The organism is Kineococcus xinjiangensis (genome assembly GCF_002934625.1).
In the GTDB taxonomy this organism is placed as follows: Bacteria; Actinomycetota; Actinomycetes; order Actinomycetales; family Kineococcaceae; genus Kineococcus_A; species Kineococcus_A xinjiangensis.
Map to the genome: position 1 here is coordinate 57672 of NZ_PTJD01000009.1, position 56401 is coordinate 114072.

General features: G+C 75.0%; 53 protein-coding genes, 1 pseudogene and 1 riboswitch (2 of these 55 only partly in view). Of the genes and pseudogenes, 28 read left to right on the forward strand and 26 right to left on the reverse strand.

Translation table 11 applies throughout. The features are described 5' to 3' along the window. On the forward strand, positions 1-363 hold the 3' portion of the coding sequence (locus tag CLV92_RS13170; protein ID WP_104433303.1) for a hypothetical protein. Its footprint begins 297 nt before the window's first position; 363 of the gene's 660 nt are visible here — the last part of the coding sequence; its start codon lies off the left edge, out of view; the stop codon is at positions 361-363. 206 nt (positions 364-569) lie between these two features. Here the strand turns inward: CLV92_RS13170 and CLV92_RS13175 are convergent, their stop codons facing one another. After that, complete coding sequence (locus CLV92_RS13175; RefSeq protein WP_211291110.1) at positions 570-1529, reverse strand: Cof-type HAD-IIB family hydrolase; 960 nt, start codon at positions 1527-1529, stop codon at positions 570-572. Between the two features lie 61 nt (positions 1530-1590). Between CLV92_RS13175 and CLV92_RS13180 the strand changes: the two genes are divergently transcribed. Beyond that, complete coding sequence (locus CLV92_RS13180) at positions 1591-2331, forward strand: hypothetical protein (protein WP_146099527.1); 741 nt, start codon at positions 1591-1593, stop codon at positions 2329-2331. A gap of 240 nt (positions 2332-2571) precedes the next feature. Then, a complete protein-coding gene (locus CLV92_RS13185; protein WP_146099528.1) occupies positions 2572-2784 on the forward strand; it encodes a hypothetical protein in 213 nt (70 codons plus the stop codon). 19 nt (positions 2785-2803) lie between these two features. On the opposite strand, the gene CLV92_RS13190 is transcribed toward CLV92_RS13185, so the two are convergent. The 3 genes from CLV92_RS13190 to CLV92_RS13200 form a co-directional block, all read right to left on the reverse strand. Continuing rightward, positions 2804-3718: a DMT family transporter gene (locus CLV92_RS13190; protein WP_104433307.1), complete on the reverse strand. Its 915-nt coding sequence runs from the start codon at positions 3716-3718 to the stop codon at positions 2804-2806. Positions 3719-3821: 103 nt separating this feature from the next. After that, the gene (locus tag CLV92_RS13195) at positions 3822-5036 is read right to left on the reverse strand and encodes an esterase-like activity of phytase family protein (RefSeq protein ID WP_104433309.1); all 1215 of its coding nucleotides are present in this window, start codon (positions 5034-5036) and stop codon (positions 3822-3824) included. A 223-nt stretch (positions 5037-5259) separates the two neighbouring features. Further along, positions 5260-6810 carry an APC family permease gene (locus CLV92_RS13200; protein ID WP_104433311.1) on the reverse strand — a complete coding sequence of 517 codons (1551 nt, stop codon included), beginning with the start codon at positions 6808-6810 and terminating at the stop codon, positions 5260-5262. Positions 6811-7001: 191 nt separating this feature from the next. Between CLV92_RS13200 and CLV92_RS13205 the strand changes: the two genes are divergently transcribed. From CLV92_RS13205 to CLV92_RS13220, 4 genes are all read left to right on the forward strand, one after another. Continuing rightward, positions 7002-8249 (forward strand): saccharopine dehydrogenase family protein, encoded by a 1248-nt coding sequence (locus CLV92_RS13205; protein ID WP_104433313.1) that lies wholly within the window; start codon positions 7002-7004, stop codon positions 8247-8249. 133 nt (positions 8250-8382) lie between these two features. Further along, positions 8383-9048 carry a pentapeptide repeat-containing protein gene (locus CLV92_RS13210; RefSeq protein ID WP_104433315.1) on the forward strand — a complete coding sequence of 222 codons (666 nt, stop codon included), beginning with the start codon at positions 8383-8385 and terminating at the stop codon, positions 9046-9048. A gap of 142 nt (positions 9049-9190) precedes the next feature. Continuing rightward, the gene (locus CLV92_RS13215; protein ID WP_104433317.1) at positions 9191-9775 is read left to right on the forward strand and encodes a SigE family RNA polymerase sigma factor; all 585 of its coding nucleotides are present in this window, start codon (positions 9191-9193) and stop codon (positions 9773-9775) included. Continuing rightward, complete coding sequence (locus CLV92_RS13220; protein ID WP_104433319.1) at positions 9768-10694, forward strand: hypothetical protein; 927 nt, start codon at positions 9768-9770, stop codon at positions 10692-10694. The genes CLV92_RS13215 and CLV92_RS13220 overlap by 8 nt, the downstream gene beginning before the upstream one ends. A 21-nt stretch (positions 10695-10715) precedes the next feature. On the opposite strand, the gene CLV92_RS13225 is transcribed toward CLV92_RS13220, so the two are convergent. Further along, positions 10716-13205, reverse strand: a complete 2490-nt coding sequence (locus CLV92_RS13225) for a DUF4132 domain-containing protein (protein WP_104433321.1) — start codon at positions 13203-13205, stop codon at positions 10716-10718. Next, complete coding sequence (locus CLV92_RS13230) at positions 13205-13591, reverse strand: hypothetical protein (protein ID WP_104433323.1); 387 nt, start codon at positions 13589-13591, stop codon at positions 13205-13207. The genes CLV92_RS13225 and CLV92_RS13230 overlap by 1 nt, the downstream gene beginning before the upstream one ends. A gap of 201 nt (positions 13592-13792) precedes the next feature. Here CLV92_RS13230 and CLV92_RS13235 point away from each other — a divergent pair, with 201 nt between their 5' ends. Then, complete coding sequence (locus CLV92_RS13235; protein ID WP_104433325.1) at positions 13793-14848, forward strand: LLM class flavin-dependent oxidoreductase; 1056 nt, start codon at positions 13793-13795, stop codon at positions 14846-14848. A 3-nt stretch (positions 14849-14851) separates the two neighbouring features. Here the strand turns inward: CLV92_RS13235 and CLV92_RS23070 are convergent, their stop codons facing one another. From CLV92_RS23070 to CLV92_RS13245, 3 genes and pseudogenes are all read right to left on the reverse strand, one after another. Next, on the reverse strand, positions 14852-15130 hold the full coding sequence (locus CLV92_RS23070) for a glutaredoxin family protein (protein WP_425433578.1): 279 nt from the start codon (positions 15128-15130) through the stop codon (positions 14852-14854). Beyond that, positions 15122-15952: pseudogene (locus CLV92_RS13240) on the reverse strand (fumarylacetoacetate hydrolase family protein); the annotation flags it as partial. The gene CLV92_RS23070 and the pseudogene CLV92_RS13240, both read right to left, overlap by 9 nt. Positions 15953-16018: 66 nt before the next feature. After that, positions 16019-16828: an alpha/beta hydrolase family protein gene (locus CLV92_RS13245; RefSeq protein ID WP_104433329.1), complete on the reverse strand. Its 810-nt coding sequence runs from the start codon at positions 16826-16828 to the stop codon at positions 16019-16021. A gap of 68 nt (positions 16829-16896) precedes the next feature. On the opposite strand from CLV92_RS13245, the gene CLV92_RS13250 reads away from it, so the two are divergent. Beyond that, positions 16897-17772, forward strand: a complete 876-nt coding sequence (locus CLV92_RS13250) for a PaaX family transcriptional regulator (RefSeq protein WP_104433545.1) — start codon at positions 16897-16899, stop codon at positions 17770-17772. Between the two features lie 4 nt (positions 17773-17776). Here the strand turns inward: CLV92_RS13250 and CLV92_RS13255 are convergent, their stop codons facing one another. Beyond that, positions 17777-18211: a RidA family protein gene (locus tag CLV92_RS13255; RefSeq protein WP_104433331.1), complete on the reverse strand. Its 435-nt coding sequence runs from the start codon at positions 18209-18211 to the stop codon at positions 17777-17779. 148 nt (positions 18212-18359) lie between these two features. On the opposite strand from CLV92_RS13255, the gene CLV92_RS13260 reads away from it, so the two are divergent. The 6 genes from CLV92_RS13260 (at position 18360) to CLV92_RS13285 (ending at position 25795) form a co-directional block, all read left to right on the forward strand. Next, on the forward strand, positions 18360-18839 hold the full coding sequence (locus CLV92_RS13260) for a cupin domain-containing protein (RefSeq protein WP_104433333.1): 480 nt from the start codon (positions 18360-18362) through the stop codon (positions 18837-18839). An 8-nt stretch (positions 18840-18847) separates the two neighbouring features. Continuing rightward, the gene (locus CLV92_RS13265; protein ID WP_104433335.1) at positions 18848-19732 is read left to right on the forward strand and encodes an acyl-CoA thioesterase; all 885 of its coding nucleotides are present in this window, start codon (positions 18848-18850) and stop codon (positions 19730-19732) included. A gap of 50 nt (positions 19733-19782) precedes the next feature. After that, the gene (locus CLV92_RS13270; RefSeq protein WP_104433337.1) at positions 19783-21435 is read left to right on the forward strand and encodes an AMP-binding protein; all 1653 of its coding nucleotides are present in this window, start codon (positions 19783-19785) and stop codon (positions 21433-21435) included. A 66-nt stretch (positions 21436-21501) separates the two neighbouring features. Next, positions 21502-23883, forward strand: a complete 2382-nt coding sequence (locus tag CLV92_RS13275; RefSeq protein ID WP_104433339.1) for a bifunctional salicylyl-CoA 5-hydroxylase/oxidoreductase — start codon at positions 21502-21504, stop codon at positions 23881-23883. Further along, complete coding sequence (locus CLV92_RS13280) at positions 23880-24362, forward strand: acyl-CoA thioesterase (protein WP_211291111.1); 483 nt, start codon at positions 23880-23882, stop codon at positions 24360-24362. Before CLV92_RS13275 ends, CLV92_RS13280 begins: the two co-directional genes overlap by 4 nt. Positions 24363-24427: 65 nt before the next feature. Further along, positions 24428-25795, forward strand: coding sequence for an MFS transporter (locus tag CLV92_RS13285; protein ID WP_104433549.1), 1368 nt, complete (start codon positions 24428-24430; stop codon positions 25793-25795). Between the two features lie 72 nt (positions 25796-25867). Here the strand turns inward: CLV92_RS13285 and CLV92_RS13290 are convergent, their stop codons facing one another. Next, the gene (locus CLV92_RS13290) at positions 25868-27028 is read right to left on the reverse strand and encodes a S8 family peptidase (protein ID WP_211291112.1); all 1161 of its coding nucleotides are present in this window, start codon (positions 27026-27028) and stop codon (positions 25868-25870) included. A gap of 405 nt (positions 27029-27433) precedes the next feature. Between CLV92_RS13290 and CLV92_RS13295 the strand changes: the two genes are divergently transcribed. The 3 genes from CLV92_RS13295 (at position 27434) to CLV92_RS13305 (ending at position 30079) form a co-directional block, all read left to right on the forward strand. After that, positions 27434-27796 carry a hypothetical protein gene (locus CLV92_RS13295; protein ID WP_104433343.1) on the forward strand — a complete coding sequence of 121 codons (363 nt, stop codon included), beginning with the start codon at positions 27434-27436 and terminating at the stop codon, positions 27794-27796. A gap of 159 nt (positions 27797-27955) precedes the next feature. Then, positions 27956-29329, forward strand: coding sequence for a vanadium-dependent haloperoxidase (locus CLV92_RS13300; protein ID WP_146099529.1), 1374 nt, complete (start codon positions 27956-27958; stop codon positions 29327-29329). A 72-nt stretch (positions 29330-29401) separates the two neighbouring features. Beyond that, a complete protein-coding gene (locus tag CLV92_RS13305) occupies positions 29402-30079 on the forward strand; it encodes a hypothetical protein (RefSeq protein WP_104433347.1) in 678 nt (225 codons plus the stop codon). A 107-nt stretch (positions 30080-30186) separates the two neighbouring features. On the opposite strand, the gene CLV92_RS13310 is transcribed toward CLV92_RS13305, so the two are convergent. Together CLV92_RS13310 and CLV92_RS13315 are read right to left on the reverse strand one after the other, a co-directional pair. Next, complete coding sequence (locus CLV92_RS13310; protein ID WP_104433349.1) at positions 30187-30678, reverse strand: C40 family peptidase; 492 nt, start codon at positions 30676-30678, stop codon at positions 30187-30189. Positions 30679-30683: 5 nt separating this feature from the next. Further along, positions 30684-30834, reverse strand: a riboswitch (cyclic di-AMP (ydaO/yuaA leader). A 105-nt stretch (positions 30835-30939) separates the two neighbouring features. Beyond that, positions 30940-31419 (reverse strand): rhodanese-like domain-containing protein, encoded by a 480-nt coding sequence (locus CLV92_RS13315; RefSeq protein ID WP_104433351.1) that lies wholly within the window; start codon positions 31417-31419, stop codon positions 30940-30942. A gap of 105 nt (positions 31420-31524) precedes the next feature. Here CLV92_RS13315 and CLV92_RS13320 point away from each other — a divergent pair, with 105 nt between their 5' ends. Continuing rightward, entirely contained in the window at positions 31525-32490 is a 966-nt protein-coding gene (locus tag CLV92_RS13320) for a helix-turn-helix domain-containing protein (RefSeq protein WP_104433353.1), read from the forward strand. A gap of 60 nt (positions 32491-32550) precedes the next feature. Beyond that, on the forward strand, positions 32551-33039 hold the full coding sequence (locus tag CLV92_RS13325) for a GNAT family N-acetyltransferase (protein WP_104433355.1): 489 nt from the start codon (positions 32551-32553) through the stop codon (positions 33037-33039). A gap of 9 nt (positions 33040-33048) precedes the next feature. Here CLV92_RS13325 and CLV92_RS13330 read toward each other — a convergent pair whose 3' ends face one another. The 3 genes from CLV92_RS13330 to CLV92_RS13340 form a co-directional block, all read right to left on the reverse strand. Then, entirely contained in the window at positions 33049-34338 is a 1290-nt protein-coding gene (locus CLV92_RS13330) for an aldehyde dehydrogenase family protein (RefSeq protein ID WP_104433357.1), read from the reverse strand. Positions 34339-34381: 43 nt separating this feature from the next. Then, on the reverse strand, positions 34382-34654 hold the full coding sequence (locus CLV92_RS13335; RefSeq protein ID WP_158257239.1) for a hypothetical protein: 273 nt from the start codon (positions 34652-34654) through the stop codon (positions 34382-34384). Between the two features lie 135 nt (positions 34655-34789). Continuing rightward, positions 34790-35284, reverse strand: a complete 495-nt coding sequence (locus CLV92_RS13340) for a hypothetical protein (protein WP_104433361.1) — start codon at positions 35282-35284, stop codon at positions 34790-34792. A gap of 200 nt (positions 35285-35484) precedes the next feature. Between CLV92_RS13340 and CLV92_RS13345 the strand changes: the two genes are divergently transcribed. Continuing rightward, positions 35485-36015, forward strand: coding sequence for an ATP-binding protein (locus CLV92_RS13345; protein WP_170112756.1), 531 nt, complete (start codon positions 35485-35487; stop codon positions 36013-36015). A gap of 140 nt (positions 36016-36155) precedes the next feature. Further along, on the forward strand, positions 36156-39698 hold the full coding sequence (locus CLV92_RS13350) for a TM0106 family RecB-like putative nuclease (protein WP_104433551.1): 3543 nt from the start codon (positions 36156-36158) through the stop codon (positions 39696-39698). 19 nt (positions 39699-39717) lie between these two features. On the opposite strand, the gene CLV92_RS13355 is transcribed toward CLV92_RS13350, so the two are convergent. The 5 genes from CLV92_RS13355 to CLV92_RS13375 form a co-directional block, all read right to left on the reverse strand. Further along, positions 39718-41256 carry a chemotaxis protein CheW gene (locus tag CLV92_RS13355; protein WP_211291114.1) on the reverse strand — a complete coding sequence of 513 codons (1539 nt, stop codon included), beginning with the start codon at positions 41254-41256 and terminating at the stop codon, positions 39718-39720. Continuing rightward, positions 41249-43705 (reverse strand): methyl-accepting chemotaxis protein, encoded by a 2457-nt coding sequence (locus CLV92_RS13360; protein WP_104433363.1) that lies wholly within the window; start codon positions 43703-43705, stop codon positions 41249-41251. The genes CLV92_RS13355 and CLV92_RS13360 overlap by 8 nt, the downstream gene beginning before the upstream one ends. A gap of 149 nt (positions 43706-43854) precedes the next feature. After that, entirely contained in the window at positions 43855-44712 is an 858-nt protein-coding gene (locus CLV92_RS21965) for a GAF domain-containing protein (RefSeq protein ID WP_211291115.1), read from the reverse strand. 60 nt (positions 44713-44772) lie between these two features. After that, positions 44773-44928: a hypothetical protein gene (locus CLV92_RS21475; RefSeq protein WP_158257240.1), complete on the reverse strand. Its 156-nt coding sequence runs from the start codon at positions 44926-44928 to the stop codon at positions 44773-44775. A gap of 110 nt (positions 44929-45038) precedes the next feature. Beyond that, positions 45039-46442, reverse strand: coding sequence for an MFS transporter (locus CLV92_RS13375; protein WP_104433367.1), 1404 nt, complete (start codon positions 46440-46442; stop codon positions 45039-45041). A gap of 63 nt (positions 46443-46505) precedes the next feature. Here CLV92_RS13375 and soxR point away from each other — a divergent pair, with 63 nt between their 5' ends. The 6 genes from soxR to CLV92_RS13405 all read left to right on the forward strand — a co-directional run bounded on the left by soxR (position 46506) and on the right by CLV92_RS13405 (position 51893). Next, the gene (gene soxR, locus CLV92_RS13380) at positions 46506-46955 is read left to right on the forward strand and encodes a redox-sensitive transcriptional activator SoxR (RefSeq protein ID WP_104433369.1); all 450 of its coding nucleotides are present in this window, start codon (positions 46506-46508) and stop codon (positions 46953-46955) included. Between the two features lie 108 nt (positions 46956-47063). Next, positions 47064-47804, forward strand: a complete 741-nt coding sequence (locus tag CLV92_RS13385; protein WP_104433371.1) for a PIG-L deacetylase family protein — start codon at positions 47064-47066, stop codon at positions 47802-47804. Positions 47805-48018: 214 nt separating this feature from the next. Next, positions 48019-49782 (forward strand): glycoside hydrolase family 13 protein, encoded by a 1764-nt coding sequence (locus CLV92_RS13390; protein WP_104433373.1) that lies wholly within the window; start codon positions 48019-48021, stop codon positions 49780-49782. Then, a complete protein-coding gene (locus tag CLV92_RS13395) occupies positions 49779-50864 on the forward strand; it encodes a Gfo/Idh/MocA family protein (protein ID WP_104433375.1) in 1086 nt (361 codons plus the stop codon). The genes CLV92_RS13390 and CLV92_RS13395 overlap by 4 nt, the downstream gene beginning before the upstream one ends. Continuing rightward, positions 50861-51601, forward strand: coding sequence for a ThuA domain-containing protein (locus CLV92_RS13400; RefSeq protein WP_104433377.1), 741 nt, complete (start codon positions 50861-50863; stop codon positions 51599-51601). Before CLV92_RS13395 ends, CLV92_RS13400 begins: the two co-directional genes overlap by 4 nt. 67 nt (positions 51602-51668) lie before the next feature. Continuing rightward, complete coding sequence (locus CLV92_RS13405; RefSeq protein WP_104433379.1) at positions 51669-51893, forward strand: hypothetical protein; 225 nt, start codon at positions 51669-51671, stop codon at positions 51891-51893. Between the two features lie 142 nt (positions 51894-52035). On the opposite strand, the gene CLV92_RS21480 is transcribed toward CLV92_RS13405, so the two are convergent. The 5 genes from CLV92_RS21480 to CLV92_RS13425 all read right to left on the reverse strand — a co-directional run. After that, the gene (locus tag CLV92_RS21480) at positions 52036-52206 is read right to left on the reverse strand and encodes a hypothetical protein (RefSeq protein WP_158257241.1); all 171 of its coding nucleotides are present in this window, start codon (positions 52204-52206) and stop codon (positions 52036-52038) included. 222 nt (positions 52207-52428) lie between these two features. Next, the gene (locus CLV92_RS13410; RefSeq protein ID WP_104433381.1) at positions 52429-54111 is read right to left on the reverse strand and encodes an EAL domain-containing protein; all 1683 of its coding nucleotides are present in this window, start codon (positions 54109-54111) and stop codon (positions 52429-52431) included. A gap of 126 nt (positions 54112-54237) precedes the next feature. Continuing rightward, positions 54238-54756, reverse strand: coding sequence for a hypothetical protein (locus CLV92_RS13415; protein WP_104433383.1), 519 nt, complete (start codon positions 54754-54756; stop codon positions 54238-54240). Between the two features lie 87 nt (positions 54757-54843). Further along, complete coding sequence (locus tag CLV92_RS13420; RefSeq protein WP_104433385.1) at positions 54844-55266, reverse strand: hypothetical protein; 423 nt, start codon at positions 55264-55266, stop codon at positions 54844-54846. A 158-nt stretch (positions 55267-55424) separates the two neighbouring features. Next, positions 55425-56401: the 3' portion of a zinc-dependent alcohol dehydrogenase gene (locus tag CLV92_RS13425; protein ID WP_104433387.1), read on the reverse strand. It continues 199 nt past the right edge of the window; 977 of the gene's 1176 nt are visible here — the last part of the coding sequence; its start codon lies beyond the right edge, outside the window; it ends in the stop codon at positions 55425-55427.

Sequence of the window (56401 nt, forward strand, 5' to 3'; positions counted from 1 at the left end):
GGTGCGCCTGCCGGGTGGAGGCAGCTGCACCGGAGCAGCACCAGCGGCCCCTTCTTCGGGGAGCGCCCGGGCGTGAGCGTCAACTACAGCGTCGCCGCGTCACCGGAGGACGCGGTCGCCGCGTACGAGTCGGTGCTGAGCCGTCACGGCTACCTGCAGGAGCCCACGACCGACCTGCCCGCCACGATGGCCGACGAGCCCGGCCACTCCCTCCGCAGGGCCTACCGCAGGGATCGCATCACCGTGGACGTGCACGTGATCAGCAACACGAAGTCACGGGCACCGGAGTCCTACCCGGACAGCCGCGACGCGAGCGACACGCCCTCGCCGGGGGAGAGCCTGGTACGCGTCCACTTCCACTGAGGCCGGCGCGCAGGAGGGGGAGCTGCCGGGGCCCGGGAGTGCCGGGCCCCGGGGAGGCTCACTGGCAGGCTTCGCACTCCGGGCCGGCGTCGATGGCGCAGGCGCTCACACCGGAGAGGAAGTCGTCCTCCTCCTCGACGGCGGGCTCAGGGGCGGTGGTCTCCGGCACGGGTCCTCCTCGGATCGCGATGGTGCGGGCGAACAGGCTAAGCGCGCGGAGGCGCCCACGATTCCGCCACGCCCCGCGACGCGCCGGAACCCCACCAGGCGAACCCGCCGCCCGCCTCCTCCGCCCGCTCCCCGCGGAGCAGCGCCGCGACCCGGACGAGGTAGGCCTCCCCCGCCTCGTCCTCCACGGCGCCCTCCGGCACGAGGACCGGGTAGTCCCGCGACGGGACCCCCTCGCCGGGGCGCACGTCCACGTGCGCGACGGAGAGCCCCCGCGAGTGCAGGAGGTCGGCCATCGCGTAGTCGGTGCGGGAGTCGCCCACGGTCCGCCAGCGGGCCGGCAGCTCACCGTCGGCGGCCAGCAGCTCCAGCGCCCGCTCGGCGCCGCGGTCCTTGCCCAGGAGCACCGACTCCACGTCCACGGCGATGACGGTGGGGTCGATCCGGTAGGGGACCCGGCCCTGCGCGTCGGGCACCTCCCGCCCCCGCAGGCCGACACCGAGGCCGGCGGCGGCGCACGCGGCGAGCACCTCCTCCTCGAAGGGGCCCTGCGCGGCGGCGTAACGGCTGGCGGGGACGTCCACGCGCTGCTCGACGGAGACCATCGCCCGCTTGGTGGTGTCGACGAACATCGTGTCCGCGTAGCGGGCGGCGACGATCCCGCCCACGAGCTCGTGCACCTCGCGCGGCACGGCGAGGGAGGAGTCGGCCACCACCTCCGTGGCGCGCCCCTGCCGCACGGAGAAGCGCACCGCCCCCTTCTCGCAGACGGCGTGCACCCGCGCCGTCCCCGGCAGGCCGGCGGCGAGGAGGGGGGCGACCACCTGCTCGCGCAGGAACGTGTCGGAGCGGCCGGTGTTGAAGACCAGGGGCACGCCGGCGCCGGCGAGCTCGACGAGGGCGGCGAGGATGCCCGGCCGGCTGACGGAGCGCGTCGCGGGGCTGGCCACCGGGCCGTCGACGTCGAGGAGGAGGCCGAGGGGCGGGACGGGGCTCACCCCCCGATCCTCCCCGACGCCGTGCGGGTGTCGGGCGCTCGCCCCCGGGTACGGGGCGGGCATGACCGTCGAGCAGGCCCCTGGACGCACCTCTGCGCGCACCTCCGGGCACCTCCCCGCACCCGCCGTGCCGGCGCTGGCCGCCGTGGACGCGGTGATGGCCGGGGTGTCCCGGCTGCGGTCCGGGCGCAAGGCGGCGCACCCCTCCGGCCGGACCGTGCGCGGCGTCCTGCACCGGGCGGGGCTGTCGGAGGGCGTCGGGGTCCCGTGGCTCGACGAGCCGGGCTGGGACGAGGCGGTGGTGCGGCTGTCCCGGGGGGCGGGGCTGCCCGAGGTGCTGCCGGACCTGCTGGGCCTGGCGCTGCGGGTGCACGGGGAGGACGGCGCCCCCTACGACCTGCTGCTGTCCACGACCGGGCTCTCGCCGCTGCGCCGGCACGTCCTCGCGCTGCGGCGGGACCCGATGCGCTCGGCGTACACGAGCGTCGTGTCGCACCGCGGCCCCGCGGGGCCGCTGGCGCTGGCGGCGATCCCCGCGTCCCGGGCGGCGGGGTTCGTGCTGGCCGTGGCCTCCCCCGCCGGGCCGTGGCGGCCGTTCGCGCACCTGGAGGTGGGCCGGGGCCCGGCGCTGCCCGACGTGGCCTTCGACCCGGTGCTGCACGCGGTGCCGGGCCTGGCGCCCGGGCCGTGGATGGCTGCGGTGCGGCGGGCGGCGTATGCCGGCTCCCGCCGGGGCCGGGGGGCGCGCCTCGACGCTTCCGGCGGCGGCTCTCCCGACGGCTCTCCCGACGGCGCGGAGTGACGGATGCAGGCGGCCGGCCGCAACTTCTCCTGAGCGAGCGCTCCCACCGGCTCTGCGGCCGGAGGAACTCCCCAGAGTGACCGCTCGGCTGCGCCGAGGTGCTCCGGTGGGGTGACGACCCACGAACCGTTTCAGTGAACGCCGGACCACGGGCTCCCGGACGCGCTACCGTCCTCCAAGATCCGGCGCAACCGGAGAGTGGGCGGCCGCGCGGCGCGGCCCCGCAGATCGGAGGAGACCATGAGCAGAGCGGTCAAGACCGTGGCGTCCCGCACCGGCGGCCTCGGCCTCGCCCTCGGCGTCCTGCTGGTCCTCTCGGGCCTCGGCGGCCTGGCGGTCGTGGACGTCCACGACGCCGGGAACGCGGCCCTCCTCGTGGCGCTGCACCTGCTGCTCGGCACGGCGGTCGTCGTCCGGTTCACGATCGGCCGCCACCGCACGCCGCACGCCTGATCCTCCGCGGGGTCGCCCCTCAGCGCGCGCGACGGGTCAGGGCCACCCCGGCCAGGGCCAGCACCCCACCGGCGAGCGCCAGCGGCGGCGGCACCTCCCCCAGCAGCGGCCAGGCCGCGAGCACCGTCAGCGGCGGCACGACGTAGGTGGCGATCCCGAGCCGGCCCGCGTCGGTGCGCGACAGCGCGTAGGCCCACGTCCCGAACGCGACGGCGGTGGGCACCAGGCCGAGGTACAGGAGGCCGGCGGTGGCGGCGGGAGGCGCGGTGAGCAGGTCCGCGTGCAACCGGCCCGCGAAGGGCAGGCAGGCGAGCGCGCCGACGACGCAGGACAGGAAGGTCACCTGGAGGGCGGGGAGCCGCCGCAGGGCGGGCTTCTGGGCCAGCACCCCCACCGCCCAGCTCACCGCCGCCACCAGGCACAGCAGGGCCCCGACGAGGTCGGCGTCCGCGGACCGGCTGGTGGCGGCGCCGATGACGAGCGCCCCCGCGAACGCGACGGCGGCGCCGGTGAGCAGGCGGCGCGGGAAACCCTCCCCGAGGAAGGCGCCCGCGAGCAGGGCGATGAGGATGGGCCCCACGCTGACGAGCATCGCGGTGGTCCCGGCGTCGAGGCGCTGCTCGGCGGCGTTGAGGGCGACGTTGTAGAGGGCGAACCAGCCGAGGCCGCAGACGGTGACCAGCCCCCACTCCCGGCGGGTGGGCCGCACCCACCTGCGGCGGGCCAGCACGACGACGCCGAGGGCGAGGGCGCCGACGACGAGCCGCCCCAGGGCCAGGGCACCGGGGTCGAAGTCGTGGCGGACCGCACGGATGGCCAGGAACGCCGACGCCCAGGCGAGGACCGTCACCACGACGGCGGCCAGCACGGCGGGCCCGGGCCGCTCGGCCTGCTTGGTCCGGGCGCGCAGGTCGGCGGGGGCGGGGGTCGTCATGCCCCGACGGTAGGCGCAGCCACCGACGTGCGCCTGCGGCCATCGGACCTCGCTTGGCCCGGCCCGGCGGACGGGGCGGGGTCGCTGCACCCCACCCGCCCGCTCAGCGCAGCCCGGGGACCCGGACGACGATGAGCTCGGTGTCGTCGGGGCGGTCGCGACCCACCCAGCGGCCGTCGCTGCCGGGGTAGTTGTTGTCGTTCGCGACGAGCACGCGGTTGCCGCCGAGGAACTCGATGCTCTCCACGGACTGCAGCGGGAAGGAGAAGACCTCCCCCACGCCGTACTCGCCGGGGCGGGCGGGCAGGGAGACGCCCGCGGGGTCCCGGATGTCGAGCAGGTCCAGCACGAGGTCCTTGACGAGGACGCCGTCGCGGTCGGTGCGCCGCAGGTCGATCGCGTACACCTTCTTCTGCCGGGCCTCGGCGCCCTGGGCGTCGTCGCGCTCGATGACGAGGAAGCGCCCGTCGGGCAGGGCCGTGAAGTCGCCGAGGACAGCGCCGGGGAACGCCTCGTCGACCTGGTAGGTCCAGGTGCGGCCGGTGTAGCGGCGCTCGCGCAGGTCGAACTCGTGGACGATGCGGCGGCGCGGGTCGGGGTCACCGACGAGCGCACCCTCCAGCACCGGGTACAGCCGCTGCCCGTCCCTGCTCAGCGCCATCCCCTCGAAGCCGCGGCTGGCGGGCAGGGTCGGGGCGGCGTCGCCGAGGAAGGGGTTCTGGGGGGACTGCACGCCGGGCAGGGGGACGGGGGCGTCGAGGACCCTGCCGGTGGCGTCGGTGTGCAGGAGGAAGGGGCCGAACTCCTCGCCGAACCAGAACGTCCCGTCGGGGGCGCGGCGCACGGACTCCAGGTCGAAGTCGGCGCCGGTGAGGAGGCGGTCGGGCCGGTGCAGCGGGAACGGGACGTGCCCGTCGGGGTCGCGCAACTGCAGGAAGCCCTCGACGTCGACGGTGCCCGAGCCCCTCCGCGCGGTGCGGAAGTCGGGGTCGATGCGGTAGAGCCGCAGCAGGAAGTCACCGGAGTTGCCGCGGGTGCCGAAGCCGTTGTCCGTCATGCCCCAGAACGTCCCGCCCCCGGCGTCGAGCACCGCGGAGAAGCCGGGGATCGGCTGGCCGGGGAACGGGGGCACGACCCCGTTGGCGGGGTTCACGAGCGCCCCCGAGGGCGGGCCGGGCTGGTAGGCGTCCGCGGGGAGGATCGCCCTGCCCAGCAGGGTCGGCTCGTCGCCCCGCGCGCTCCGGTCGGCCTCGGCGGAGGCGGCGGGGACGAGTGCGAGGAGGAGCGTCGCGGCGGCGGTGGCGGCGGTCCTGCGCATGGGTGGCTCCTGGAGGTGGGGTCGCTCGGTCGCGGCGAGGCATGGTGCACAGGGCCGCCCGGCCACCGGGGTGCCGCGGAGCGTCCGGCGCCTGACGCGGGGGTGAACTCCGGCACCCCCGCCGCCGCCCCTGCCCGGACGCACCGCGGCCCGGGGGTCGGTGCACCGGGCACCGCCCCCCCGGGCCGCCGGGGACGTGGGACTGAGCAGCCGGGCCGTGGGGTCAGAGCCCGCCGACCGGGGGCTGCCCCGTCTCCGGCACGAGGACGGGGGTGTCCTCCCGCAGGGTCTCGCCGCGGAAGAAGGCGCGCAGCCGCACCGCGCAGGCCAGCATCAGCGGGATGCCGAGGACGAGCATGCCGACGCCCATGACGAAGACCCCGCCGATCGGTCCGAAGTTCGTCGAGCCGTAGTCGGTGCCGACCATGTCGACGGCGCTCTGGGTGAAGGCCCACAGCATCGCCAGGCCCCCCAGCAGCGGGATCAGCCCGCGCAGGAGGAAGTGCCGCACCGAGCGGGTCAGGGTGCGGCGGAAGAACCAGACGCAGGCGAACGCCGTGATGCCGTAGTAGAAGGCCACCGCGAGGCCGAGGGAGGCGATGGAGTCGGCGAGGGCGTCGGTGCTGACGAACGACAGCACCAGGTAGAAGAACACCGCGGCCGCCCCCATGACGGCCGTGGCGAAGGAGGGCGTGTGGAAGCGCGGGTGGATGCGCCCGAAGCGCTCCGGCAGGGCGCCGTAGACGGCCATCGCCAGGGCGCCGCGGGCCGTCGGCAGGATCGTCGTCTGGGTGGAGGCCGCGGCGGAGACCGCCACCGTCAGCAGCAGCAGGGACGCGACGACGCCACCACCCACGGGCCCGCCGAGAACGGTGAGCACGTCGTCGGCGTTCTCCTCGTTGCGCAGTCCGATGCCGGTCTCCCCGAAACCGGAGTACGCCTGCACCGCGATGGCGACGAGCAGGTAGGTGGCGAGCAGGATCACCGTGGCCAGCACCGCGGCCTTGCCGGGGGTGGAGTCGGAGTCCTTCGTCTCCTCGGTGACGGCCAGGCAGGCGTCCCAGCCCCAGTAGATGAAGACGCAGAGGATGACGGCCTCGGCGATGGCGGAGCCGCTCAGCCCGAACGGGGAGAACCACTGCAGGCTGGGGCGCACGGCCTGCTCCCCCGCCGCGCCGGTGTAGACGAGGTAGAGCGCGCCGATCGCCACGAACCCGAGGACGGCGAACTGGAGCAGGACGAAGACGTTCTGCAGCCGCTCGGAGATGACGATGCCGCGGTAGGCGATCCAGGTCATCGCCACGATGAAGGCGATGCCCAGGCCGATCTTCACGGCGTCGTTCTCCGCGAGGGCGTCGAGGCCGACGAAGCGGAGGCTGTAGATGCCGGCGATCTCGGCGACGTTGGCCAGCACGATGATCGCGGAGACGGCGACGCCCCAGCCGCCCATCCACCCCACCCAGGGACCGAACGCCTTGGTGGCCCAGGTGAAGGTGGTGCCGCAGTCGGGAGCGGCCCGGTTCAGCTCCCGGTACGCGATGGCCACGAGCAGCATGGGCAGGAAGGCGAGCAGGAACATCGCCGGGGCACGGTCGCCCACGGCGAACACCACGTAGCCGAGGGTGGCCGCGAGGCTGTAGGCGGGGGCGGTGGCCCCCAGGCCGATCACGGTGTTGCCCCACAGGGTCAGGGCCCCGGGCGTGAGCCCCTTGCCCACCCTCGGAGGGTCCGCCGCGTGCTTCGTGTAGGCACCGGCCGTCGGTACTTCCGCCATGGTCTGCCCCGTCCTTCTGGATCCGCTCCCACCGGCGTTCCCGCCGCCGTTCGCGCAAGCTACGCATCGTGGCGGTGCAGGGCAAGGTTGGGCGCGGAACTCGCACTCCCGGGGCGGATCGACGACGCTTTCTGAAGGTTTCGGCGCCGAAAACGGAGGCATGAGGGGCGTTGGCGCAGTACGGTCGCCGCATGCGCATCCTCCTCGTGGGCGCCGGTGGCGTCGGTGACGCCTTCGCCAAGACCGCGGCCCGCCGCGACTTCTTCGACGAGGTGGTCGTCGCCGACTACGACCCCGCCCGGGCCGAGCGGACCGTGGCGGCGGTGCGCCGGCGCCACCCCGGCGACGAGCGGTTCCGCGCGGCACGGGTGGACGCCTCGGACGCGGCGGCCGTGACGGCCCTGGCCCGCGAGCACGGCAGCACGCACGTCATGAACGCGGTCGACCCGCGCTTCGTCATGCCGGTCTTCACCGGTGCGCTGGAGGCGGGCGCGGACTACCTCGACATGGCGATGTCGCTGTCGCGGCCGCACCCGGAGGAGCCGTGCTCCCGCACCGGGGTGAAGCTGGGCGACGAGCAGTTCGCGATGGCGCGGCGGTGGGAGGACGCCGGGCGCCTGGCGCTGGTGGGCATGGGCGTGGAGCCCGGCCTGTCCGACGTCTTCGCCCGCTACGCCGCCGACCACCTCTTCTCGGAGATCGACGAGCTCGGCGTCCGCGACGGGGCGAACCTGGTGGTGCGCGACGAGTCCGGCCGGGAGGTGTTCGCGCCGTCCTTCTCCATCTGGACGACCATCGAGGAGTGCCTCAACCCCCCGGTCGTCCACGAGCGCGACCGCGGCTGGTTCACCACGCCGCCCTTCAGCGAGCCGGAGGTCTTCGACTTCCCCGGCGGCATCGGGCCGGTGGAGTGCGTGAACGTCGAACACGAGGAGGTGCTCCTCATGCCGCGCTGGGTGGACGCGCGGCGGGTGACGTTCAAGTACGGGCTGGGTGCGGAGTTCATCGGGGTGCTCAAGACCCTGCACGCCCTCGGCCTGGACTCCACCGAGCCGGTGCGGGTCGGGGGCGTGGAGGTCGCGCCGCGCGACGTGGTGGCGGCGTGCCTGCCGGACCCGGCGACGCTGGGACCGCGGATGACGGGCTCGACGTGCGCGGGGCTGTGGGTGACGGGGCGCGGGAAGGACGGCTCCCCGCGGGAGGTGTACCTGCACCACGTCGTGGACAACGCCTGGTCGATGGCGGAGCACGAGGCGCAGTGCGTGGTGTGGCAGACGGCCGTGAACCCGGTGGTGGCGCTGGAACTTCTGGCCTCGGGCACCTGGAGCGGCACGGGCGTGCTGGGACCCGAGGCGTTCGACGCGGTGCCGTTCCTGGACCTGCTCTCCACCGCGCACGCTTCGCCGTGGGGGTGCGAGGAGCGCACGCCGCGGGGGTGACCGGATCGGAGCGGTGATCCGCGGGGGATCGACGGATGCGACGGTGCGGTGTCGCATCCGTCGATCCGGCGCGGATCACCGCATCCGGTTGCGCCATGCTGGGCCGTCGTTCCGTCCAGCACCGGAGGCATCCATGGCGAAGGCGCGTCCGTCCGTCCAGGCGCCGAACGTCGACCCGATCCGGTTGTCCGGACTGGACGACGGCTCCCCCGACGACCTGCGGGGCGGGGCTGACCTGGAGGGCCTGTCCTTCGCGGACCTCGAGACCGGCGGGCTGGATCTCGCCGGCGCGACGCTGTTCTCGTGCGAGTTCGCGGGCGTCTCGGCCGCGGAGGCCGACCTCACGGCCCTCCGCCTGCGCGAGAGCCGGCTCGCCCGGACCGGCATCCCCGTGCTGCGGGCGGCGCGGTCGGACTGGCGCGACGTCGTCGTCGAGGACTGCCGGTTCGGTTCCTGCGAGCTGTACGACGCGACCTGGCGCAGCGTGCAGGTGCGGAACTGCCGCCTCGACTACGCGAACCTGCGCGGCGCGGACCTCGTGGACGTCGCCTTCGCGGACTGCACGATCGAGGAGCTCGACCTCGCCGGCGCGAGAGTCACCCGGGCGGCCTTCGCGGGCTGCCGCATCGGCCACCTGGACGTCCAGCACGCCGAGCTGAGCCACGTGGACCTGCGCGGCGCGCAGATCGCCTCCGTCGCGGGGGTCCTGGACCTGCGCGGGGCGACCGTCGACGAGGGGCAGCTCACGCTGCTGGCGCCGCTGCTCGCCGCCGGCCTCGGCCTGCGCGTGGAGGAGTAGCGGGAGCCGAGCGGGCAGGGGAAGAAGTGCCCCGGTCGATGCAACGGAGCCGTGCTCGCCGGCGTTGACCTCGTGTGAGCTCCTCCCCAGAAAGCAGCGCCGGCGGCGCACTCCCCGCGCTGCCGCGGCGGAGGGAGGACGGATGAGGGCCCGCGACCGCCTCGCCGCCACCGGTGCCGACGGCGGGCCGGACCCCGCGCCGCGGCGCCCGTCCGGCCGGACCGCGGTGCCCGGGGTGTGGGACCTGGAGTCGCTGGTGGCGTGGAAGGGCCCGCAGCTGGTGCGCCTGGCCAGGGCGCTGCTGCGCGATCCGCACCAGGCGGAGGACGTCGTCCAGGACGTGCTGGCGACCTGCGTGCGCAAGTGGTCGCGCATCCAGTCGGTGGACGACCCCTCGGCCTACCTGAACCGGATGGTCGTCAACGCCGTCACCTCGCTGCGGCGGCGGGCCTGGCGGCGGGAGTGGCTCAGCGATCCCGCCGAGCTGCCCGAGGTGCACCTCGACGACTCCTCCTCCGGGCACGCCGAGCGGCAGCGCTGCCTGGCACTGCTGCGGCGCCTGCCCGACCGGCAGCGCATCGCGCTGGTGCTGCGCCTCTACGAGGACATGCCGGACGAGGAGATCGCGGACCTGCTGGGCTGCTCCACCGGAACCGTGCGCAGCAACGCCCACCGCGGCCTGGCGACCCTGCGCCGACTCATCGCCGAGGAGGATCCCCGTGCCTGAGCGTCCCCCCACCCCGCGCGGCCACCACCCCGGGAACGAGGACGTGGCGACCCTGCTGCGCGCCGCGCTCCACGAGGACGCCCACGCCTGCAGGGTCGACGAGCAGGGCCTGACCGCGGGCACCCGGTCCCGCCTGCGCCGTCAGCAGCGCCACCGCCGCGCGGGCCTGGCCGCAGCGGTCGTCGCCCTCGCCGTCGCCGTCCCGCTCAGCGTGCAGGCGCTGTCCGACCCCACGGTCCGCACCACCCCGGCGGGCACCCCCACCGGCACGCCCGCCACCCCCGCGCCGGCGGCCACGACACCGACGACCACGCCTCCGGCGACCACCACGCCGGGCTCGGCCACGGCGAGCGCGCCGCCGACCCCTGCTGCGCCGACCCCTGTCCCGCCGACCCCTGCGCCGCTGCCCGCCCCGTGGTCCGCCGCCCCGCTGGCCGCGTCCGAGGTGCCCGCGCTCGCACTGGAGGCGTGGGCCGAGGCTCCCGCCGAGTCGCAGGCGACGTGTCCCCTGCTGCTGCCCGCGGGAACGGCGGGCGCCCCGCCGGGGGAGCCGCGCCGACCGGACTTCTCCGGCGAGTGGGCCGTGACCTGGGACGTGCCCGGCACCCCGGGCAGGTTCGGCGACAGCAGCGAGAGCCCCACCGCCGGGCGCAGCACCTACGGCGTGGCGGGCGTGCCCTTCACCGAAGCGGAAGTGGCGGAGAGCCTGCCGCAGTGGCCGTTCCAGCAGGAGTGGAGCGACGGCAGCCGCGCCGGGTACGGACCCGAGGGAGGCGATCCGGAGACGACCAGCACCCTCGCCTACCTCCAGGTGAGCGAGCACCCCGGGTGCCTCTACAACGTGTGGTCGCACCTCGGCCAGGAGCACCTCGAAGCGCTCCTGGAGTCTCTGCGCTACGTGCGGACCGACCCCGCCTGAGCGCGTCGCCGCCGCGCCGGGTCAGCGGCCGCGCCGGATCTGCGACGTGATGCTGCGGTCGGTGATCGCGGTGTCGTTCGCGAGCAGCACCGCCTTGGACAGGATCACGCCGAGGGTGCGGTCCCCCTCGAACGGCAGGAACATCCCGTCCCCGCCCGCGCCGGGCGCCTGCTTCGGGACGATGCACAGGTACTCGTCGTTCGGGCTCATGAGGATGTTGCCCGAGCCGAGGTGGATCTTGTACGTGCGCAGGTCCCCGCGGACGTGGAGGAACCGCTCCTGCACGGTGCAGCGCTCGGCGATCGCCAGGCGCGGCACGAGGCGCGCCAGCAGCTCCCGCCGCGTGGCGGCCGTGGCCGACAGCTCCCCGAAGCCGAAGGAGTGCCAGTACTCCCGGTAGCGGCCCTGCGGGCCGCCGTCCTGCCAGGTCGGGTCGTTGCCCACGCTGGCGACCCCGACGAAGAGGTCCACGTCGCGCAGCACCTCGCTGAGCACGAGGGCGGGAACCTCCGCCAGCGGCAGCGGCTCGACGGGGTCCTCCTCCACCCCGATCCACTGCTCGTAGCCGCCGCCGAGACCGTCGTGGACGTTGCGCGGGGCGTTCACGGGGTAGAAGCGCACCTGGTCGGTGACCAGCCGCAGGTACGCACCGACCTCCGTCACGTCCTCCTGCGCGTCACCCCCGGCGCCCTCGACCCAGAACTCCGCGCGCAGCCCCCACCGGGCCAGCTCGCGCGTGGCGGGCGGGTAGCTGTCCTCGACCATCAGCCGCAGCCGGCTGGCCCAGCCGCGCGCGCCGGTCAGCGCCTGGAACTGGTGCTGGCGCAGCACGTGTGCCGCGAACCTGTTGGAGTACGTGCCCGTGGCGCGCTCGGCGTCGGTGAGCAGGTACACCTCCCGGTGCGCCTGCTTGAAGGGCTGCACGACCCCGTGGCGGGCCAACCACTCCCGCCAGGCGAGGACCTCGGCGACGTCGCGGCCGACGGGGTGCCACAAGGTCACCTGTGCTCCGGCCGCCGGGTGCACCTGCGCGTCGTCGACGTCGCGCAGCGCCCCGTCGGCCCACGCGCAGGGCACGCCGTCGACGACCCAGACGAGGCGGCGGGCCAGCGTGCCGACGAGGGGGTGGTCGAGGTAGCGCTCCCGCCAGGTCGGGTGGGGCCACACCCGCTGCTCGAGGAACATCCGGTCCAGCCGCTCCGCCTGCGCGGCGAGCATCGCCGAGATGTCCTTGGCGGCGGCCTTCAGCTCCGCCAGCTGCTCGGGGTGGTCGCGGCGCACGGCGGCGGGCACCGACTTCACCGCCTTGCCGGCGGTGGTGCGCCAGGTGAGCACGGCCGACGAGCCGCGCACGAGGAGCTCGACGTCCACGTCCCCGAGCCGCTCGCGGCGCGCCCCGACCTCGGTGAGGTCGTAGGTGGGCACCCCGAGCTCCTCGACCTCGCTGCGGCTCAGCCCCAGGGCGCTCGCCCGCTGCTCGAGGGCGGCGTCGACCTGCTTGGCGGTCTGGCGGTAGGTCACGCGGGTGGACAGCCGCGCCAGCTGGGCGAGGGCGGCCTCGCCGTCCATGCGGGACAGCGCCAGGACACCGGCATTGGCCAGCTTGGCGCTGCGGACCCCGACGCCGGGAACCCGGCGCAGCGCCACGTCGACCACCCGCGCGACGGTGCGGGCCGTCGCGGCGTCCGCCGGCAGCAGGGAGAGCAACCACAGCAGCCCCCGCACGGCGGTGACGTTGTGGGGGTCCACCGCGAGGCTCAGGTCACCCCACGCCGGGTCGATCTCGAGGGTGCGGGGCCGGCCGACCAGCTCCAGCCACCCGCACACGTGCCGGCGGAACGCCTCCTCGCCCACCGCGGCCACGAGCGCCGCACCCCGCCGGTCCCACGTCGCGCTCGGCCGGGCCGACGTCGCCCTCAGCACGTGCGCCACCAGCTCCTGCCAGCCGGGGCCGAGTCCGGGCAGCTCCGCCAGGGCACGGTCGGCCCACGGCTCACCGCAGTTCAGGAGCGGGAAGTCCAGCTCGGTGAGCGCTCCGGTCAAGGCGGGGGCGCTCCACGACTCCTCCACGGTGCGGCGGGCCGTGGCGCCCACCGCGGCCGGCACGGGCGTCCCGGTGCGCGCGGCCAGCCGCAGCAGGGCGGTCAGCTCGTCGCCGCACGCGAGGTGCCAGGCCCTCCCCGCCCGGGCGAGCAGCCCCGGCACGGCCGCGGTGACGACCTGCCCCGGGACGTCGCCGGCCAGGTGCTCCAGCAGCCATCCCAGCTGGTCCACCCGGACGTCCTCGCGCGCCAGCAGCTCGGCGGCGAGGGCGTCGCGGACGGGCTCGGCGAGCGCGCCGAGGCGGCGCGCCTGCACGTCGGGATCCCATGGGCGGTACTCCTCGCCGTTCCGGCCGTGCGGGTGGGCGAGGTGCTCCGCGAGCCGGGCCACGTCCTGCGGGCGCACGGCGCTGCGGAGGCCACCCCTCTCGTAGCGGCGCACGACGTCGCGGGCGAGCCACAGGTCCATCAGCCGCCCACCAGCGGCACGAGCTTGAGGAAGACGACCTCGGTGCCGGAGCGCAGGTCCACCTGCGCGTCGAGGTCCGTCACCTGGCGGTCGTCGACGAGGACGAGGAAGCCGTTGCGGGAGAACGCCTCCACCGCGCGGGCGAACTGCGCCTCCGGGTCGATCCGGCGGGGGGCGCGCTCACCGTTGACGGCGCGCTCGGTGGCGGTGGGCTGCACGAGGCCGGTGAAGCGCTCGGGCCGGCGGGCGTGGTGCTCGGCGACCTCCTGGAAGATGCGCCGACGGATCAGCTCCCGCACGGAGAGGGTCTCCTCGAACACCTCCAGCCCCCACGCGTCGCTGCGCTGCCCGGACGTCGTCTCGTCGACGAAGCTGACCACTGCCATGTCCGCAACGGTAGGGACGGCCCCCGACATCCGCGGGCCGCCTCACCCGCCGGGCGCAGCAGCACCCACCCGACGCAGCAGCACCCTCTCCGCCGCCCGGGCCCCGGCGGCGGCCCGGCCTCGTGGGCGGAACAGGACCCCACCCCGTATCGTTGAAAGCTCAACGAGGCGGGGTGGTCCCGGCTCGTGGAGGAGGCAGTCGTGGAGATCGGCATCAGCTCGTTCGCGGAGACCACCCGCGACCCCGCCACCGGCGCGATGATGGAGCACCCGCAGCGGCTGCGCGAGGTCGTGGAGGAGATCGTCGTCGCGGAGCAGGCCGGCCTCGACGTCTACGCCCTCGGCGAGCACCACCGCCGCGACTACGCCGCCTCCGCCCCCGCCGTGGTCCTCGCCGCCGGCGCCGCCCGCACCGAGCGGATCCGCCTCTCCAGCGCCGTCACGGTCCTCAGCTCCGACGACCCCGTGCGGGTCTTCCAGGACTTCGCCACCCTCGACGGGATCTCCGGCGGGCGCGCCGAGATCATCGCCGGGCGCGGCTCGTTCATCGAGTCCTTCCCCCTCTTCGGCTACAGCCTCGACGACTACGACGAGCTGTTCGCGGAGAAGCTCGACCTGCTCCTCGCGATCCGGGCGTCGGAGACGGTGACGTGGAGCGGGAAGCACCGCCCGCCCATCTCCGGTCTCGGCGTGTACCCGCGCCCGGTGCAGGACCCGCTGCCGGTGTGGATCGGGGTGGGCGGCAGCCCCGGCTCGGTGGTGCGGGCGGGCACCCTCGGCCTGCCCCTGGCCGTCGCCATCATCGGCGGGATGCCCGAGCAGTTCGCGCCGCTGGTGGAGCTGTACCGCAGCGCCGCGGCCGAGGCCGGCCACGACCCCGCCGCCCTGCCCGTGGCCGTGCACTCCCACGGCTTCCTCGCGCCCACCACGCAGGAGGCGGTGGACATCCACTACCCGTCCACCGCGATGGCGATGAACACCATCGGCCGGGAGCGCGGCTGGGGCACCTACGACCGGACCAGCTACGACGCCGCCCGCAGCCCCCGCGGCGCCCTCTTCGCGGGCAGCCCCGCGGAGGTGACGGAGAAGCTGCTGCTGCTCCACGACAACCTCGGGCTCGACCGGTTCCTGCTGCACGTCAGCGTCGGCACGATGGCGCACCGCGACGTGCTGCAGGCGATCGAGCTGCTCGGCACCGAGGTGGCGCCGGCGGTGCGGGCGGAACTGGCCCGGCGCGCACCCGCCCCGGCGGGCTGAGGCTCAGGAGGTCCCGGCCCGCGCGTCGAGCTGCGCGCGCAGCTCCTCGTCGCCGGGTTCGACGAGGACACCGCCGTCGGCCCACACCAGGGTCGGCACCCGGCGCTGCCCGGCCTGCAGCCCCCGGACGAGCCGCTCGGCCGCGGCGTCGACCTCCACGTCGACGTAGCGGTAGGGCACGCCCGCCCCGTCGAGCAGGGCACGGCTGCGGCGCACGTCCGGGCACCAGCCCGTCCCGTAGACGACGAGCCCGGCGCGCGGGTCCGGCAGGTCGGACCGGATCTCGACGCGGTTGCGGAGCACCCCGATGCCCTCCACCTCCGTCTCCAGGACGTCGCCGTCGGCGAGGAACCTCGGGGGCTGCATGCCCATGCCCACGCCGCCGGGGGTGCCGGTCAGGACGAGGTCACCCGGTCGCAGGGTGGTGATCTGCGAGACGTAGGAGAGCAGGCGCGCCGGGGGGAAGACGAGGGTGCTCGTGTCGCCGTCCTGCACGACCTCGCCGTTGACGCGGCAGCGCACCCGGAGACCGTGCCCGGCGGGGAACTCCTCGGTGGTCACCAGCACCGGGCCGACGGGAGTGGTGGCGTCGAACGCCTTGCCCTGCAACCACTGCAGGGTCCGGTTCTGCCAGTCGCGCATCGAGACGTCGTTGGCCACGGTGTAACCGGCGATGGCCGCCTCGGCCTGTTCCTCGTCCGCGTGCCGCAGGACGGAGCCGACGACGACGCCCAGCTCCGCCTCCCAGTCGACGCGCGCGCTGCCGCGCACGGTGATGGTGTCGTGCGCGCCGGTGAGGGTGTCGGCGAACTTGGCGAAGAGGGTGGGGTGTGCGGGCAGTTCCCGGCCCATCTCCAGGATGTGGTCGGCGTAGTTCAGCCCGCAGCAGACCACCTTGCCGGCGCGCGGCAGCAGGGGGGCGAAGTCGTGCTCGCCGTCGGCCGTCGTCCCGGTGCGCAGGGCGTCCTCGGCGACGGCGCGCCAGCCGGGGTCGGCGAGCAGTTCCCCCACGTCCCGCGCGGGGAGGAGGGTGGCGGTGCCGTCCTCGTGCAGCACCGCGGCTGCGGTGGCTCCCCTGCCGGTGCGGAGCGTGGCGAGCTTCATGGCGCCTCCTGTGGCGGTGGACGGGTTCCGGGCGGTGCGTTCCGGGCGGTGGGTTCCGGGCGGGGGTCAGCGCAGCAGGCGCAGGAGCAGGTCGCGGCAGAGGCCGTGCGCCTGCGCGCCGGGGGTGATGACGGCGAAGTGGTCGCCGCCGGTCTCGTGGAGCTCGGCGGGGTCCCCGGCGCGGCGGGCGGCCTCGACGTAGTCCGCCGACAGGGCGAACGGGACGGCGCCGTCGCTCCTGCTGTGCACGGCGTGCACGGGCGTCGAGATCGGCAGTGCGCGCATCGGGTCGGCGAGGGCGTAGGGCCCGGGCAGCTCGCCGGGCGCACCGCCCAGGAGGTTCTCCACGGCCCGGTCGCTGAGGGCGAGGCGGTGGGCGGCGGCGAGGTCCAGCACCCCCGCCTGGCTGACCACGCCGACCGGGCGCACCCGCGGCGCGGCCCCCGGCGCCCCGGGAGGCAGCCGGTGGCGGCCCGCGGCCCAGACCGCCAGGTGCCCGCCGGCGGAGTGACCGAGGAGGGCCACCCGGGAGAGGTCCAGCGAGTGGGCCGCGGCGAGTTCGGCGAGGTGGTCGATGCCGGCGGCGACGTCGGCGAACGTCGCCGGCCAGCCCCCGGCACCGGGGGCTCCGCCGCTGCCCGCGCGGCGGTACTCCAGGTTCCACGCCGCGAGGCCGTGCCGGGCGAGGTCCTCCGCCACCGGCGTGCCGAGCTCGGCTGTGTACCTGTCCCGCCAGTAGCCGCCGTGGACGACGACGACCGCGGCGAGCGGCGCCGGGCCGGGCGCCCCGGGCAGGTGCAGCTCGCCCCACTGGTCGGGGTGGGGGCCGTAGGGGATGCGCTGCGCGGTGGCGGGGCCCGTGGCCGACGTGGTCATGTCGTGCTCCTCTCGCCGTCGTCCCGCGGTGCGGGGAGGCGCGGATCGGCGCCCCTAGAGTGGTCGGCATGGTGACGGACGACCCCGCGGGCGAGGAACCCGGCACCGCGGGGGCGGGCCCGTCGAACCCCCAGCAGCTCATCATCACGCTGTTCGGCCTGTACGGCAGGGCGCACGGCGGCGCGCTGCCGGTGGCGGCCCTCGTCCGGCTGATGACCGACCTGGGGGTGGACGCCCCGGCCACGCGCTCCTCGGTCTCCCGGCTGAAGAAGCGCGGGGTGCTGCACAGCGTGAAGGTGGGCGGCCTGAACGGGTACGCGATCGCACCGGAGCTGGAGGAGACGTTCCGCGAGGGGGACGAGCGGATCTTCCACCAGCGGCGGGCCGGGCTGTCGGACCGCTGGCTGCTGGCGGTGTTCACGGTTCCGGAGACGCAGCGCCACGTCAGGCACCGGATCCGCAGCGGGCTGATCCGGATGGGGTTCGGCTCGGTGGCGCCCGGGGTCTGGATCGGACCCGAGCACCTGCGCGAGGCGGTGGACTCCTACATGGGCCGCCACGAACTCTCCCCGTACGTCGACTACTTCCTCGGTGAGCACATCGGGACGCAGCAGACCGCCGCCGCGGTGCGGGAGTGGTGGGACCTGCCGGCCCTGGAACAGCTCTACGCCCAGTTCGCCGAGCACTGCTCCCCCGTCTCGGCGCGGTGGACGGAGGCACGCGCGGGTGGGGCGGCGGATCCCGAACTGCCCCGGCAGGCCTTCGCGGACTACGTGCCGCTCGTGACGGAGTGGCGCCGCCTGCCGTACCTGGATCCGGGGCTGCCGCTGGAACTGCTCCCGCCGCAGTGGCGGGGGCTGGTGGCGGAGCGGCTGTTCGCGGAGCTCGACGGGTTGCTGCGGCAGCCCGCCGCCGCTCACGTCGCCGCCGTGACGGGGGGCTGAGGGTTCAGGAGTCGTCCCGGGGCGCCGCCTCGTCCTGGATCACGGCGATGCCCTGGATCTCGATCATCGCCTCCGGCTGCCACAGCCGGGTGACGCCGATCCCGGCCATCGCGGGGTAGCGGCGCCCGGCCATCTCCCGCCACAACCGGCCGATCTCCTTGCCGTGGGCGATGTAGTCGTCGACGTCGGTGAGGTAGATGGTGACGCTCACCAGGTCCGCCGGCTTCCCGCCGGCCTCCTCCAGGGAGGTCAGCACGTTGCGGAACGCCTGGCGGAACTGCTCGACGATGCCGCCCTCGACGATGCGCATGTCCCGGTCCAGGGCGGTCTGGCCGCCGAGGTAGACGGTGTTCCCCGCCCGGACGGCGTGGGAGTAGCCGGACGGGGCGGGCAGCGAGTCGGGGTTGACGATCACGTTGCCGGGGATCGGGCTCTGCACGGTGACGACTCCGTTCTCGTGGGTTCCACGGCCCCTGCCGGCGAGACGAGGAGGAGAACCTCTGGCACGTCTCCGGCCACTGCGTGTACCGTCCACACTACGTGACGGTCGTCAGAAAGGCGACATACCCAACGACGGGAGGCACCCGATGAGCGCCGTCAGCGAGCACCGCGCCGAAGGCGACGGCTCGGTGTACGCCGGGCCCGACGGCCGCGTGGTCCCGGTCGTCACCCGCGCCGGCCACGAGGACACCGGCACCAGCCAGTCCGGCGACTGCGTGCGCGTGTCCGGCGTGAGCATCCAGCACACCCCCGCCACGCGGATCTGGTTCGGGCAGGTCTCCAACAAGCCCGGCTACCGCTCCCTCCCCCACCACCACGGCGAGGCGGAGACCGGCGGCTACGTCCTGCGCGGGCACGGCCGCATCTACTTCGGCGAGGGCTTCCGGGAGTTCCTGGACATGACCACCGGCGACTGGGTGTTCGTGCCGCCGTTCATGCCGCACGTCGAGGCGAACATGTCCACCACCGAGGACCTGGTGTGGCTCACCACCCGCACCCCGGAGAACATCGTCGTCAACCTCGACGACGTCCCGGACGAGTCCCTGCCCGGCTTCCGGCGGGCGTGAGGCCACCCGTGAACCCCGTCGCACCCCCCACCGCCCCCACCGCCGCCACGTTCCTCGCCGCCCTCCAGCTCGAACCGGCCGAGGCCGAGGTCTACGACGAGGCCTGGACCGCCCGCACCCAGTACGTCCCGTGGCCCAAGGCGTTCGGCGGCGACATGGTCGCCCAGGCCGCCGCGGCCCTCATGCGCTCCGTCGGCACCGACCGCGTGCTGCACTCGATGCACAGCTACTTCCTCCGCCCCGTCGACGTCGGCGCGGGCGTCCGCTACGAGGTCGAGCGGCTGCGCGACGGGCGCGGGTACTCCACCCGGCACGCCCGCGCCTTCCAGAACGGCAAGCCGGTCTTCGACGCCACCGCCTCCTTCTCCGTCCCCGAGGACGGCGACGACGAGGCACCCGCCATGCCCGGCGTCCCCCGCCCCGAGGACCTGCCCTCCGCGGCCGACGTGCTCGCCGGCGTCGACGGGCCCGCCGCCGCGTACTGGTCCGGGGGCAGGTCCTTCGACATGCGCCACGTCGAGGGCCCGCTCTACCTGGAGGCCACCGGGTCCCGCACCCCCCACCAGGCGGTGTGGGTGCGCGCCTTCGACCGCCTGCCCGACGACCCCGACCTGCACCGGGCCGCCCTGGCCTACGTCTGCGACTACACCATCCTCGAACCCCTGCTGCGCTCGCGGGGCCGGGCCTGGGGCGACCCCGGGCTCGTCACCGCCAGCCTCGACCACTCCATGTGGTTCCACCGGGAGGGCCGCGCCGACGAGTGGGTCCTCTACGCCCAGGAGGCGTGCTCCCTGCAGCGCAACCGCGGCCTCGCCCGCGGGCAGTTCTTCGACTCCCGCGGGCGGCTGCTGGCCACCGTGGCCCAGGAGGGGATGATCCGCCCCGGCGCCTGAGCCGCCACCCGCCGGACACCGCGACGTGCACCGACGACGAAGGAGACGTCATGCAGCTGTCCCCGTCCGCGCACCACGACACGTTCACCCGCGACCACCTGCCGCCGGCCGGGCAGTGGCCGACCCTGGAGTTCACCCTGCCGGAACTGCAGTACCCGGACCGGCTGAACGCCGCCGCCGCCCTGCTCGACGGCAGCATCGCCGCCTTCGGGCCCGACCGCCCGGCCCTCCTCACCCCGGACGGCGGGACGTGGACCTACGGCGAGCTGCAGCACCGCTCCGACCAGGTCGCGCGGGTGCTGGTGGAGGACCTCGGCGTCGTCCCCGGCAACCGCGTGATGCTGCGCTCGCCGAACAACCCGTGGCTGGCCGCCTGCTGGCTCGGCGTCCTCAAGGCGGGCGCGGTCGCCGTCACCACCATGCCCGTCCTGCGCGGCGACGAGGTCGCGCAGCTCGTCGAGCGCACCCGCCCCGGCGTCCTGCTCTGCGACCACCGCCACCTCGACGGGCTGCCCGACGGCGCCGGGAACCAGCCGGTGCTCGTCCCCGTGGGCTCGGCCGGACCCGGCGACCTGGTGCAGCGGTGCGCCGCGAAACCCGGCGGGTTCGAGGCCGTCGCGACCGCGGCCGACGACGTCGCCCTGCTCGGGCCGACCTCCGGGACCACCGGCGCACCCAAGATCACCATGCACTTCCACCGGGACGTCCTCGCGATCGCCGACACCTTCGCCCGCCACGTCCTCGCACCCCGCCCCGACGACGTGTTCGCCGGGTCGCCGCCCCTCGCCTTCACGTTCGGGCTCGGGGGCCTGCTCGTCTTCCCGCTGCGCTTCGGCGCCGCGGCCCTGCTCACCGAGCGCACCACGCCGGTGGAACTGGCGCAGCTCAGCCACGACCACGGGGCCACCGTGCTGTTCACGGCCCCCACCGCCTACCGGGCGATCCTCAAGGAGGACCGGGCGGACCTGCTGCGGTCGCTGCGCGTCGGGGTGTCGGCGGGCGAGCACCTCTCGGCGGACCTGTGGCGGGCGGTGCGCGAGCGCACCGGGCTGGAACTCGTCAACGGCATCGGCGCCACCGAGATGCTGCACGTCTTCATCTCCGCCGCCGGCGGCGACATCCGCCCCGAGGCCACCGGCAGGCCGGTCCCCGGGTACCGGGCGACCGTCCTCGACGAGCAGGGCCGGGAGCTCGGCCCCGGGCGGATGGGCCGCCTCGCAGTGATCGGCCCGACCGGCTGCCGCTACCTCGACGACGACCGGCAGCGCGGCTACGTCGTCGACGGCTGGAACGTCACCGGCGACGCGTTCGTGCGCGACGAGGACGGCTGGTTCCACTACCAGGCCCGCACGGACGGGATGATCGTCTCCTCCGGGTACAACATCGGCGGGCCCGAGGTGGAGAACGCCCTGTGCCGGCACCCCGACGTGCTCGAGTGCGCGGTCGTGGGGCGGCCGGACCCCGAGCGCGGCAGCGTCGTCTGCGCCTTCGTCGTGCTGCGACAGGGCGCCGACGGCGACGACGCGAAACGGCGGGAGATCCAGGACTTCGTGAAGTCCACGATCGCCCCCTACAAGTACCCCCGCGACCTGAGGTTCGTTCCCGAACTGCCCCGCAACCCCAGCGGGAAGCTGCAGCACTTCCGGTTGCGGCGGCAGGTGGAGCAGGAGCTCCGCCAGCCCGCCGGCACCGCAGCGCCCTGACCAGCGAGCCCCACCAGCGACGTCGCCGACCCCGCGACGTCCCAGCGCCGACGGGAGAAGCGAGACGTGAAGATCGCGATCGTGGGCGGAGGCCCGGGCGGGCTGTACTTCGCCGCCCTCATGAAGCAGCTCGACCCGGGCCACGAGGTCGTCGTCTGGGAGCGCAACGCCCCCGACGACACCTTCGGGTTCGGGGTGGTGTTCAGCGACGAGACCCTCGGCGGCATCGAGAACGCCGACATCGTCATCGCCGACGCGATGGCCGGGTGCTTCGCGCGCTGGACCGACATCGACATCCACGTCAGGGGCACCACGACCACCGTGGGCGGGCAGGGGTTCGCCGCGATGAGCCGGCGCGACCTCCTGCGGATCCTGCAGCGGCGCTGCGAGCAGCTCGGGGTGGACCTGCGCTTCCGCACCCCCGCACCCGACGTCGACCGGCTCAGCGCGGAGCACGACCTCGTGCTCGCCGCCGACGGGCTGAACTCGCAGGTCCGCAACCGGTTCGCCGACGAGTTCCGGCCCACCCTCGACCCCCGCCGCTGCAAGTACATGTGGCTCGGCACCGACCTGGTGTTCGAGGCCTTCGAGTTCTTCATCAAGGAGACGGAGTGGGGGGTCATGCAGATCCACGGCTACCCCTACTCCGCAGAGGGCTCCACCTTCATCGTGGAGATGCACGAGGACGTGTGGCGCCGCGCCGGCTTCGACGCCTCGGAGTCCCGGCAGTTCCCGCCCGGCGTCAGCGACGAGGAGTCGGTGGCGCACCTGCGGGAGATCTTCGCCGAGGAGCTGCAGGGGCACCGCGTCCTCACGAACAACTCCAAGTGGATCAACTTCACGACGGTGCGCAACGAGAACTGGCGCCACGGCAACGTCGTCCTCCTCGGCGACGCGGCCCACACGGCGCACTTCTCCATCGGCTCGGGGACCAAGCTCGCCATGGAGGACGCCCTCGCCCTCGCCGCGTGCCTGCACGAGCATCCCGGCCTCGACGACGCCCTCGCGGCCTACGAGGGCGAACGGCGCCCCGTGGTGGAGTCCACCCAGCGGGCCGCGCAGGCCTCCCTGGAGTGGTTCGAGACCCTCGGCCGCTACGTCGACCAGGACCCGGTGCAGTTCTGCTTCAACCTGCTGACCCGGTCCCGACGCATCACCTACGAGAACCTCAAGCTGCGCGACCCGGAGTTCGCCGCGCAGGTCGACCGCGCGTTCGCCCGCGAGCAGGGCCTCGACCACGTCGCGCCCGCCATGTTCCAGCCGCACCGGATCGGGAACCTGGAGCTGCGCAACCGCGTCGTCGTCTCCCCGATGGACGTGTACTCCGCCGTCGACGGCGTCCCCGGCGACTTCCACCTCGTCCACCTGGGCGGCAAGGCGCTCGGCGGGGCCGGTCTCGTGATGACCGAGATGGTGTGCGTGTCCGAGACGGGGCGCATCACCCCCGGCTGCACCGGACTGTGGACCGACGGGCAGCGCGACGCGTGGAAGCGGGTGGTGGACTTCGTCCACGAGCGCTCCGGTGCGGCGATCGGCGCGCAGCTCGGCCACTCCGGGCGCAAGGGCTCCACCCGGCTCATGTGGGAGGGCATCGACGAGCCCCTGCCCGAGGGCGGCTGGGAGGTCGTCGGCCCCTCGGCCGTCCCCTACGGCAGCGGCAGCGCCACCCCCCGGGAGATGGACCGCGTGCAGCTGGACCTGGTGCGCGGGCAGTTCGTCGACGCCGCCCGCCGCGCCGGCGAGGCCGGGTTCGACCTGCTGGAGGTGCACGCCGCCCACGGCTACCTGCTCTCCTCCTTCCTGTCACCGCTGGCCAACCACCGCACCGACGAGTACGGGGGTTCGCTGGAGAACCGGCTGCGGTACCCGCTGGAGGTGTTCGACGCCGTCCGCGCGGCGTGGCCCGCCGGCAGGCCCCTGCTGGTCCGCCTGTCCGCCGTGGACTGGATGCCCGACGGCAACACGCTCGACGACGCCGTCGAGATCGCGCGGGCGTTCGTGGAGCACGGCGCGGACGGCATCGACGTCTCCAGCGGGCAGGTCGCCAAGGACGAGCAGCCGGCCTTCGGCCGCAGCTACCAGACCCCCTTCGCGGACGCGATCCGGCAGTCGGTGGCCCGGCCCGCGGGCGCGTCCGTCATCGCGGTGGGCGCCATCTCCTCCTACGACGACGTCAACTCCATCCTGCTCGCGGGCCGCGCGGACCTGTGCGCGCTGGGCCGCACCCACCTCTACGACCCGCAGTGGACCCTGCACGCGGCGGCGGAGCAGGAGTACGCGGGGCCGGGCGCCCAGTGGCCGGTGCAGTTCCGGGCGGGCAGGCGCAAGCCGCCGTCCTCGCGCACCGACGCGGTGCGCCCGCGCCTGTCCCTGCTGCGGGACCCCCTGGCGGGTACGCAGCCGACCCACGTGCGCTGGACCCCGCGGCAGGGACAGCCGGTCGGGTGAGCGCCGCAGCGGAACCCATGGGCAGCCGGGCGGGCACCGGGGCGATCGCCTCGGCGACGTGCACCACCCGGGTCGAGTGGGTCGACACCGACGCCTCCGGGCACCACCACAACACCGCCGTCATCCGCTGGGTGGAGGAGTGCGAGGCGCGGATGTTCCGCGACCTCGGCCTCCTCGAGCACGTGGCCCAGGCGCCGCGGGTCCGGCTGGAGGTCAACTTCCGGGCCCCGCTCCACTTCGGCCAGGAGATCACCACGGAGCTGCGCCTCGAACGGCTGGGCGAGCGGTCCATGTCCTTCTCGTTCCGGGTGTGGGGCGGGGTGCGGGACGAGGAGCCCGGCGGCGCGCCGCCCCGACCGGCCGCCGACGGCCTGCTCGTCACCGCCTGCGTCCCGCCGGGCGCCACGGTCGCCGCCCCCTGGCCTGAGCACCTGCGGCGGACCCTGCTCGCCGCCGGCGGGACGCCGCCCGCCCCCTGAGACCGCCACCCCACGCCGACCCCCGCCCACCGGGGACCCTCGACCGAGAGAAGGACAAGGTGACCATGACGACCCCGACCTCTCCGCAGTGGCCCGTTCCGCAACGGACCACGAACAAGGTGCTCCTCGCCTGCTGGCTGGCGATCCTCGCCGAGGGTTACGACGTCGGCGTGCTCGGCGCGGTGCTCCCCGCGCTGGCGGAGCACCGCGAGTGGTCCCTCACCCCGCTGCAGCTCGGGGGCCTCGGCGCCTACGCCCTCGTCGGCATGCTCATCGGGGCCATGACCATCGGGACGCTCTCCGACCGGCTCGGCCGCAAGAAGATGCTGCTCGCCTCGATGTTCCTCTTCACCACCACCCAGCTCGGCGCGGCGCTGGCACCGACGCCGGAGGTGTTCGGCCTCTTCCGCCTGCTGGGCGGGCTCGGCATGGGCGGGATCATCCCCGTGGCGGCGGCGCTGACCATCGAGTACTCCGCGCCCAGGCGCCGCTCCTTCAACTACGGGCTGATGTTCTCCGCCTACTCCCTCGGCATCCTCGTCGCCGCCGTCGTGGCGATCGCCCTCCTGCCCACCCTGGGGTGGCGCTGGGTGGTGGGGGTCGGCTGCCTGCCCGTCGTGCTGATCCCGTTGCTGGCGGTGATGGTGCCGGAGTCCCTGGAGTTCCTCATGGGCAAGGGGCGGCGGGAGGAGGCCGCGCGGCTGGCGGCGAAGCTCCGCATCGCGCCGTTCGTGGAGGGCGACTGGACGCCCGCCCCCGCCGCCGGCACCGACCGGGCCGTGGGCTGGAAGGACGCCCTGGCGGTGATGTTCACCCGCGGCTTCCTGCGCCCGACCGTGTTCTTCTGGGTGTCGCTGTTCTGCGGCATGGTCCTCGTCTACGGCCTCAACACGTGGCTGCCGTCGATCATGAAGAAGGCCGGCTACGACCTCGGGTCGTCCCTGACGTTCCTCGTGGTCTTCAGCCTCGCCTCCGCGATCGGCGGCATCCTGCTGGGCCGCGCCGCCGATGCCCGCGGCAGGAAGCCCGTCCTCGTCCTCTTCTACCTGCTGGGCGGGGTGGGCATCCTGCTGCTGATGTTCCCGAACCACCTCGTCGTGAACTACGTGTTCGTCGCGCTGGCCGGCATCGGCTCCATCTCGACCTCCCTGGTGCTCACCGCGTGGGTGGCCGACTACTACCCCTCCTACGCCCGGGGCACCGCCACCGGCTGGGCGCTGTCGTTCGCCCGGATCGGCGCGATCTCCGGCCCCCTGATCGGCGGCTGGATCGGGTCGATGCAGCTGCCCTTCCAGTGGAACTTCATCGTGTTCGCGGCCGTCGCCGTGGCCGCCGCGACCGCGGTGGCGCTCATCCCGCGGGTTCCGCCGTCGCAGCGTGCCGCGACCGCCGGGCACGACGAGCACGCCGTCAGCGCGGCCGGCGCCCGCTGACGGCGCGGTCCCCGCACGCGCGAGGGGCCCGGTGCGGTCGAACCGCACCGGGCCCCTCGTCGTCGGTGGCTGTCAGAGGGTGGACTTGAACAGCAGCCGGTTGGGCGTGCCGGAGGGGTTGCTCCGCACGACGCTCGTCGTGGCGCCGCTGACGATCCAGTTGTTGACGGCCGAGGAGGACGCGGAGGGGTTGGCGCTCTTGTACAGCGCCATCACACCGGCGACGTGCGGGCTCGCCATCGAGGTGCCGCTGATGGTGTTGGAGCCGCCGTTGAGCCAGGTCGAGGTGATGTTGACGCCCGGGGCGTAGGTCTCGACGCAGGAGCCGTAGTTGGAGAACGACGCGCGGGTGTCGTTGCGGTCCGAGGCTGCGACCGTCACGACGTTCGACGCCGAGGCCGGGGACACGTTGCAGGCGTTGGCGTTCTCGTTGCCCGCCGCCACGGCGGTCGCGACCCCGGCGTTGGCGAGGTTCGTCACGGCGGTGTTGAGGGCGGAGGAGTAGCCACCGCCGAGCGACATGTTCGCCACGGCCGGCCTGGTGTGATTGCGGCGCAGCCAGTCCACGGCGGAGATGATGCCGGAGGTGCTGCCGCTGCCGTCGCAGCCGAGGACGCGCAGGCCCCGCAGCCGCACGTTCTTCGCCACGCCGTACGTGGACGCGCCGATGGTGCCGGCGACGTGGGTCCCGTGACCCTGGCAGTCCTGCCCGTTGCCGCCGAGGGCGTCGTAGACGTTGCTCGCCCGGCCGCCGAACTGGCTGTGGGAGGTGGCGATGCCGGTGTCGATGACGTAGGCGTAGACGTTGCCCGCACCCGTGTTGTACGTGTAGCCGCCCGACAGCGGCAGGTTGCGCTGGTCGATGCGGTCCAGGCCGTAGAGCCCGGAGGTCGTGATGGGCTGCGTCGCGTCGACGGTCGCGACCTGGTCCTCCTCGATCGCGGCCACGGCGGCGTTGCGCTGCAGGGCCCGGACCTGGCCGTCGGTCAGCGTCGCGGCGAAGCCGTTCAGGGCGCTGGTGTAGACGTAGCGCGGGGAGACCTGCAGCGCGCGGGCCAGGCCCCTGGCGTCGGCTCCGTCCTCCAGGGTGACGATGTACGAGCCCTTGACGGCGTTGGCGCCGGCGGAGGTGACGCGGACCTCGGACCCAGGAGCGGCCGCGGCGGGGGAGGCGGCGCAGGTGAGGCCGAGAGCCACGGCGGCGAGCGGGGCGAGCAGAGCGGTGCGGTTCACGTGTGCCCTTTCTGGACAGCACCGGATGCAACGTTGCATCCGGGAGTGATAGCGCCCCACCGTGGTGGGGGATCCGTGCCGAGTGCCGGGGGCAGCACGCGGAGGGGTGGGGCGTTCTAGGTGGGGGGATCTGCGGCGACCGGCGCCGCACACGGAACGTAACCAGCGTCACAGAGCGACGTCAACCGGCCGAACCGAGCAATTTTGCCAGGCCATTGATCACGACGCAGTCACTTCGACCGGTCCGCGCCCGCACATCAACCAGATGGCCCAGTGGTCCGCCGGACCGCCGCCGCCCCTGCCGCCGCCCGTCCCGTCGCCTGGCCGGGCGCGAGCACCGGGAGCACGATGTGCGGAGCGCCTCACGCAGCGCAGTGGGGCGGACACGACGGAGCGGAGGCAGCGATGGACGGCGACGACTCCAGGCGGCGCGGTGGAGAGCGGGACCTGCACATCCGGGCGCGGGAGACCGGCGCGTACCGGTGGGCCAGCCGGGAGGCCGCCCGGCAGGGCGGCACGCGGGGCGCGTCACCGGAGATGCGCGACCTCCTCGCGCAGGAGGCGGCGCACGTGGCGGCCGAGCACGACCACGCCGAGGCGCACGAGCACGAGAACGGCGCGACCCTCGAGCAGGCGCAGCGGCTGCGGACGGCCCTGGACGTGTTCACCGCCGCCCGCGACCTCCACGACGAGGATCCGCAGGTGGTCCGGGGGGCCGCCAGGCGCCTGCTCGACCTCGACGCGCGGGCCGAGGTTCCGCACTCCTGACCCCAGCGGTGACCCTCCGCGACCGGTCGCGGACGGGCCGGCGGGCGGGCCGGAGGCCGGGCCGTGCAGTTTCCGTGAAACCCGGTGGCGCCCCCCGCGCGGCTGCGAGACTCCGCAGGCGGCCGGCGAGAGCGCGGGCCGGGAACGGGGGGGGCAGGGGTGTTGGACGCAGTGCGTTCCGCGGGCGGGGCGAGCAGGAGCAGACGGGGTTTCCTCGGAGCAGCAGTCACGACGGGATCGGGGATCCTGCTCGCACCACCGGCCACGGCGGCCACGCAGGCACCCGGCCGCGGCGCATCGTTCACCGGGGACCACGGCCCGGAGGTCGCCGCGACGTGGCTGCGGGCGCTCTACCAGGTCACCGCGACGGAGGGCCTCACTCCCCCCGCCGCGGCACGCGCCTACGCGTACTGCACCGTCGCGATGTACGAGGCCGTCGTGCCGGGCATGCCGGGTTTCCGCTCGACCGGCCGCCAGCTCAACGGGCTCCACCGCCTGCCGCAGCCCGCGCACCGCTCCCGCCTCGACTGGCCGACCGCGCTCAGCGCCGCGGTGAGCGCCGCGGCGGCAGGCGTCCACGGTGCTGCTTCCGTTGCCTCGCAGGAGATCCTGCGCAGGACCCACGAGGAGCAGGTCGCCGCGCGCCGTGCGGCCGGCGTGACCGAGGGCGACCTGCGGCACTCCCTGGCGTTCGGCCACGGCATCGGCGCGGCCGTGGCGCAGTGGGCGGCCACCGACGGCGCGGCCGAGGCCGCCGCGCTCCCCTACACGCCCCCCGTGGGCGAGTCCTTCTGGGTCCCGACCCCGCCGAACTTCGGCACGGCGGTCGAGCCCCACTGCGCACTGGTCCGGCCGATGGTGCTGCGCACCGCCGACGAGGTCGCCCCCGAACCGCCCGTCCCCTTCTCGACGGAACCCGGGTCGCCGTTCTGGCAGCAGGCGATGGTCCCCTACCAGCAGTCCGCGGTGAACACCGACGAGACGCGCGACATCGCCCGCTTCTGGACGGACAACCCGCGCTTCTCGGGGATGCCTGCCGGGCACTGGCTGAACATCGCGGTGCAGGCGTGCGAGCAGCACGGGCTCGGCCTGGACCGCACCGTGGAGGCACTGGCGCGCACGGGGATCGCCCTGCACGACGCGTTCCTGAACTGCTGGACGTGGAAGTACCGCCACAACCTGGTCCGGCCCGTGACCTACGTCCGGCGCCACATCGACCCGACGTGGACCACGTGGGTGAACTCCCCGCAGTTCCCCGAGCACACCTCCGGGCACTCCGTGGGCTCCCGCGCGGCCTCGACCGTGCTGACGGCGCTGCTGGGGTCCCTCGCGTTCGACGACACCTCCCTCGCCACCACCGTGGGGATCGGGAAGCGCACCCGCAGCTACCGCAGCTTCCACGAGGCGGCGGACACGGCCGCGCAGAGCCGCATCTACGGCGGCATCCACTACCCGCACGGCGTGGACGCCGGGAAGGCGCAGGGCGACGCCGTCGGCGCGCTCGTCGTGGCCCGGCTCCGCACCGACCGCTGATCCTCCGCACGACCCCACCCACCAGACATCCCTGCGCACCGGCGCCGGGAAGCGCGCACGAGGAGTTCCGCCATGTCCGTCCGCACCACTCTCACCGCAGCCACCGCCGCCCTCGTCCTGCCCGGCGTCCTGGTCGCGACCGCCGGCCAGGCCGCCGCCGCCCCCAAGGACTCCGCCAGCAGCAAGCGCACCGTGAGCTCCGCGTTCGTGGACTGGACGGAGGAGGACCGCGACAACGTCCTCGGCCTGCCCGGCAACGTCCACGTCGGCTTCCTCAAGATCAAGTCCACCACCCAGTACACCAAGGTGTGGGGCCAGATCATCGACTTCGAGTGCGCCCCGGGTGAGCTCCCCGGCGGGCACGGCGAGGAGAGCACCTGCGAGCACGTGCAGGTGCGCTACCTCGACTCCTCCGACATGACCCTCGTCGTGGACACCCGCGCCGGGACCGCCAAGGCCACCGGCGAGATCACCGTCAGCAACGGCGGGCACGGCGAGCCCGGTGAGGTCCTCGCGGTGGTGCCCGCCACCATCGACCTGCGCAGCACGACGCCGATGGCCTCCTTCACCCGTACCGAGACGTGGACCGACGGCTCCACGTCCTACCGCAGCCGCGTGCGCGGCACCGCCAGCGGCGAGGTCATCGTCGGTGGCGCGCTCGGCCGCATGGGCTTCGCCGACGACGCGGACGACGTCTCCTACGGCTCCTTCGAGAAGTACACCGAGATCAGCCGCGAGCGCGTGGGCTGACCTGCGCACACCGGTCCGGCGGTGCGCGGTTCCCCCGGGGGGAGCCGCGCGGCGCCGGACCGGCCGCGTTCGCCGCGCCGGGCGGCGACGGCGAGCGACGCCGCGGGTCAGCCTCCGACGCGGTGGAACACGACCGTGGACGCCCAGATGCGGCGCTCGCTCACCGTGCGCCCCGCCCGCGGGGAGTCGAACATCTTGCCGTCGCCGGAGTAGATGCCCACGTGGTGGGCGCGGCCGCCGCGGGAGAGGAAGAACACCAGGTCGCCGGGGCGGGCGTCGTGGGCGGCGACCGGCCGGGTGGCGAGCATCTGCTGGTGCGCCGTGCGGGGCAGGTGGACTCCGAGCTGGCGGAAGACGAACCCGGTGAAGCCGGAGCAGTCGAAACCGGCGGGGGTGGTGCCCCCGAGGCGGTAGGGAACGCCCAGGTGCTGGGCCGCGGCGGGGAGGGCGGCAGTGGTGTCGACGACCGCGGCGGGAGGCGCCGCGGCGGCGGCGGGTGCGGCGAGGCCGGTGCTGAGGCCGGCGACGAGGACGAGGCCGGCGGTGCCGGTGAGCAGGGTGGAGCGCCCGGAACGGGGCCCCCGGAAGCCGAAGGGCATGACAGAACACCTCTCGACGCCTGCGAGGTGAGCTGTCGGGTTCGGGTGGAAGGTTCACCCGGCTCACGTCGTGAGCTTCACCCCGAGGGCGCCGTCGCCGGCGCCCGAAAACGTGGTTCCCCCGCCCCCTGCCGTGGGAATCGGTTCCCCCCGGCACCGGCAGGGGCTGGGCGCGCGCCGGGGGCACTCCCGTGCTGTCACGGTGAGCAACAACAAAGCTACGCAACGTAGCGACAGATGCCAACAGGTGGCACCCGGCAATCACCGATCGGGCGTACGCCCCTGCGGCAGGGGGGCGGTCAGCCCGTCCACGGGGAACCGGGTGCGGCCGGCGGCGGTCTCGACGGCGAGCCCCTCCCGCGCCCAGTACTCGAAGCCCCCGATCATCTCCCGGACACCGCGGTAGCCGGCCAGGCTCAGGGCGAGCGCCGCCTTCGTGCTGCCGTTGCAGCCGGGGCCCCAGCAGTAGACGACGACCTCCGGCTCCTCCTCCACGGGCGGCAGCTCCGAGAGGCGGGCCGTCAGCTCCCCCAGCGGCAGGTGCAGCGCGCCGGGGACGTGGCCCTGCGCCCAGGCGGTGGCGTCGCGAACGTCCACCAGCAGCGGTCCCCGCCCGGCGGCGCGCGCCGCGGCCACGTCCGCCGGGTCGGCCTCGAACCGGAGCTTGGCGGCGAAGTGCGCGACCGCGTCGTCGGTGCCGGGAGCGGGTGCAGTGGTGGTGGGAGCTGCGGTGGAGGTCATGGCCGTGAGCGTGCCGCCCGCACGGCAGGCACGACCAGTGGCAGTGGTGCCGGGGTCCGGGCACTTCCTGCCACGTCGGACCCGCACGACCGGCACACTGGCGCCGTGCTGCGCACCGTCACCGCCGTCGTCGGGGACCGCGTCGCCGCGTTCGAGCTGGGGGTCCTGTCGGAGGTCTTCGGGCTCGACCGCAGCGGCGACGGCCTGCCCACCTACGACTTCACCGTCTGCGCCGTCCGGCCCGGCCGGGTCCCCACGACCTCCGGCTACGACGTCCACGTCGAGCACGGCCTCGAGCGGCTGGAGCGCGCCGACCTCGTCGCCGTGCCCGCCTGGACCTCGCAGGACGTCCCCCCGCCGGCCGAGCTGGTCGACGCGCTCCACCGGGCCGTCGAGCGGGGGGCGCTGCTCCTGGGAGTCTGCTCCGGGGCGTTCCTGCTCGCCGCCGCCGGGCTGCTGGACGGGCGCCGGGCCGCCACCCACTGGCGCTACGCCCCCGACCTCGCCGCCCGCCACCCCGCCGTGCTCGTCGACGCCGGGGTCCTCTACGTGCAGGACGGCCCCGTCGTGACCAGCGCCGGGACCGCGGCCGCGATCGACGCCTGCCTGCACCTGGTCCGCGCCGAGCACGGGGCCGCCGTCGCCAACGCCCTCGCCCGCCGCATGGTGGTGCCGCCGCACCGCTCCGGCGGGCAGGCGCAGTTCGTGGAGTCACCCGTGCCGGCGGTCGTCGCCGGCGACGAGCTCACCGGGGTGCTGGCGTGGATGCGGGAGAACCTCGCCGAGCCGATGCCCGTCGACGCCCTCGCCGCCAGGGCGCTCATGTCGGCCCGGACCTTCGCACGCCGCTTCCGCGCCGCCACGGGAACCACCCCGCACCGGTGGCTGCTGGAGCAGCGGCTGCTGCTGGCCGAGCACCTGCTGGAGGAGACCGACCTCGGCGTCGACCAGGTCGCGCGCCGCTGCGGCCTGGGCGGGCCCGACGCCCTGCGCCACCACTTCGCCCTGCGCCGGCGGGTGAGCCCCACCGCGTACCGCCGCAGCTTCCGGGCCGCGGCCGCGCCGGCCTGACACCCCCGCTGTACCGGGACGCGGCGCGCGCGGACCGGGGCGTCGCTAGGTTCTCCTCCCGTGCTGATCCGTCCCGCCACCGCCGCGGACTGGCCCGCGATCTGGCCGTTCTTCCGCGACATCGTCGACGCCGGGGAGACCTACGCGTACCCGCCGGACCTGACGTCGGAGGCGGCACGGGCGCTGTGGACGGCCGAACCGCCCGGCACCACCGTCGTCGCCGTCGGGGAGGACGGGGAGGTGCTGGGCTCGGCGAGGTCGGGCCCGAACCGCCCCGGCCGCGGCGCGCACGTCGCGACGGCGAGCTTCATGGTGGCCCCCGCGGCGGCCGGGCGCGGGGTGGGCCGCGCGCTCGGGGAGCACGTGCTGGCCTGGGCGCGGGGCGAGGGCTACCGCAGCATGCAGTTCAACGCCGTCGTGGAGACGAACACCGCCGCCGTGCGCCTGTGGCGGTCGCTGGGGTTCCGCATCCTGACGACCGTGCCGGAGGCGTTCGACCACCCCCGGCACGGCTACGTCGGGCTGCACGTGATGTGGCGGGAGCTCTGAGGCGGCGCCTCAGCCCTCCAGGCCGCCGATCACGGAGTTCTCCCCCGGCGGCACGATGACGAACTGGCGCAGGGCGAGGTCGGGGAACGTCACGGGGCCGCGCGGGCCGGGCACCCGGTCGACGCTGATGCCGGTCTCAGGGACGCCGAGCAGCTTGTAGCCGTCGAGCAGGCGCGTCGTGGTGTTCCAGAAGCCGCCGGTGCCGTCCCAGGCGCCGAGGAACGCGACGGCGGCGGCCTCGTCCTCCGCGCAGACCGTGGCGGCGATGCCGCTGGTCTCGCGGCTGGCGAGCGCGGCGGCCTCGACGGGCCCGTCGACGGGGGCGACCGTGACGGTGGCCTCGCGCCCGGAGTCCAGCGCCCACTCGTGGCCGAGGCGGTGCTCGTGCGGGGGCAGCAGGGCCTGCACGCCGGCGTCGGCGAGGGTCCGGACGGCGAGGGCGCTCAGCTCGTCCCAGCGCTCGCGGTGCAGCAGCAGGAGGTTGAGCCGGTTGCACACGCCGAGGCGGTCCACGCCGGCGGCCAGCAGGGCGCGGAACCGGGCGGGGTCGGTGGAGGCGTCGGCGTAGAGGACCCCGCCGCCGTCGGCGTGGGCGAGGACCCGGACCCCGGCCGCGGCGCCGAGCGCGCTGAGGCGGCGGGTGGTGTCCCCGCTGCCCCGGACGATGACGAGGGGCAGCAGGTCGGGCTGGGTGACGAGCGCCTCGGCCGCGGCGTGGCCGGGCTCGCGCACGAGGGCGACGGCGCCGGCGGGCAGTCCCGCCTCGGCCAGGGCGGGGGCGAGGACCTCGTCGACGAGGACGGCCGCGGTGCGCAGGGCCGCGGAGCCGGTGCGCAGGACGGCGGCGCTGCGGGCGCGCAGCACCTGCCCGGCCACGTCCAGGGTGACGGCGGGGCGGGCCTCGTAGGTGGCGCCGATGACGCCGACGGGCACGCGGCGCTCGAAGACGCGGGACCCCTCGGGCAGGTCCCGCACGTAGCGCAGCCGCGGGGCGGGGGCGGTCCCGGCCAGCTCGACGAGCTGCTGGGCGGCGCCCTCCAGGCGGGCCGGGTCCAGCCGCAGCCGGTCCAGCAGGCCCTCCGACATGCCGTTCGCCTCGGCGGCGGCGACGTCCTCGGCGTTGGCGGCCAGCACGGCGTCCGCCGCCCCGGGCAGCCGCGCGGCCGCGGCCGAGAGCACGCCGCTGATCTGGTCGTCGGGCGCGGTGCGCAGGACGCCGCTGGCGGCCGCGGCGGCGGAGGCTGCGCTCCGCACGGCCTCCACGGCGGTGGACTCGGTCTGGGCGGGTGCGGAGGTCACGCCTCCACTGTATTGAGCGCCGGGATCGAGCGACGGGGGCGCCTCAGCAGCCGCCGCCGTCACCGCCGCCGCAGCTCCCGCCGTCGGCGAGGGCGGGGCCCCCCGCGCCGGTCATGACCTCCAGCCCGGCGACGTCGTACGTCCCCCAGCCGCCGTGCACGGAGCGCCGGCCGTAGTAGCCGGCGCCGCCGTCGGCGCGCAGGGCGGCGCTGCCGCGCAGGGCCTTCGGCCGCCGGGCGCGGGTGAGGAGCGCGTGCAGCGCACCGGGGACGGCGCAGACGAGCGCGACCCAGAACAGGGCCTCGAGGAGAGCCACCACGACCACCTCCTGCGGCCTCCCGGCTGCCGGCGGCCGCGTCGGGGGAGGCGTTGATCACAGCGTGGCAGAGGCGGTCCCCCGCGACCAGGGGAACGGGCGGTCGCACCGCCGGAGCGCGTGGTGGGCGCCGGGCTACGACGTCGCGGAGTCCTGCTGCCTGCCGCCTGCGAGGAGCGCGGAGACCCGCTGGCGGGTGACGCCGAAGAGCTGCGCGATGCGGTCCATGGAGAGGCCCTCGGCGCGCAGGGCGCGCGCCTCCTCCCGGCGCCACCGGCTGCCCGTCTCCGCCAGCCGGGACATGGTGCCGCTGATGAGCTCGACGGCGAGGGGGCGCGCCTCCAGGGGCGCGATCTCGGCGAAGCTGCGGCCCTGCGCGCGCTGGGCGCGCACGGCCTCCGCCCGGACGAGCACGTGCTCGAGGTCGACGATGGAGGCCCGCACGGCGTCGCACAGCTCGTCGAGGGCCACCATGGCGGGCTCGGGACCGATCGCCGTGCCCTGCGGGGTCGTGGCCTGCGGGGTCGTGGCCTGCGGGGTCGCGTCCGCCCCGTCGGCCGTCGCCGTCCCGGGGGGCGCCGCGCCGTCGAGCTCGGCGCCGTGCGGCGCGTCCGTCCTGTCCTGGCCCATGCCATGGACCTCCCCATCCCGTCGCGGCACGTCCCACCGCACCCGCCACACGGACCGCACTCCTCCGGACGTCCCGTGCCGCACCCACCGTAACCAGAGGGCCCCCTCGACCGGCAACACGTGTTGCATCTCACTCGCCTGGGGCAACGGGGATTGCCGCAATGCTTGTTTCGATCTTCCGGCGTGCCGATAGTTGAGCTATGGAGCATCGGGACGCCGCGGGACGGCCGCAGCAGCAGGGCGTTCTGCGCTGCGCCCTGGACCTGCCGGCGACCCTGCGCGCCGCCGGCGCCGCCCGCCGCGCCGCCCGCGCAGTCCTGCTCGCGTGGGGCCACACGGACGCCGCCACCCACGACGTCGTCGAGCTCGTCATCACCGAGCTCGTCACCAACGCCGTCCGGCACACCGGCTCCGCGGCGGAGGTGCCGCGCCTGCACCTGGAGTCCGGCGAGCCGGGCTCCGGCGAGGACCTGCTGGTGGCCGTCTCCGACGGCTCCTCCATCCGCCTCGTCGTCAAGGAGCTCACCGAGACCGAGGAGTCGGGGCGCGGGCTCGGCATCGTCGCCGCGCTGGGCAGCGCCTGGGGCGTGGAGGACTGGGAGGGCGGCAAGCGCGTCTGGGTCCGCCTGCCCGTCTCGACCTCCGGATCGGTGGAGGTGCGCATGGCCGGTCCCGGTCAGCCCCCGCGGCAGCACGTCCCCGTCGAGGCCGAGGCGCTGCCCACCGCCTGACCCGCCGCCCGAACGCGCGGGCCCGGGGCGACACGGCACGCCGAAGGTGTCGGAGAGTGCTGCCAGGGTGCGGCTCCCCCCGACACTGGGAGGGTCGACCGACCCCTGGAGGCCGCGTGCTCATCCCCGGTGACGGGCCGATCATCTCCCCGACCGACCTCGTCGACCTCCTGGAGTGCGAGCACCGCAGCGCGCTGCGGCACGCCCTGGCGCTCGGCCTGGAGGGCGCGGTCCAGCCCACCGACAAGCCGGACCAGCTCGTCCTGGCGCACGGCCTGGAGCACGAGCGCACGGTCCTGGAGCGCTTCCGGCGGGTCTTCGGGGACGACGGGATCGCCGTGATCGAGCAGCCCGCCCCGACCCGCCCCTCCTACGAGGCCGCGGCGGCGGCGACCGCCGCGGCGCTGGCCGGCGGGGTGCCCGTCGTCTACCAGGGCGTCCTGATGGAGACCACGCCCGGCGGCACCCTTGCCGGGCGCGCCGACTTCCTCGTCAGCACGGCGTTCGACCCCGACACCGGCGCCCGCCGGCCCGGGGCCGAAGCGGTGCACGAGCCGTGGGACACCAAGCTCGCCCGGCACGCCCGCCCCGCCGCGGTCGTGCAGCTCACCGCCTACGCGCAGGCCCTGGCCGCCACCACCGGCCGCGCCCCGGAGCGCATGCACCTGTGGCTCGGCGACGGCGGCCGGGAGACCCTGCGGGTGGGGGACTTCACCGACGTCGTCGACGACCTGCGCCGCCGCCTGCTGCAGCGCCTGGCCGCCCCCGCCGCCCTGCCGGAGCGCACCTGGGCGGAGGAGCGCCCCGCCTGCGCCGCCTGCGCGTTCGCCACGGCCTGCACGACCGGCCGCGAGGCCGACCGCGACCTCTCCCTCGTCGCGGGCCTGCGCTCCGACCAGCGGCGCACCCTCGTCGCGGCGGGCATCCCGACCATCGACGCCCTCGCCGCCGCCGCACCGGACGACAAGCCGGAGGAGATGTCCCGCGGCACCTGGACGTCCCTGCGGCTGCAGGCGGCGCTGCAGGTGCGCCGGGACACAACCCGCACACCTCGGAACCCCGACGGCAAGATGCTCGTGGAGGTCGTGAGCCCGTCCGCGCTCGCCGCCCTGCCCGCCCCGGACCCGGGCGACGTGTTCTTCGACATGGAGGGCGACCCCTACGCCCTCGGCGGGCGGGGCCTGGAGTACCTGTTCGGGGCCGTCGTCCTGGACGGGGAGTGGGTGGAGGGCGACGAGCTGGAGCTGGACCTGCCCGTCGAGCGGTTCGTCGAGTTCTGGGCGCACGACCGGGGCGAGGAGAAGCGTGCGTTCGAGGAGTTCGTCGACTTCGCCACCGCCCGGCTCGCCGCGCACCCCGGCGCGCACGTCTACCACTACGCCCCCTACGAGACGATCGCCCTGAAGCGGCTCGCCGCCCAGCACGGCACGCGCGAGGAGGCCGTCGCGGACCTGCTGCGGGCGGGCGCGTTCGTCGACCTCTACGCCGTGGTCCGCAAGGGCCTGCGGGTGTCGGCGAGCTCGTACTCCATCAAGTACCTCGAACCCCTCTACATGCCGCAGGCCCGCAGCGGGGACGTCAAGAAGGCGACCGACTCCATCGAGGTGTACGAGAAGTTCGTCGCCGCCCGCCGCCTCGGCGACGAGACCGCCGCCAAGACCGCCCTGGACTCCATCGCCGCCTACAACGAGGACGACTGCGTCTCCACCCACCGGCTGTTCCGCTGGCTGCACCGGCTGCGCGAGCAGGAGGGCATCGAACCCGCACCGGCCCTCGAGGTCGACCCGGAGGTGCTGGCCGCGATGGAGGAGCGGCGCCTCGCCCGGGAGGAGCGCGCCGCCGCCCTCGCCGCGATCACCGGCCCGCTGCTGGACGGGCTGCCCGACGACGAGGACGAGTGGGACGCCGACCAGCGGGCACGGGCCGTGCTGGCCTCCGCGGCCGGGTACCACCGCCGCGAGATGGACCCCGAGTGGTGGGACTTCTTCCGCCGCCTCGAGCAGCCCCTGTCCGACCTGGAGACCGACTCCGCCTGCGCCGTCCCGGTGTCCTGGCGGGCCGAGCCCTGGGTGGAACCCGCGGGACGCACCCGCAACCACAAGCGCACCCTGCACGCGCGCTGCAACCCCGAGCGCCCGCACCCGTTCGCCCCGGACCAGGGCGTGCGGCTGCTCTACCTCGACGGCGGCACCGCCTCCACCCGCGGCGCCACCGTGGTCTCCGCCGAGGGCGCGGACCTGGAACTGCTGGAGTCGGTGGCGCCGGCGGCGTTCACCGGCGGCACGGAGGTTCCGGTGGCGGTCCTGCCGGGCGACCCGGTGAAACCCGCGCCCAAGGACGCCGCGGTGGAGGACCTCGCCCGGCAGGTGGCCACGGCCCTGCCCGGCCTGCCCCGGCGCTGCGGGGTCGACCTGCTGCGGCGCACCCCGCCGCGCCTGGTGGGGGGCCGTGCCCTGCCGCGCGCCGCCGACCACGACGGCGACCTGGTGCGGGCCGTCATCGCCGCCGTCGACGCCCTCGACTCCTCCACCCTCGCGGTGCAGGGCCCGCCCGGCGCGGGCAAGACGTACCTCGCGGGGGAACTGGTGCGCCACCTCGTCGAGCGCGGCCGCACCGTGGGCGTGACCTCCACCAGCCACCGCGCGGTGGAGAACGTCCTCGCCGCCGCCGCGGAGGCCGCCCGGCGCGCGGGCGTGGAGGTCCCCGCCGCCAAGCGCCCGCAGGGCAAGCCCCTGGCGGACGTGCCGTGGGAGCAGCCGAAGGACACCAAGGGCCTCGTGCGCTTCCGCGACGAGCACCCCGGGGGCCACCTCGTCGGCGGCACCGCCTGGACGTTCTCCGCGCCGGAGATGCGCGCGAACCCCGTCGACGTCCTCCTCGTCGACGAGGCCGGGCAGTTCGCCCTCGCCGACGCCCTCGCCGTGTCCACCGCCGCGGACGACCTGGTCCTCCTCGGCGACCCGCAGCAGCTTCCGCAGGTCGTGCAGGGCACCCACCCGCACGGCGCGGACGCCTCGGCGCTGGGGCACCTCATCGGCGACGCCGACACCGTGCCGGAGGAGCTGGGCTACTTCCTCGACGTCTCCCGCCGCATGCACCCGCAGGTGTGCGCGCCGGTGTCACGGCTGTCCTACGCCGGGCTGCTGCACTCCCACGACAGCGCCGCCGGCCGCCGCGTCGCCGGCGTCGAACCGGGCCTGCACGTCGCCCGCGTCGCCCACGACGGGCGCACGACGTCCTCACCGGAGGAGGCCGACGCCGTCGCGGAGGTCGTCGCGGGGCTGGTGGGCCGCGACTGGCACGACGGCGGGTCCACCCGGCCCCTCACCGCGCAGGACGTGCTCGTCGTGGCGCCCTACAACGTGCAGGTGCGGCTGGTGCAGCAGCGCCTCGCCGCTGCGGGGCTGGACGGCGCGCGCGTCGGCACCGTGGACCGCTTCCAGGGGCAGGAGGCGCCCGTGGTGGTGGCGACCATGACGTCGTCGTCGGCGACCGACCTGCCGCGCGGGCTGGAGTTCCTGCTCTCCCGCAACCGGCTCAACGTGGCGCTCTCCCGCGCGCAGGCCGTCGCGGTGCTCGTCTGCTCGCCGCGGCTGGTCGCCGCCGACGTGCGCACCGTGACGGCGCTGCGGCTCGTCTCGGGGATGCTCGGCCTGCTCCGGCAGGGCCGCCCCTGGGCGTGACGCCGGGCTCGCGCCGCCGTCAGGACGCGAGGGCGGGCACGGCCTCCCCGGCGGGCTCGGCGTCGGCGGCGTCCCCGCGGACGCGGCGGGCCAGCGCCACCAGGTCCACCTCGGGGATCAGCCGCTCGTTGCCGCCGACGCGCACCAGCGGCGCGGAGTGCAGCGTCTGCGGCGGCGTGCGCTGCCCGTCCGCTCCCGCCGGCTCCTGCCACGTGAGGGGATCGATGGAGCGCAGCGCGTCCACCGCGAAGCCGATCTGCTCGCCGTCGACCTTCACGAGCAGCAGGCACGTCGCCGGGCCGACCGGGGCGGCCCGCCTGCCCAGCAGCATCGCCGTGCACAGCACCGGAACGGCGCCGCTGCGGTGCAGCACGATGCCCAGCACCTCCCCGCCCACACCCGTCGGAGTCCAGGTCTCGGGGAACGGCAGGATCTCCGCGACCTGCTCCAGCGGGGTGCACACGTCCACCCCGAGGGAGTACGTCAGGTAGGACGGGCCGCGGCCGGCGGGGGAGCCGGCGCCCCCGCTCCCCGCGGCGGGGTCGGGGCCACCGGGAAGCGGCTGGACCGTCGACGTGTTCACGCTGCCGTAGGCGCGCAGGTCCGCGTCGTCGCGCAGCGCCCGACCGTCCAGGACGAGGCACTGGCCGAACCGCTCGGTCTGCACCATCCCGGCGATGAGCTCGGGGCGGCACATCGAGAACGCCGGCACGGGCAGGACCGCGTCGGGCTCCACCGCGACGATGTCGAGGACCGCGCTGAGCGCGAGGACGACGTAGCCGCGGCCGAGGTCGAGCACCAGCCCGGCGCCGGAGGCCACCTCCTCGGCGGGGAGCCTCCCCAGGCCGAGCACCGTGAGCGGGTCCACCACCGCGACCTCCCGGTCGCCGTAGTCGCGCACCCCCCGGCACACCTCGCTGTCGAGCACGGAGGGGCGGGGCACGGAACCGGCCAGCGTCGTGTGGACGTGGGCGGCGTCCATCGCGAGCACCCGGTCGCCGCAGCGCAGCAGGGTGAGCGTGCGCCGGGCACCGGTGCCGCTCCCCGTGCCGGTGCCCGCGCCGACCACGGCGCCGCCGGCCTGGTGCGCGGGTTCCGCCACGCTCGGCACACCGGGCAGGTCGAGGAGGCGGGCGACGTCGAGGACGCTGACGACGTCGCCGTCGACGGGGTGGCGGAAGGACGCGGAGAACAGCAGCGGGTCGCCCTGGGCGCCCACCGCGTGCAGCTCGCCCTCGGGCAGGGGGGTGATGCCGCGCAGCCGGTCGCCGACGATGCCCAGCAGCCGGCCGCCGTGGGCGAGGATGACGACGACCCGGTCCCCGGACAGGTCCGACCCGCCGCCGAGGCGCGCGCGCAGGTCCAGCACCGGAACCGGCAGCTCCCGCAGCACCATGGCGCCCAGCAGACCGGGCGACGTCACCGGCAGGGCGGAGAACTCCGCCGGGCACGGCACGACCTCGCGCAGGGCGGACAGCGGCAGCGCCACCTCCATGCCGGCGAGGGAGAGCAGGCCGTAGACGACGGCGCCGGAGCCCGGCGCGGCGACGTCAGGCACGGGCGGCGGGCGGGGAGAACTCGCTGATCAGCGCGTTCACCGTCTGCGAGACCTCCTCCTGCAGGCGGGTGCAGTCGGAGATCGTGCGCACCGCGTCGTTGGTCTTGGCCACGCTGGAGACGATCCGCTCGAACGCCTGCTCCGCGCGCTTGGAGACCTCCGAGCCCTGGTCGACGCGCTCCTCGGACTCCTCGATCAGCTTGGCGATCTGCTGCGCGGCCTCGGAGGAGCGCTCGGCGAGCTTGCGGACCTCACCGGCCACGATGGAGAACCCGATGCCGTGCTCGCCGGCGCGGGCGGCCTCGATGGAGGCGTTGAAGGCCAGCAGGTTCGTCTGGCTGGCGATCTCGCCCATCACCCGGACGATCTTGCTGATGGAGTGCGAGGAGCGCTGGATGAGCTGGATGGCCTCCAGCGACGCACGCAGCGCCTCCACGCCGTCCTCGGCGTTGGAGTGGGTCTCCTGCGCGAGCTCCGTCGCCACGGAGGAGCTGACGCTGATGTTCTCGATCGAGCCGGTCAGGCTGCGGACGGCCTTCGTCATGGCCTCCGTGCTCTGCAGGAGGCGCTTCTCGCGCTCGATGTCGTCGCTGATGTCGAAGGCGTACTTCACGACCTTCACGACCGTGCCGGTGAGGTTGCGCACCGGGGCGTAGGAGGCCTGGATGTGCACGTCGCGGCCGTACTTGCCGAGGCGGTGGAACCGGCCCTCGATGAACTCCCCGTCGGCCAGGCGCATCCAGAAGTCGCGGTACTCCGGGGAGCGCACGTAGTCCTGGGAGCAGAAGGTGCTGTGGTGCTGGCCGACGATCTCGCGCAGCGAGTACCCCATCGTCCGCAGGAAGTTGTCGTTGGCGGTGAGGACGTTGCCGTCGAGGTCGAACTCGACGGACGCCTGGGAGCGGTCCACGGCCGACATCCGGCTGTCGACCTCGGCGGCGGTGAGCTTGGCGGCGGTGACGTCGGAGGCGAACTTCACGATCTTCAGGACGGTGCCGTCGTCGTCGAGGATCGGGTTGTACGTCGCCTGCAGCCAGATCTCCCGCCCGCCCTTGGCGAAGCGGCGGTACTCCCCGGACTCGAACTCCCCGGCGCCGAGGCGCTCCCAGAAGTCGGCGTACTCCTGGGTGGCGGTGTGGGCGGGGTCGCAGAAGATGCGGTGGTGCTTGCCGACGACCTCGTGGGCGGTGTAGCCCATCGCGTCGAGGAAGTTGCGGTTGGCGGCGAGGACCCTGCCCTGCACGTCGAACTCGATGACGGCCTGGGCGCGGTCGACGGCGGTGACCTTGCCGACGTACTCGGCGGTCGCGTGCTTGGCGGCGGTGACGTCGGAGGCGAACTTCACGATCTTCAGGACGGATCCGTCGACGTCGAGGATCGGGTTGTACGTCGCCTGCAGCCAGAGCGGGCGCCCGCCCTTGGCGACGCGCCTGTACTCCCCGGACTCGAACTGCCCGGCCCCGAGGCGCTCCCAGAACTCCTTGTAGGCGAACGAGGCGGCCAGCTCCGGGTCGCAGAACATGCGGTGGTGCTTGCCCTGGACCTCGGCCAGCGAGTAGCCGGTGGCGGCGAGGAAGTTCTTGTTGGCGGTGAGGATCCGGCCGTCGACGCTGAACTCGATGACGGCCTGCGCGCGCTCGATGGCGGTGATCTTGCCCAGGTGGTCGAGGGTGCCGCGCTTGGCGGCGGTGATGTCGGAGGCGAACTTCACGATCTTCAGGACGGTGCCCTCGCCGTCGAGGATCGGGTTGTACGTCGCCTGCAGCCAGATCTCCCGCCCGCCCTTGGCGATGCGGCGGTGCTCCCCGGCCACGAACTCCCCGGCCCCCAGCTTCCGCCAGAACTGCGCGTACTCCTCGGAGGCGGCGTAGGCGGGGTCGCAGAACATGCGGTGGTGCCGGCCGGCGACCTCCTCGAGGGAGTAGCCCACGGTGTCGAGGAAGTTCTGGTTCGCCGCGAGGATCCGGCCCTGCAGGTCGAACTCGATGCGGGCCTGCGAGCGGTCCACGGCGGCGGCGATGCCCCGGGTCTCCGTCAGCACCCGGTCCGGCTCGGTGACGTCGTCGGCGACGAGGAGGACCTGCGGCACGGCGCGCGGCGCACCCGGTAGGGCACCCACGGTGGCGCAGAGCGTGCGGACGTCGCCGTCGGCGGTGCGCAGCAGCAGCGGCAGCCGCACGGACGCGCCCTCGCACGCGGCAGCCACGGCGTCGGCGAGGCTGCCCGCGCCCGAACCCGCCGCGGCGCTCAGCAGCTCGTCGGCGACCAGCGCGGTGACGTCCCCGGCGTCGCGGCCGGCGACGGCGCAGAACCGCTCGTTGGCGGAGACCAGCGCCCGCGTCGCACCGTCCAGCACCACGAGGAGGCGCTCCTGCACCGCCCGGGCCGCCAGGGCGCGGGCCAGGCCGGCGTCCAGCTCGGACGGGTCGAAGACGTTCTGGTTCGTCATGCGGTTCCAGTCCTCCACTGCGTGGCGCGTGACGCTGCCGTCACGCGGCGGCCCGGCCGGGCCTTCCCCCCTCATCGGCAACACCGGTTGCGGTCTTGAGCCGATCGGGTGACCGGACTTCCCGCGCGGTGCGGCGACGAGGGCGGTGGCTACGGCGCGGGTGCGGGGCGGGTCGACTCCAGGAGGGCGACGACCTCGTCGGCCAGCTGCCGCAGGACCGCCAGGTCCTCCTCGCCGAAGCCGTCCCGGGGCGCGCCGATGATGCAGTGCGAGCCGATGACCTGGCCGCGGGAGGTGACCAGCGGCACGCCCGCGTAGAAGGCCACCCCGTCGTTCTCCACGAGCGGGTTGGCGCGCTGCACCACGTCACCGGTCGCGTCCGGCACCACGTACGGCTCGCGGGTGCGGACCATGGTCGCGCAGAAGGACCACTCCACCGGGGTGCCCTGCACCTCCGCCAGCCACCCGCTCAGCCCGTGGCTGCCCGCGAAGTACTGCGCGTCCTCCAGCACGATGCTGACCAGCCCGATGGCCGCGCCGAAGCGGTCCGCGGCGCGGCGGGCGGCGTCGTCGAGGCGGCTGCGGGCCTCCGGGGAGAACAGGTCCAGGCCCGCGACCTCGCTCATGCGGTCATCGCTCGGGGGGCGGTTGCGCAGGAGCTTCTCCAGCGTCCGCCGCCCCGGGTCGAAGCTGCGCTCGCCGTCCTCGTCGCCGCCCGGCCGCGCGGCCAGCGCGCGGTAGCTGCGGGTGCGCACGCCCAGGGCGATCCCCACGGTGCCGATGCGGCCCGGCTCCGCGCTCAGGGCGTCGGCCAGCGCCTCCAGCCGCTCCACCGGCAGCAGGGACGCCGCCGGCTCGACGCCGACCCGCTCGCAGACCCGCACCCACACGGCGTCGGCGTCCGGTCCGGCGGCGCGGCGCACCGCGGCGCGGAACTCGTCGCCCGTGGGCGCGGAGAGGCCGTGGCTGCGCAGACGCGGCAGCGGAGACGGAGGGGCCGGGACCATGCCGTGGTCGTCGGCAGGATCGGGCGGGAGCTTGAGGCGGAGGCTCGGGGGCGGGGCGGTTCAGCCGCCGGCTCCCCCGTCGTCGCGGGCGGCCGACCCCCCGCCGCGCAGGATCGTGACGACCACCAGGACCAGCATCCCCAGGACCGTCAGCGGGGCGAGGACGAGCACCCCCAGCACCACCACGACGAGGACGACCAGGGCAGCACCGTCCACGCGCTCCTCCTCACCACCCGAGACACCACCCGCGATCCGGCGCCCACCGTACTGAGCCGCGGCGGGCGCGGCCCCGGCGCCCGGCACCGGCACGGCGGGCGGCACGGCGGTCAGCGCGCCCGGCCGGCCAGCACCGCTCCCGCCAGCGCCGCCGCCACCGCCACCGCGAACCCCGCCGCGTACGCGGCCGGATCACGCGCCCCCAAGGCCCCCAGCACCGCCCCGCTCACCGCCAGCGCCAGCGTCGCCAGCAGCGAGTCGCTGATCTGCAGGGCCGAGCTGTTGCGGCCCTGCAGCGCCGGCGGGGACATCTCCAGCACCAGCACCGACGTCGTCGGGTAGGCCACCCCCGTCCCGACCCCCGCGAGCAGCCACCCCGCCAGCGCCACCGGCACCGGCACCGCGGGCAGCAGCGCCGTCGCCGCCACCGCGATGCCCAGCGCCTGCAGCCCCAGCCCCAGCCGCAGCAGCCCCGAGCGGTCGCCGCCGGCGTGCCGGCCCTGCCACCACGACCCCGCCGACCAGCCGAGCGCACCCGCGGTCAGCACCAGCCCTGCCACGGCCGCGGACAGGTGCCGCTGCTGGACGAGCAGCAGCGGCAGGAACACCTCGGCAGCGGTGAACCCCGCGAACACCAGCCCGCGCAGCACCACCACCGACGGCAGGCCGCGGCGCAGCAGCAGCGTCCCCGCCGGCAGCAGCCGGGGAGCGCTCACCGCCACCAGCGCCAGCGCCGCCACGGCCAGCAGCACCCCCTGCGCCCCGCCCCGCTCCCCCGCCAGGTGCAGGGCGGCCGCACCGACGGCGAGGGCGGCGGCCCAGCCCAGGCGGGGCACCGCGCCACTCCCCCGGACCGGGACGGCCCCGCCGGCCTGACCTGCGACCACGGGCCCGGCGACCACGGGGAGGGCGGCCACGGGCGCGGCGGGGACGCGGGGCAGCACCGCCACCGCCGCGGCGACCGCCAGCGGAGGCACCCCCAGGAACACCCAGCGCCAGCTCAGCTGCTCCGCGACGAGCCCGCTGACCGCCGGGCCCACCATCGCCGGCAGGACCCACGCCGCAGCCATCGCCGCGAACACCCGCGGGCGCTGCGACGGGTCGAACGTGCGGCCCACCACCACGTAGACCGCCACGATGAGCATCCCGCCGCCCAGCCCCTGCAGCGCGCGCCCCGCGGCCAGCACCGCCATCGACGGCGCCAGACCCGCCACCAGCAGCCCCGCCACGAACAGCGCCAGGCCCAGCGCCAGCGGTCGGCGCGGCCCCGCGGCGTCCCCCGCCAGGCCGCCGGCCACCACGCCGACGATGTTCGCCGCCAGGGGCGCCGCGAACGCCAGCGCGTACAGGTGCAGACCGCCCAGCGCCGCCGCCACCACGGGCATCGCCGTCCCCACCGCCACCGCCTCGAACGCAGCGGTGCCGATGAGGGTGACGATGCCCAGGGTCAGTGCCCTGTGCCGGGCGCTCCAGATGCCCGGCAGGGCGGGGGCGGAGGCGTTCGTCGCGGTCACCCCCCGACGCTAGGACCTCGACGGGACTTGAGGTCAACGCGATTCCCGGGCCATGCTCCCGGCGTGCGGGAGGACGACGGGCTCAGCGTGGGGGAGGTCTCCGCCCGCAGCGGGGTGGCCGTCTCCGCCCTGCACTACTACGAGCGCCGCGGCCTCATCACCAGCACCCGCACCGTCGGCAACCAGCGGCGCTACCCCCGCCACGTCCTGCGCCGCCTCGCGCTGCTGCGGGTCGCGCAGCGCCTCGGGCTGCCCCTGGCCCGGGTGGCGGACGCGTTCGCCACCCTCCCCGCCGACCGCGCCCCCAGCCGACGCGACTGGGAGCGGCTGTCCCGGGAGTGGCGCGCCGACCTCGACGAGCGGATCGCCGCCCTGGAGCGGCTGCGCGACGACGTGACCGGCTGCATCGGCTGCGGGTGCCTGTCCATGCGCACCTGCCGGGTGATGAACCCCGCAGACGCCGCCGCCGGGAGGGGGCCCGGCTCCAGCCTGCTGCGCGGGGCGGAGGACTGAGCACCCCCGAGCACCGTCCGGGCGCCGGCGGCCCGGGGAGCGCGGCACTTGACCTCGACGTCGGTCGAGGTCCCAGGCTGGTCCGTCCACCCACCCGGAGGAGATCCCATGACCGCCGCCCCGCTGGACCCCCTGCCCACCGACTGGCAGCGCGCCCTGGCGATCGTCGCCCACCCCGACGACGTCGAGTACGGCGCCGCCGCCGCGGTCGCCGCCTGGACGGCCGCGGGCAAGCATGTCGCCTACCTCCTCGTCACCCGCGGCGAGGCGGGCATCGACACCCTGGCCCCCGCCGAGGCCGCCGTCCTGCGCGAGCGGGAGCAGCGGGCGAGCGCCGCTGTGGTGGGCGTGGCTGAGGTGGAGTTCCTCGACCACGCCGACGGCGTCGTGGAGGCGGGCACCGCCCTGCGCCGCGACCTCGCCCGGGCGCTGCGCAGGCACCGCCCCGACCTGGTCCTCACCCTCAACCACCACGACACCTGGGGACCCGGCTCGTGGAACACCCCCGACCACCGGGCCGTCGGGCGCAGCGTCCTCGACGCCGTGGGGGACGCCGGCAACCGGTGGATCTTCCCCGAGCTCACTGCGGAGGGCCTCGAGCCGTGGGCGGGGGTGCGCTACGTGGCGGTGTCGGGCTCCCCCTCGCCGACGCACGCCGTGGGCGTCGCGGACACCCTGGAGCGGGGGATCGCCTCGCTGCTGGAGCACCGCACCTACCTGGAGGCCCTCGGCGGCGGCGCTCCCGAGGAGCAGGCGCGCGCCGTCTACGCGCAGGCCACGGCCGCGGCCGCCGGCCGGTTCGAGGGGGGCCCCGCCGTGGCGTTCGAACTGGCGCTGGGGCAGCGCTGACCCCACCCGCCCCCCCACCCACCCTCCCCACCCCGGAAAGGGTCCTTTCCGTGGCGGCACCCACCCTCGCAACCCCGGAAAGGGTCCTTTCCGGGGAGGAGGTCCTGGGGCCCGCGGAGGGCCGGGGCGGAGACGGGCGCGCCCGCGGCCGCTGTGCGAGGCTCGGATCGACAGCCCTCGCACCACCCGATCGCATCCGAGGCCAGGAGCAGGCTTGACCAGGACCGCGCACGCCGCCGAGCACCCCCTCCCGCAGCGGAACCCCGCCTGGTGGTCCGACGCGGTCGTCTACCAGATCTACCCCCGCTCCTTCGCGGACTCCGACGGCGACGGCCTCGGCGACCTCGGCGGGATCCTCGCCCACCTCGACCACCTCGAGGCCCTCGGCGTGGACGTCGTCTGGCTGTCGCCGGTCTACCCCTCACCGCAGGACGACAACGGCTACGACATCAGCGACTACCAGGGCATCGACCCGGCGTTCGGCACGCTGGAGCAGTTCGACGAGCTGCTCGCGCAGGTGCACCGGCGCGGCATGAAGCTCGTCATGGACCTCGTCGTCAACCACACCTCCGACGAGCACCCGTGGTTCGTGGAGTCGCGCTCGTCGAAGGACAACCCGAAGCGCGACTGGTACTGGTGGCGCCCGGCGCGGCCCGGCATGGAACCCGGGCAGCCCGGCGCGGAACCGACGAACTGGCACAGCTTCTTCTCCGGGCCCACCTGGGAGCTCGACGAGGCGAGCGGCGAGTACTACCTGCACCTGTTCGCCCGCAAGCAGCCGGACCTGAACTGGGAGAACCCCGAGGTCCGGCGGGCCGTCCACGCGATGATGCGCTGGTGGCTGGACCGCGGGGTCGACGGCTTCCGGATGGACGTCATCAACCTCGTCTCCAAGGACGTCGACGCCGACGGGAACCTGCACGACGGTCCCCCGTTGCCCGGAACGCCCTACGGCGACGGCTCCGCCTCCTACATGAACGGCCCGCGCATCCACGAGTTCCTCCAGGAGATGCACCGGGAGGTGTTCGCCGGGCGCGACGCGCAGCTCCTCACCGTCGGGGAGATGCCGGGCGTCACCCTGGAGGAGGCCCGGCTGTTCACCGACCCCGCCCGCGGCGAGGTGGACATGGTGTTCCAGTTCGAGCACGTCAGCCTCGACCACGGCCCCGGCGGGCGGTTCGACCCGCACCACCTGCGCCTGACGGACCTCAAGGCGTCGTTCGGGCGCTGGCAGGCCGGGCTGGCCGACGTGGGCTGGAACAGCCTGTACTGGAACAACCACGACCAGCCCCGCGTCGTCTCGCGCTTCGGGGACGACTCCGGGGAGTTCCGCGTCCGCTCCGCCACCTGCCTCGGCACCCTGCTGCACCTGCACCGGGGCACGCCGTACGTGTACCAGGGCGAGGAGCTCGGGATGACGAACTACCCGTTCACCTCGGTCGAGGAGTTCCGCGACATCGAGTCGCTGAACCACTACCGGCAGGCCGTGCAGCAGGGCGCGGACTCGCAGGCCGTCCTCGCCGGCCTGCGGGAGCAGAGCCGCGACCACGCCCGCACCCCGATGCAGTGGGACGCCACGGAGCACGCCGGTTTCACCACCGGAACCCCCTGGCTGCCGGTGAACCCGAACCACGACGTCGTCAACGCCGAGGCCGCCCGCGCCGACGAGGGCTCGGTGTTCCACCACTACCGCCGGCTCGTCGACCTGCGGCACACCGTGCCCGCCGTCGCGCACGGCGACTTCACGATGCTGCTGCCCGACGACGAGCGGGTCTACGCCTTCACCCGGCGCCTCGACGAGGAGGAGCTGCTCGTGCTGTGCAACGTCTCCGGTGAGCAGGTCCGGGTGGAGCTGCCCGACGGCTGGGCGGGCAGCGAGCTCCTCCTCGGCAACGTCGCCGGCGACCCCGCGGACGTGGCCGAGCTGCGCCCCTGGGAGGCGCGCGTCCACCGGCGCACGACGGCGGGAGCGGCGTGAGCGCCCGGCCGCTGCGCGTCGGCGTCGTCGGCCTCGGCTGGGCCGGCCAGCAGCACCTCGACGCCTACGCCGCGATCCCCGGGGTGGAGGTCGTGGCGCTGGCCGGTCAGGAGGCGGACCTGCTGGACGAGCTGGGCCGGCGCCACGAGGTGCCCGCCACGTTCGCGCGGTGGGAGGACCTGGTCGAGGTCCCCGGCCTCGACGCCGTGAGCATCGCCGTGCCCACCTACCTGCACGCCCCCATCGCGGTGGCGGCGCTGGAGCGGGGCGTGCACGTGCTGTCGGAGAAGCCCGTCGCCCGCACCGGCGACGAGGCGCAGGTCATGGTCGACGCCGCCCGCCGCGCCGCCCGCGTCCTCGACGTCGTGTTCAACCACCGCAGGCGCGGGGACGTGATGGCGCTCGCCGACCTCATCTCCCGCGGAGCCCTCGGCACGCCCTACTACGCGCGGGCGACGTGGTTGCGGCGCAACGGCATCCCCCGCCTGGGCAGCTGGTTCGTCAACGAGGAGATGTCCGGCGGCGGCCCCCTCGTCGACATCGGCGTGCACGTCCTGGACTGGTCGCTGCACCTGCTCGGCGAACCGCGGGTGCTCTCCGCCACCGCGTCGGCGTACTCGGAGCTCGGCCCGCGCGGGCGGGGCGGCAGCTCCCGGGACACCCTCACGCACGAGACGTCCGCGTACGAGGTGGAGGACTTCGCCTCCGCGTTCCTGCGGCTGGAGGGCGGCGGCACGCTGCTGCTGGAGACCGGCTGGGCGACCTACCGCGACCCGGTGGACGTCATGGACTTCACCGTCTACGGCACCGAGGGCGGTGCGGAGTGGCGGGCCGTCGGGGCGACCGAGGTCCCCGTGGCCGACGTGCGGGTGTTCACCGAGCGCGGCGGCCACCCCGCCGACTACACCCTCACCGCGCAGCCCGGCCGCGCCCACCGCGCCGTCGTGGAGGAGTTCGTGGAGGTCGTCCGCGGCGACCCCGCGGGGTGGCCGGCGTTCGACGGCTCCTCCGCGCTCACCCGCGCCCGGGTCATCGACGCCTGCTACCGGTCCGCTCGCGAGCAGAAGGAGGTCGTCCTGTGACTGCGCCCCTGAGGGTCCTGGTCTGGAACGAGAACGTGCACGAGTCGCAGGGCCGCCCGGCGAGCATGGCCCACGACTACCCGGAGGGCATCCACGGCGCCGTCGCGCAGGGGCTCGCCGAGCACCTGCCGAACGCCCTGATCCGCACCGCGGTGCTCAGCGACCCCGAGCACGGGCTGAGCGAGGACGTCCTGCAGCAGACCGACGTGCTGCTGTGGTGGGGGCACGCCGCCCACGACGAGGTCGCCGACGAGGTCGCCGAGCGGGTGCAGCGGCACGTGCTCGGCGGGATGGGCCTGCTCGTCCTGCACTCGGGGCACTTCGCGAAGGTGTTCAAGCGGCTGCTGGGGACGACGTGCTCCTTGTCGTGGCGCAACGACGGCGAGCGGGAGGTGGTGTGGACGGTCGACCCGGCGCACCCCATCGCGCAGGGCGTGCCGAACCCGTTCGTGATCGGGACGCAGGAGATGTACGGCGAGCCGTTCGACGTGCCGCCGCCGGACGAGCTGGTGTTCGTGAGCTGGTTCAGCGGCGGTGAGGTGTTCCGCTCCGGCGCGACGTGGCGGCGGGGGAAGGGGCGCGTCTTCTACTTCAGCCCCGGCGACCAGGACTACCCCGTCTACCACCACCCCGACGTGCGCAGGGTGCTGGCCAACGGCGTGCGCTGGGCGCACTCGCCGGGGCTGGAGCGGCGGCCGCTGGAGGTCACGAACCCGCAGCGGCGCTGGGACGGCTGAACGGGGCGCCGGGCGCCGCCACCGCTGGGCGCTCAAGCCCGGCGCCGCGGATGCCGACTCCTCCCGCGTGAACATCCTCCGGCTGCTGTGGACGCCCTTCGCCTTCGTCGGCCACTCGGTCGGCCGCTACTGGCTGGGCACCGGCCGCCACGACGGCGACGGCTTCGACGTGGCCCCCGCCGGGCGCGGTGCCGCCGTCGCGCGCGCGCACTCGCCGGTCGAGGCGCTGGTGCCGGTCCTCGCGGTCGCCCTGCTCGCCGCGATGATGGTCAACGCCGCGCTGCACGCCTGATGCCGCACGACTGACGCTGCACGACTGGTCCGGGTGCCGGGCGGGTGAGCCCGGAACGCAGCCGGCGCGTTCCCCGTCGTCGCGGATCTGCGGAGGACGGAGGGCGCGCCGGCTGCGGTCGCGGGCCGAAGGGCCCGAGGGGTCAGGCGCGGGCGTCGAGGGCGTCGACGAGGCGGTGCAGGACCTGCGCGTCCACGGCCGGGGCCGGCGCGGTCAGCACCACGCGCGAGGGGGTGCGCACCGGGAGGGTGCGGACCGCCCCACCCTGGAAGGTCACCTGCAGGTCGTAGCCCTGAGCGGCCGGAACCATCACGTCGATCTCCTGTCACATCGCATCCGTCGTGCTGTTCAGCACCTGGTGACGATGGTGCACCGGAGCGGAGCGCTGCGGAACGGGGTGGGCACGCAGAGCACTCTCCCGGCGAACCGGAATGGCGCTGCGCGAGCGGTTGTCACGGACAGTCACAGATTCGGGCGGGATCGCGGCGTTTCGCCACGCTCAGCGACCGGATCGCGGTCCACCGGCCGCCCGCGCTCAGCGCCGCAGCAGGACCTGCTCGCCCAGGGGCGCCGGGCGGGCCAGGTGGAAGCCCTGCCCGTAGCGCACCCCCAGCTCCCGCAGCACCAGCAGCTCCGCCGCCGTCTCCACGCCCTCGGCGACCAGCCGCGCCCCGAGCTCCTCGGCGAACAGCACCATCGCCCGGGCCAGCGCGCGCCTGCTCGGGTCGGTGTCGACGCCGCGCACGAGGGTCACGTCGAGCTTGATCAGCTGGGGCGAGACCGTCAGCACGTGCTGGAGGCTGGCGAAACCGGACCCAGCGTCGTCCACCGCGACCGCCACGCCGAGCTTCGCGAGCCGGTCGAGGGCCGCCAGCAGCGGCGGGTAGTCCGACACCTGCACGTGCTCGGTGATCTCCATGACGATGCGCCCGCGGGGCTCGCGCGCCACCCGCCCCAGCAGCCGCTCGTCGCGCACGGTGGCCGGGCCGGCGTTGATGGAGAGGTACACGTCGCGGGGCAGGTCGGGCAGCAGGCGCAGCGCCGCGTCGATCGCGGCCAGCTCCAGGTCGTTGCCGCGCCCGACCTGGTGGGCGGCGTCGAACACGTCCGCCGGGCTGCCCCCGTCCCAGGAGGGGAAGCGGGAGAGCGCCTCCACCCCGGCCACGGACCCCGTGGTCAGGTCGACGATCGGCTGCACCACCACCTGCAGCCCGCCCGGGGCGAGGCACGCGTCGACCGCGGCGTTGCGCTCCCGCCGCTCCCGCTCCCGGCGCTCGTGGCGCTCGAGCTGGTGGCCGATGAGGTCCGCGAGCGCGCGCAGGAACGCCAGGTCGCCCGGCACCAGCGGTTCCGCGTCGGGGGAGATGGTGCACAGCGAGCCGTAGAGCTCCCCGTCCGGCAGTCGCAGCGGAACGCCGCAGTAGGCGCCGATGCCGAGGCCGAGGCGGCGGTTCTGCGCGGCGGCGAAGGGGTCGGCCGCCGCATCGGGGATCAGGCCGCTGATGCGCCCCTCGAGCACCGCGTGGCAGTAGGTGGCCTCCAGCGGGACGGCCTGCCCGACGGCGACGCCGAAGTCCTGCGCGGCACCGCTCATGCGGTCGTAGCGCTGCACGCCGTCGCCGATGCGGGAGACGATGGCCAGGCTCATGCCGAGGTGGTTGCGGGCGACGTCGAGGATGCGGTCGACGGCCCGCATGGGCTCCTCGTCCTGCAGGGTCACCTGGAGGGCGGTGGTGGCGGCGGCCGTGGCGGGCTCGTCGAGGCGCTCGCCGAGCTCCGCCGCGGCGCGTTGGGCGCGCAGGCCGCTGACGGCCCAGGCCGCCTGCCGCGCCAGGGCGGTGACGACCACCTCGTGGTCGTCACCGAAGCCGCCGTCGCCGGGGTCGGCGACGCAGAGCACCCCGAGGAGGGGACCGTCGGCGACGATCGGGGCCGCCAGGGTGCCTCCCCGCGGGGAGTCCGCGCGCCGCACGGCGCAGCGCGTCTGGAGGACGTCGCGGACGAGGGGGTCGTCGCCGGGTGCGGAGCCGGGCTCGAGCGCGCCCCGGCCGCGGGAGCTGACGTGGGTGGTGCCGGTGGGCCCGAGCAGGACGGCGCTGCCGGAGCGGGCACCGGTGCTGCGCACGGCGATGTCCACGGTCTCGTCCAGGACGGCCTGCTCGTCCGGGCGGGCGTTCAGCCGGACGAGGTCGTCGATGGTGTCCGCGAGCGCACTCATGCATCCCCCTGCGACGTTCCATACCCTGCGTCACAGTATGCGCACGGATTGTGAGTGATCGTCGAGTGGGCGCCCACCGAGGACGAATCCCCCACGATGCGCGCCCCGAGGGACGACCCCGCCCGCTCAGGCCACCGGCGGGCGCTCCCCGCGCCGCGATCCGAAGGCCCGCTCCAGGGTCTGCGCCCGCAGCTCCTCCAGCGCCTCCACCTGCCGGCCCGCCCGCCGCGACAGCTCCTCCAGCGCCCGCCGGTCCAGCCGGGGATCACGCTCCGCCAGCGCGAGCAGCGTGCGCCAGCCCGCCCACTTGCCGTGCACGCCGACGAGCATCGCCTCCAGCTCCAGGTAGTCGCTCAGCGGCGACCGCGACAGCAGCCGCCCGTTCGGCTTCAGCCGGCTCACCCGCTCCGCCACCCAGCCCGCCGCCACCTTCGAGCGGTGCACCGGCGCCCCCACCGCCGCCATCACCTCGCGCAGCGCGGTCCGGTCCTCCGCGATCTCCGCGGCCAGGCGGGCCAGGACCTCACCCGCAGGCTCCCCCCGCCGCGCCTCCGCGCCCCGCCGGAACAGCGCCAGCCCGCCCGCCGCCCCCGCGAAGTGGTCGTTGAGGTAGATGCCCAGCTCGTCCGTCCGCCGCTCCAGCACGCCGCGCTCCCTCCGCCGTCCAACCCGTGGCGGAACGCTAGTGCGGTGCCGGCCGCAGCACCTCCGCAGCGCCGGGGCGCCCGGCCCTCAGCGCCTGCTGGGCCGGTGGTCCAGGTCGCACGTGCAGCCCGGCGGGCAGCGCTGGACCGGTGCCACGGGCTGCGGCGCCGGCTTCGGCACGAACGCCGCGTGCCGGCCCGGCTTCCGCCGCAGCACCGACGGCCGGTCGTCCTGCCGCGCCGCGCGCAGCTGCCGGAACGCCTCCACCGACTGCTTGTCCATCGCCCGCGTCACCGCGTCGACGTCCACCGTGCTCTCCCACTCGTTGAGGAGGTGGTCGTTGCGACCCTCCTCGACGTTGACCGCGATGTGGTTCTTGCGCGCCAGGGCGTACAGGGCGGTCACCCGCTCACCGAACTTCGAGGCGTAGTCGTCGATGAAGGTGGGGGTCAGCTCCCCCCGCAGGGACGCACGCTCGAGGTCGCGCAGGACGACGTGCACAGGCAGCATGACTTCCCCTCCATGGGTCCGGGTCTCCGGATGGACCTGCTCGGAGCGGGTCGTCCGGCCCGCCCCACGAAGGTTCATCGGGGAGGTCGGGGCTCCGGTTGAGGGTCGTTGCGCCACGTGGTTGACAGTTGCACCCCTGCGGGGGGGTCGGGGCCCCGTCAGGGCTGCAGGACCACCTTGATGCAGCCGTCCTCCTTCTTCTGGAAGAGCTCGTACATCGCCGGCGCCTCGTCCAGCGGCACCCGGTGCGTCGTCAGGTCCAGCACCCCCAGCGGATCGGCCGGGTCCTCCACCAGCGGCAGGAGGTCGTCGATCCAGCTCTTGACGTTGCACTGCCCCATCCGCAGCTGGAGCTGCTTGTCGAACATCGACAGCATCGGCATCGGGTCCGCCTCGCCGCCGTAGACGCCGCTGAGGGAGACCGTGCCGCCCCGGCGCACCGCGTCCAGCGCCGTGTGCAGGGCGGTGAGGCGGTCCACGCCGGCGGTCGTGAACGCCTTCCGCGCGATCGCGTCCGGCAGCAGGCTCGCCGCCTTCTGCGCGAACTTGCCCGCGCCGGACCCGTGCGCCTCCATGCCCACCGCGTCGACCACCGCATCCGGGCCGCGGCCGTCGGTGAGCTCCCGGAGCCGGTCCGCCACGTCGTCGGTGAGGTCCAGCACCTCCACCCCGTAGCGCTGCGCCATCGCCCGACGCTCCGGGACCGGCTCGACGGCGATCACCCGGTGCCCCAGGTGACGGCCGATGCGCGCCGCGAACTGCCCCACCGGCCCCAGGCCCAGCACCGCCAGCGTGCCCCCCTCCGGCACGTCGGCGTACGCCACGCCCTGCCAGGCGGTGGGGAGGATGTCGGACAGGAACAGGTAGCGCTCGTCCGGCAGCTCCGTCCCCACCTTGATCGGGTTGTAGTCGGCGTACGGCACGCGCAGCAGCTCCGCCTGGCCGCCCGGCACCTCCCCGTACAGCTTCGAGTAGCCGTACAGGGCGGCCCCGGAGCCGTACTCGCGCACCTGCGTCGTCTCGCACTGCGTCTGCAGGTTGCGCGAGCACATGAAGCAGCGCCCGCAGGAGATCTGGAACGGCAGCACCACCCGGTCACCGACCTGCAGGTTCGTCACACCCGCGCCCACGGCCT

What these genes read in the sequence shown, in the direction of transcription:
- CLV92_RS13180 (WP_146099527.1), top strand. Translation starts at nt 1,591, where the DNA reads ATGACCGTCGAGCAGGCCCCTGGACGCACCTCTGCGCGCACCTCCGGG.
- CLV92_RS13185 (WP_146099528.1), top strand. Translation starts at nt 2,572, where the DNA reads ATGAGCAGAGCGGTCAAGACCGTGGCGTCCCGCACCGGCGGCCTCGGC.
- CLV92_RS13190 (WP_104433307.1), bottom strand. Translation starts at nt 3,718, where the DNA reads ATGACGACCCCCGCCCCCGCCGACCTGCGCGCCCGGACCAAGCAGGCC.
- CLV92_RS13195 (WP_104433309.1), bottom strand. Translation starts at nt 5,036, where the DNA reads ATGCGCAGGACCGCCGCCACCGCCGCCGCGACGCTCCTCCTCGCACTC.
- CLV92_RS13200 (WP_104433311.1), bottom strand. Translation starts at nt 6,810, where the DNA reads ATGGCGGAAGTACCGACGGCCGGTGCCTACACGAAGCACGCGGCGGAC.
- CLV92_RS13205 (WP_104433313.1), top strand. Translation starts at nt 7,002, where the DNA reads ATGCGCATCCTCCTCGTGGGCGCCGGTGGCGTCGGTGACGCCTTCGCC.
- CLV92_RS13210 (WP_104433315.1), top strand. Translation starts at nt 8,383, where the DNA reads ATGGCGAAGGCGCGTCCGTCCGTCCAGGCGCCGAACGTCGACCCGATC.
- CLV92_RS13215 (WP_104433317.1), top strand. Translation starts at nt 9,191, where the DNA reads ATGAGGGCCCGCGACCGCCTCGCCGCCACCGGTGCCGACGGCGGGCCG.
- CLV92_RS13225 (WP_104433321.1), bottom strand. Translation starts at nt 13,205, where the DNA reads ATGGACCTGTGGCTCGCCCGCGACGTCGTGCGCCGCTACGAGAGGGGT.
- CLV92_RS13230 (WP_104433323.1), bottom strand. Translation starts at nt 13,591, where the DNA reads ATGGCAGTGGTCAGCTTCGTCGACGAGACGACGTCCGGGCAGCGCAGC.
- CLV92_RS13245 (WP_104433329.1), bottom strand. Translation starts at nt 16,828, where the DNA reads ATGACCACGTCGGCCACGGGCCCCGCCACCGCGCAGCGCATCCCCTAC.
- CLV92_RS13250 (WP_104433545.1), top strand. Translation starts at nt 16,897, where the DNA reads ATGGTGACGGACGACCCCGCGGGCGAGGAACCCGGCACCGCGGGGGCG.
- CLV92_RS13260 (WP_104433333.1), top strand. Translation starts at nt 18,360, where the DNA reads ATGAGCGCCGTCAGCGAGCACCGCGCCGAAGGCGACGGCTCGGTGTAC.
- CLV92_RS13270 (WP_104433337.1), top strand. Translation starts at nt 19,783, where the DNA reads ATGCAGCTGTCCCCGTCCGCGCACCACGACACGTTCACCCGCGACCAC.
- CLV92_RS13285 (WP_104433549.1), top strand. Translation starts at nt 24,428, where the DNA reads ATGACGACCCCGACCTCTCCGCAGTGGCCCGTTCCGCAACGGACCACG.
- CLV92_RS13295 (WP_104433343.1), top strand. Translation starts at nt 27,434, where the DNA reads ATGGACGGCGACGACTCCAGGCGGCGCGGTGGAGAGCGGGACCTGCAC.
- CLV92_RS13305 (WP_104433347.1), top strand. Translation starts at nt 29,402, where the DNA reads ATGTCCGTCCGCACCACTCTCACCGCAGCCACCGCCGCCCTCGTCCTG.
- CLV92_RS13310 (WP_104433349.1), bottom strand. Translation starts at nt 30,678, where the DNA reads ATGCCCTTCGGCTTCCGGGGGCCCCGTTCCGGGCGCTCCACCCTGCTC.
- CLV92_RS13315 (WP_104433351.1), bottom strand. Translation starts at nt 31,419, where the DNA reads ATGACCTCCACCGCAGCTCCCACCACCACTGCACCCGCTCCCGGCACC.
- CLV92_RS13340 (WP_104433361.1), bottom strand. Translation starts at nt 35,284, where the DNA reads ATGGGCCAGGACAGGACGGACGCGCCGCACGGCGCCGAGCTCGACGGC.
- CLV92_RS13345 (WP_170112756.1), top strand. Translation starts at nt 35,485, where the DNA reads ATGGAGCATCGGGACGCCGCGGGACGGCCGCAGCAGCAGGGCGTTCTG.
- CLV92_RS13360 (WP_104433363.1), bottom strand. Translation starts at nt 43,705, where the DNA reads ATGACGAACCAGAACGTCTTCGACCCGTCCGAGCTGGACGCCGGCCTG.
- CLV92_RS21965 (WP_211291115.1), bottom strand. Translation starts at nt 44,712, where the DNA reads ATGGTCCCGGCCCCTCCGTCTCCGCTGCCGCGTCTGCGCAGCCACGGC.
- CLV92_RS13385 (WP_104433371.1), top strand. Translation starts at nt 47,064, where the DNA reads ATGACCGCCGCCCCGCTGGACCCCCTGCCCACCGACTGGCAGCGCGCC.
- CLV92_RS13410 (WP_104433381.1), bottom strand. Translation starts at nt 54,111, where the DNA reads ATGAGTGCGCTCGCGGACACCATCGACGACCTCGTCCGGCTGAACGCC.
- CLV92_RS13420 (WP_104433385.1), bottom strand. Translation starts at nt 55,266, where the DNA reads ATGCTGCCTGTGCACGTCGTCCTGCGCGACCTCGAGCGTGCGTCCCTG.